The sequence below is a fragment of the Streptomyces sp. NPDC093510 genome (assembly GCF_040683555.1).
Taxonomy (GTDB): domain Bacteria; phylum Actinomycetota; class Actinomycetes; order Streptomycetales; family Streptomycetaceae; genus Streptomyces.
In genome coordinates this window covers 1-55,850 of the sequence record NZ_JBFBEE010000032.1, presented here as the reverse complement: position 1 = coordinate 55,850, position 55,850 = coordinate 1, and the positions used below count along the sequence as shown (strand labels likewise).

At 68.2% G+C, this 55,850-nt stretch carries 57 protein-coding genes, 1 tRNA gene and 1 other RNA gene; 39 read left to right on the top strand and 20 right to left on the bottom strand.

Annotated elements, in window-relative coordinates; all coding sequences use genetic code 11:
* Window positions 1-60 precede the first annotated feature (60 nt).
* The 5 genes from AB0N81_RS36165 to AB0N81_RS36145 form a co-directional block, all read right to left on the bottom strand.
* Complete coding sequence (locus tag AB0N81_RS36165; RefSeq protein ID WP_365366097.1) at window positions 61-831, bottom strand: ankyrin repeat domain-containing protein; 771 nt, start codon at window positions 829-831, stop codon at window positions 61-63.
* Window positions 767-1,648 carry a hypothetical protein gene (locus AB0N81_RS36160; RefSeq protein WP_365366095.1) on the bottom strand — a complete coding sequence of 294 codons (882 nt, stop codon included), beginning with the start codon at window positions 1,646-1,648 and terminating at the stop codon, window positions 767-769. Before AB0N81_RS36160 ends, AB0N81_RS36165 begins: the two co-directional genes overlap by 65 nt.
* A 114-nt stretch (window positions 1,649-1,762) precedes the next feature.
* Window positions 1,763-3,217 carry an FG-GAP-like repeat-containing protein gene (locus AB0N81_RS36155; RefSeq protein WP_365366093.1) on the bottom strand — a complete coding sequence of 485 codons (1,455 nt, stop codon included), beginning with the start codon at window positions 3,215-3,217 and terminating at the stop codon, window positions 1,763-1,765.
* 220 nt (window positions 3,218-3,437) lie between these two features.
* The gene (locus AB0N81_RS36150; RefSeq protein WP_365366091.1) at window positions 3,438-4,163 is read right to left on the bottom strand and encodes a hypothetical protein; all 726 of its coding nucleotides are present in this window, start codon (window positions 4,161-4,163) and stop codon (window positions 3,438-3,440) included.
* Between the two features lie 56 nt (window positions 4,164-4,219).
* Entirely contained in the window at window positions 4,220-4,576 is a 357-nt protein-coding gene (locus AB0N81_RS36145) for a helix-turn-helix domain-containing protein (RefSeq protein WP_365366183.1), read from the bottom strand.
* Window positions 4,577-5,026: 450 nt separating this feature from the next.
* On the opposite strand from AB0N81_RS36145, the gene AB0N81_RS36140 reads away from it, so the two are divergent.
* The 7 genes from AB0N81_RS36140 (at window position 5,027) to AB0N81_RS36110 (ending at window position 8,289) form a co-directional block, all read left to right on the top strand.
* Window positions 5,027-5,314, top strand: coding sequence for a WhiB family transcriptional regulator (locus AB0N81_RS36140; protein WP_365366180.1), 288 nt, complete (start codon window positions 5,027-5,029; stop codon window positions 5,312-5,314).
* Complete coding sequence (locus AB0N81_RS36135; RefSeq protein WP_365366089.1) at window positions 5,314-5,838, top strand: hypothetical protein; 525 nt, start codon at window positions 5,314-5,316, stop codon at window positions 5,836-5,838. Before AB0N81_RS36140 ends, AB0N81_RS36135 begins: the two co-directional genes overlap by 1 nt.
* Window positions 5,835-6,089, top strand: coding sequence for a helix-turn-helix domain-containing protein (locus AB0N81_RS36130; protein WP_365366087.1), 255 nt, complete (start codon window positions 5,835-5,837; stop codon window positions 6,087-6,089). Before AB0N81_RS36135 ends, AB0N81_RS36130 begins: the two co-directional genes overlap by 4 nt.
* 234 nt (window positions 6,090-6,323) lie before the next feature.
* A complete protein-coding gene (locus AB0N81_RS36125; protein WP_365366085.1) occupies window positions 6,324-6,743 on the top strand; it encodes a hypothetical protein in 420 nt (139 codons plus the stop codon).
* 87 nt (window positions 6,744-6,830) lie between these two features.
* Window positions 6,831-7,439 (top strand): phage tail protein, encoded by a 609-nt coding sequence (locus tag AB0N81_RS36120; RefSeq protein ID WP_365366083.1) that lies wholly within the window; start codon window positions 6,831-6,833, stop codon window positions 7,437-7,439.
* Between the two features lie 152 nt (window positions 7,440-7,591).
* Window positions 7,592-7,882, top strand: coding sequence for a hypothetical protein (locus tag AB0N81_RS36115; RefSeq protein ID WP_365366081.1), 291 nt, complete (start codon window positions 7,592-7,594; stop codon window positions 7,880-7,882).
* Between the two features lie 8 nt (window positions 7,883-7,890).
* On the top strand, window positions 7,891-8,289 hold the full coding sequence (locus AB0N81_RS36110; RefSeq protein ID WP_365366079.1) for a hypothetical protein: 399 nt from the start codon (window positions 7,891-7,893) through the stop codon (window positions 8,287-8,289).
* A gap of 26 nt (window positions 8,290-8,315) precedes the next feature.
* Here the strand turns inward: AB0N81_RS36110 and AB0N81_RS36105 are convergent, their stop codons facing one another.
* Entirely contained in the window at window positions 8,316-8,894 is a 579-nt protein-coding gene (locus tag AB0N81_RS36105; protein WP_365366077.1) for a hypothetical protein, read from the bottom strand.
* Between the two features lie 27 nt (window positions 8,895-8,921).
* On the opposite strand from AB0N81_RS36105, the gene AB0N81_RS36100 reads away from it, so the two are divergent.
* From AB0N81_RS36100 to AB0N81_RS36060, 9 genes are all read left to right on the top strand, one after another.
* The gene (locus AB0N81_RS36100; RefSeq protein WP_365366075.1) at window positions 8,922-9,476 is read left to right on the top strand and encodes a hypothetical protein; all 555 of its coding nucleotides are present in this window, start codon (window positions 8,922-8,924) and stop codon (window positions 9,474-9,476) included.
* Between the two features lie 41 nt (window positions 9,477-9,517).
* Complete coding sequence (locus tag AB0N81_RS36095; RefSeq protein WP_365366073.1) at window positions 9,518-10,630, top strand: hypothetical protein; 1,113 nt, start codon at window positions 9,518-9,520, stop codon at window positions 10,628-10,630.
* A gap of 275 nt (window positions 10,631-10,905) precedes the next feature.
* Complete coding sequence (locus AB0N81_RS36090; RefSeq protein WP_365366071.1) at window positions 10,906-11,724, top strand: hypothetical protein; 819 nt, start codon at window positions 10,906-10,908, stop codon at window positions 11,722-11,724.
* Entirely contained in the window at window positions 11,711-14,086 is a 2,376-nt protein-coding gene (locus AB0N81_RS36085; RefSeq protein ID WP_365366069.1) for a hypothetical protein, read from the top strand. The genes AB0N81_RS36090 and AB0N81_RS36085 overlap by 14 nt, the downstream gene beginning before the upstream one ends.
* Complete coding sequence (locus AB0N81_RS36080) at window positions 14,083-14,217, top strand: hypothetical protein (protein WP_365366067.1); 135 nt, start codon at window positions 14,083-14,085, stop codon at window positions 14,215-14,217. Before AB0N81_RS36085 ends, AB0N81_RS36080 begins: the two co-directional genes overlap by 4 nt.
* 39 nt (window positions 14,218-14,256) lie before the next feature.
* Window positions 14,257-14,892, top strand: a complete 636-nt coding sequence (locus AB0N81_RS36075) for a hypothetical protein (protein ID WP_365366065.1) — start codon at window positions 14,257-14,259, stop codon at window positions 14,890-14,892.
* Window positions 14,893-14,917: 25 nt separating this feature from the next.
* Window positions 14,918-15,772 carry a peptidoglycan-binding protein gene (locus AB0N81_RS36070; protein WP_365366063.1) on the top strand — a complete coding sequence of 285 codons (855 nt, stop codon included), beginning with the start codon at window positions 14,918-14,920 and terminating at the stop codon, window positions 15,770-15,772.
* 31 nt (window positions 15,773-15,803) lie between these two features.
* Window positions 15,804-16,040: a hypothetical protein gene (locus tag AB0N81_RS36065; RefSeq protein ID WP_365366061.1), complete on the top strand. Its 237-nt coding sequence runs from the start codon at window positions 15,804-15,806 to the stop codon at window positions 16,038-16,040.
* A complete protein-coding gene (locus AB0N81_RS36060) occupies window positions 16,027-16,281 on the top strand; it encodes a hypothetical protein (protein WP_365366059.1) in 255 nt (84 codons plus the stop codon). The genes AB0N81_RS36065 and AB0N81_RS36060 overlap by 14 nt, the downstream gene beginning before the upstream one ends.
* Window positions 16,282-16,412: 131 nt before the next feature.
* On the opposite strand, the gene AB0N81_RS36055 is transcribed toward AB0N81_RS36060, so the two are convergent.
* Together AB0N81_RS36055 and AB0N81_RS36050 are read right to left on the bottom strand one after the other, a co-directional pair.
* A complete protein-coding gene (locus AB0N81_RS36055; protein WP_365366057.1) occupies window positions 16,413-17,372 on the bottom strand; it encodes a hypothetical protein in 960 nt (319 codons plus the stop codon).
* 1,855 nt (window positions 17,373-19,227) lie between these two features.
* The gene (locus tag AB0N81_RS36050) at window positions 19,228-20,700 is read right to left on the bottom strand and encodes a hypothetical protein (protein ID WP_365366055.1); all 1,473 of its coding nucleotides are present in this window, start codon (window positions 20,698-20,700) and stop codon (window positions 19,228-19,230) included.
* Between the two features lie 250 nt (window positions 20,701-20,950).
* On the opposite strand from AB0N81_RS36050, the gene AB0N81_RS36045 reads away from it, so the two are divergent.
* Window positions 20,951-21,106 (top strand): hypothetical protein, encoded by a 156-nt coding sequence (locus AB0N81_RS36045; RefSeq protein ID WP_365366053.1) that lies wholly within the window; start codon window positions 20,951-20,953, stop codon window positions 21,104-21,106.
* Window positions 21,107-21,130: 24 nt separating this feature from the next.
* A complete protein-coding gene (locus tag AB0N81_RS36040) occupies window positions 21,131-21,334 on the top strand; it encodes a DUF317 domain-containing protein (RefSeq protein WP_365366178.1) in 204 nt (67 codons plus the stop codon).
* Between the two features lie 904 nt (window positions 21,335-22,238).
* Here AB0N81_RS36040 and AB0N81_RS36035 read toward each other — a convergent pair.
* Window positions 22,239-23,366 (bottom strand): hypothetical protein, encoded by a 1,128-nt coding sequence (locus AB0N81_RS36035; RefSeq protein WP_365366051.1) that lies wholly within the window; start codon window positions 23,364-23,366, stop codon window positions 22,239-22,241.
* Window positions 23,367-23,563: 197 nt separating this feature from the next.
* Entirely contained in the window at window positions 23,564-24,031 is a 468-nt protein-coding gene (locus AB0N81_RS36030) for a hypothetical protein (protein WP_365366049.1), read from the bottom strand.
* A 248-nt stretch (window positions 24,032-24,279) separates the two neighbouring features.
* On the opposite strand from AB0N81_RS36030, the gene AB0N81_RS36025 reads away from it, so the two are divergent.
* From AB0N81_RS36025 to AB0N81_RS36015, 3 genes are all read left to right on the top strand, one after another.
* Entirely contained in the window at window positions 24,280-24,966 is a 687-nt protein-coding gene (locus tag AB0N81_RS36025) for a DUF317 domain-containing protein (protein ID WP_365366047.1), read from the top strand.
* A gap of 94 nt (window positions 24,967-25,060) precedes the next feature.
* The gene (locus AB0N81_RS36020) at window positions 25,061-25,516 is read left to right on the top strand and encodes a hypothetical protein (protein WP_365366045.1); all 456 of its coding nucleotides are present in this window, start codon (window positions 25,061-25,063) and stop codon (window positions 25,514-25,516) included.
* Window positions 25,517-25,601: 85 nt separating this feature from the next.
* Window positions 25,602-26,165: an HD domain-containing protein gene (locus AB0N81_RS36015; protein WP_365366043.1), complete on the top strand. Its 564-nt coding sequence runs from the start codon at window positions 25,602-25,604 to the stop codon at window positions 26,163-26,165.
* Between the two features lie 4 nt (window positions 26,166-26,169).
* Here the strand turns inward: AB0N81_RS36015 and AB0N81_RS36010 are convergent, their stop codons facing one another.
* Together AB0N81_RS36010 and AB0N81_RS36005 are read right to left on the bottom strand one after the other, a co-directional pair.
* The gene (locus AB0N81_RS36010; protein ID WP_365366041.1) at window positions 26,170-26,637 is read right to left on the bottom strand and encodes an NUDIX domain-containing protein; all 468 of its coding nucleotides are present in this window, start codon (window positions 26,635-26,637) and stop codon (window positions 26,170-26,172) included.
* The gene (locus AB0N81_RS36005; protein ID WP_365366039.1) at window positions 26,624-27,394 is read right to left on the bottom strand and encodes an XRE family transcriptional regulator; all 771 of its coding nucleotides are present in this window, start codon (window positions 27,392-27,394) and stop codon (window positions 26,624-26,626) included. Before AB0N81_RS36005 ends, AB0N81_RS36010 begins: the two co-directional genes overlap by 14 nt.
* A 96-nt stretch (window positions 27,395-27,490) precedes the next feature.
* Here AB0N81_RS36005 and AB0N81_RS36000 point away from each other — a divergent pair, with 96 nt between their 5' ends.
* From AB0N81_RS36000 to AB0N81_RS35940, 13 genes are all read left to right on the top strand, one after another.
* Window positions 27,491-28,189 (top strand): haloacid dehalogenase-like hydrolase, encoded by a 699-nt coding sequence (locus AB0N81_RS36000; protein WP_365366037.1) that lies wholly within the window; start codon window positions 27,491-27,493, stop codon window positions 28,187-28,189.
* Between the two features lie 196 nt (window positions 28,190-28,385).
* Window positions 28,386-29,432, top strand: coding sequence for a hypothetical protein (locus AB0N81_RS35995; RefSeq protein ID WP_365366035.1), 1,047 nt, complete (start codon window positions 28,386-28,388; stop codon window positions 29,430-29,432).
* Window positions 29,429-31,480: a hypothetical protein gene (locus AB0N81_RS35990; protein ID WP_365366033.1), complete on the top strand. Its 2,052-nt coding sequence runs from the start codon at window positions 29,429-29,431 to the stop codon at window positions 31,478-31,480. The genes AB0N81_RS35995 and AB0N81_RS35990 overlap by 4 nt, the downstream gene beginning before the upstream one ends.
* Entirely contained in the window at window positions 31,477-32,547 is a 1,071-nt protein-coding gene (locus tag AB0N81_RS35985) for an enolase C-terminal domain-like protein (RefSeq protein ID WP_365366031.1), read from the top strand. The genes AB0N81_RS35990 and AB0N81_RS35985 overlap by 4 nt, the downstream gene beginning before the upstream one ends.
* Window positions 32,529-32,975 (top strand): hypothetical protein, encoded by a 447-nt coding sequence (locus AB0N81_RS35980; protein WP_365366029.1) that lies wholly within the window; start codon window positions 32,529-32,531, stop codon window positions 32,973-32,975. The genes AB0N81_RS35985 and AB0N81_RS35980 overlap by 19 nt, the downstream gene beginning before the upstream one ends.
* A complete protein-coding gene (locus AB0N81_RS35975) occupies window positions 32,972-33,637 on the top strand; it encodes an HAD family hydrolase (RefSeq protein ID WP_365366027.1) in 666 nt (221 codons plus the stop codon). The genes AB0N81_RS35980 and AB0N81_RS35975 overlap by 4 nt, the downstream gene beginning before the upstream one ends.
* Window positions 33,634-34,431 carry a methyltransferase domain-containing protein gene (locus AB0N81_RS35970; protein ID WP_365366025.1) on the top strand — a complete coding sequence of 266 codons (798 nt, stop codon included), beginning with the start codon at window positions 33,634-33,636 and terminating at the stop codon, window positions 34,429-34,431. The genes AB0N81_RS35975 and AB0N81_RS35970 overlap by 4 nt, the downstream gene beginning before the upstream one ends.
* Window positions 34,428-35,264, top strand: coding sequence for a creatininase family protein (locus AB0N81_RS35965; protein ID WP_365366023.1), 837 nt, complete (start codon window positions 34,428-34,430; stop codon window positions 35,262-35,264). The genes AB0N81_RS35970 and AB0N81_RS35965 overlap by 4 nt, the downstream gene beginning before the upstream one ends.
* Complete coding sequence (locus AB0N81_RS35960; RefSeq protein WP_365366022.1) at window positions 35,248-36,012, top strand: phytanoyl-CoA dioxygenase family protein; 765 nt, start codon at window positions 35,248-35,250, stop codon at window positions 36,010-36,012. Before AB0N81_RS35965 ends, AB0N81_RS35960 begins: the two co-directional genes overlap by 17 nt.
* 4 nt (window positions 36,013-36,016) lie before the next feature.
* The gene (locus AB0N81_RS35955) at window positions 36,017-36,667 is read left to right on the top strand and encodes a Sua5/YciO/YrdC/YwlC family protein (protein WP_365366021.1); all 651 of its coding nucleotides are present in this window, start codon (window positions 36,017-36,019) and stop codon (window positions 36,665-36,667) included.
* A gap of 79 nt (window positions 36,668-36,746) precedes the next feature.
* Window positions 36,747-37,676: a hypothetical protein gene (locus AB0N81_RS35950; protein WP_365366019.1), complete on the top strand. Its 930-nt coding sequence runs from the start codon at window positions 36,747-36,749 to the stop codon at window positions 37,674-37,676.
* Between the two features lie 44 nt (window positions 37,677-37,720).
* On the top strand, window positions 37,721-39,220 hold the full coding sequence (locus AB0N81_RS35945) for an amino acid permease (protein WP_365366016.1): 1,500 nt from the start codon (window positions 37,721-37,723) through the stop codon (window positions 39,218-39,220).
* Window positions 39,221-39,440: 220 nt separating this feature from the next.
* Window positions 39,441-39,650 (top strand): hypothetical protein, encoded by a 210-nt coding sequence (locus tag AB0N81_RS35940; protein WP_365366014.1) that lies wholly within the window; start codon window positions 39,441-39,443, stop codon window positions 39,648-39,650.
* Window positions 39,651-39,821: 171 nt separating this feature from the next.
* On the opposite strand, the gene AB0N81_RS35935 is transcribed toward AB0N81_RS35940, so the two are convergent.
* The 5 genes from AB0N81_RS35935 to AB0N81_RS35915 form a co-directional block, all read right to left on the bottom strand.
* The gene (locus tag AB0N81_RS35935) at window positions 39,822-41,519 is read right to left on the bottom strand and encodes a mobilization protein (RefSeq protein ID WP_365366012.1); all 1,698 of its coding nucleotides are present in this window, start codon (window positions 41,517-41,519) and stop codon (window positions 39,822-39,824) included.
* A 4-nt stretch (window positions 41,520-41,523) separates the two neighbouring features.
* Complete coding sequence (mobC, locus tag AB0N81_RS35930) at window positions 41,524-41,925, bottom strand: plasmid mobilization relaxosome protein MobC (RefSeq protein WP_365366010.1); 402 nt, start codon at window positions 41,923-41,925, stop codon at window positions 41,524-41,526.
* Between the two features lie 249 nt (window positions 41,926-42,174).
* The gene (locus AB0N81_RS35925; RefSeq protein ID WP_365366008.1) at window positions 42,175-42,609 is read right to left on the bottom strand and encodes a hypothetical protein; all 435 of its coding nucleotides are present in this window, start codon (window positions 42,607-42,609) and stop codon (window positions 42,175-42,177) included.
* 96 nt (window positions 42,610-42,705) lie between these two features.
* Window positions 42,706-43,698: a DUF2637 domain-containing protein gene (locus AB0N81_RS35920; RefSeq protein ID WP_365366006.1), complete on the bottom strand. Its 993-nt coding sequence runs from the start codon at window positions 43,696-43,698 to the stop codon at window positions 42,706-42,708.
* Between the two features lie 428 nt (window positions 43,699-44,126).
* The gene (locus AB0N81_RS35915) at window positions 44,127-45,659 is read right to left on the bottom strand and encodes a DnaB-like helicase N-terminal domain-containing protein (RefSeq protein ID WP_365366004.1); all 1,533 of its coding nucleotides are present in this window, start codon (window positions 45,657-45,659) and stop codon (window positions 44,127-44,129) included.
* Window positions 45,660-45,940: 281 nt separating this feature from the next.
* Between AB0N81_RS35915 and AB0N81_RS35910 the strand changes: the two genes are divergently transcribed.
* From AB0N81_RS35910 to AB0N81_RS35900, 3 genes are all read left to right on the top strand, one after another.
* The gene (locus AB0N81_RS35910) at window positions 45,941-46,432 is read left to right on the top strand and encodes a helix-turn-helix transcriptional regulator (RefSeq protein WP_365366002.1); all 492 of its coding nucleotides are present in this window, start codon (window positions 45,941-45,943) and stop codon (window positions 46,430-46,432) included.
* Between the two features lie 202 nt (window positions 46,433-46,634).
* Window positions 46,635-46,934 (top strand): helix-turn-helix domain-containing protein, encoded by a 300-nt coding sequence (locus AB0N81_RS35905; RefSeq protein ID WP_052578136.1) that lies wholly within the window; start codon window positions 46,635-46,637, stop codon window positions 46,932-46,934.
* A gap of 10 nt (window positions 46,935-46,944) precedes the next feature.
* A complete protein-coding gene (locus AB0N81_RS35900; protein WP_365365999.1) occupies window positions 46,945-48,711 on the top strand; it encodes a site-specific integrase in 1,767 nt (588 codons plus the stop codon).
* A 96-nt stretch (window positions 48,712-48,807) separates the two neighbouring features.
* On the opposite strand, the gene AB0N81_RS35895 is transcribed toward AB0N81_RS35900, so the two are convergent.
* The 3 genes from AB0N81_RS35895 to AB0N81_RS35885 form a co-directional block, all read right to left on the bottom strand.
* Complete coding sequence (locus AB0N81_RS35895; RefSeq protein ID WP_365365997.1) at window positions 48,808-51,390, bottom strand: DEAD/DEAH box helicase family protein; 2,583 nt, start codon at window positions 51,388-51,390, stop codon at window positions 48,808-48,810.
* On the bottom strand, window positions 51,390-53,459 hold the full coding sequence (locus AB0N81_RS35890) for a site-specific DNA-methyltransferase (RefSeq protein ID WP_365365995.1): 2,070 nt from the start codon (window positions 53,457-53,459) through the stop codon (window positions 51,390-51,392). Before AB0N81_RS35890 ends, AB0N81_RS35895 begins: the two co-directional genes overlap by 1 nt.
* 249 nt (window positions 53,460-53,708) lie before the next feature.
* Window positions 53,709-53,793: transfer RNA gene (locus tag AB0N81_RS35885), tRNA-Ser, on the bottom strand.
* A 120-nt stretch (window positions 53,794-53,913) separates the two neighbouring features.
* On the opposite strand from AB0N81_RS35885, the gene ffs reads away from it, so the two are divergent.
* Both ffs and AB0N81_RS35875 read left to right on the top strand, forming a co-directional pair.
* Window positions 53,914-54,012: signal recognition particle sRNA small type (ffs, locus tag AB0N81_RS35880), an RNA gene on the top strand.
* 44 nt (window positions 54,013-54,056) lie between these two features.
* The coding region (locus AB0N81_RS35875; protein ID WP_365365993.1) for a DNA polymerase III subunit gamma and tau at window positions 54,057-55,850 on the top strand (1,794 nt) is incomplete at its 3' end.

The following is a 55,850-nucleotide window of genomic DNA, read 5'->3' as shown; positions in this document are numbered from 1 at the left end:
CGGGAAGGGGAAGGGGAAGGGGGCGGTCGCCGAGTTGTCCCCCAGGTCATGGCAGCCGGCTCACGGCGACTCCGTCCGCGTCCGCACGCCTTGTCCGCGCAGCCACCCCGCTACGTCCGCCGCGCCCGACGCCTCGGCGATGTCCAGGGGCGTCATGCCGTCGTAGCCGATCCAGTCGAGGTCGGCGCCCCGTCCCGCCAGATAGCGCGCGGTGGCCAACTGCCCGCCGTGGCAGGCACCCCAGAAGGCGCTGGTGATGTCGTCGGCGTCGGGCGGCCCTGATTCCGCCCCTGCCAGCCCCTCCGCTCGCTCCGTCCCGCCTTCCACGAACGCCGTGACACGGTCGAGGAGGCCCAGCGTCGCCGCGTCCTGCAACGTAGTCCGTGCCCCGTGTTCGAGGAGCCGCCGCGCCGCCCGCCACTGTCCGAAGCCGCGCGCGTCGGCCAGCGGTGTGCCGCCCCCGATCACCGCCCCGGTCGCCTCGATGTCCGCGCCGGCCGCGACGAGGGCGTCGAGCGCCGCTACGTCGTCGTTGCTCGCGGCCCAGTGCAGGGGGGTCTCGCTGTGCGCGCCGACGAACCGGGCGTTCGGGTCGGCGCCCGCCGCGACCAGGGTGGCGATGACCTCGGGCGCGGAGGGGAGGTGTCCGGGCCAGTCCGTGGCCAGGTGCAGCAGGCTGCGGGTCCCCGCGGCCTCGCCCTCCTGTCTGATCCCCGTGGCGGCGAGGCCGGGATGCGCGTCGAGCAGCTTCCGCAGCGCGGTCACGTCACCGGCGCGGATCGCTCGGGTCACCTCGACGGCCAGCGCGTTTCCCGCGTCGACAACTGCCATGACCGGCCTCCCGATCTTCAGCGACCCGATCGTCAGCGACCTGATCGACGTCGACCGTGGTTGATCGACTGCCGTCGATTGTGGCAGCGGCCACTGACAACGGGCGGACGATGCGGTGTGAAAGTCGATGGGAGAGTTGGTGGGAAAGTCGGTGGGAGAGCCGGTGGGAGAGCCGGTGGGGCAGGGTGGCGAGGAGCATCGCGACGGCCACGGCGACCAGGTGTTCGCGGCCCGCCAGATCCGGATCGGCGAACGAACCGGACACCGTCGGGACGACCGCGGCGAGAAAGAGGACCGGCGCCCGCAGCACCACGGCCGTGTAGGCGAAGAGGCCCACGATCGCCGCGGACGTGCCCGTGTCCACCGCGTGCGCCGCATCCGCGGGGAGCCCGAGCCGGTCGGGCCCGAGGGCGACCATCACGCGCGCCGCGAAGGTCCCGGCGAGCGTGACGGCGTACGCCACCATCAGCGTGCGTACGCGCCCGAAGAGCAGCTCGGCGAGCGCGAACGCCAGGAACAGCCGGGGCAGCCCGCCCCACACGGGCAGATCCGCCGCGGGCACGAACACCGATACGGGCGTGCGCAGCAGGGAGAGCCAGACGGGCTGGTCCGCCCGCACCTCGCTGAGCACACGCACCACGTCCGCACCGGCGGCGGTCTGCTGGAACTCGTGCAGGCCGATCACGGCGACGGTGGCGAAGAGGGCCACCGAGACGCCGAGGGGGCCGCGCTCCCGTAGCCCGCGCAGCGGCCCCATGACGACGTTCCGCCACTCATGGAGCAGAGCGTCCCGGCACCGGCCTGCCAGGCGTGACACCACCGACACCACCGACACCACAGATACCGCCCACAGATACCGCCGAAAACGCCGAAAACGCCATTTGCTCCAGCGACCCTAGTCGTCCGCCCCCTGCGGGCCGGCGGCGGGACGTCAGCCTTCGAGTACGTCGCCGAAGTAGGCCGCGCCCGTCGGGCCGCCGAGTCCCGTGCCGCTGACCGACTTCGTGCCGGTCGCGGTGGTTCCGGAAGCGGTGGTCTTGAAGAGCCAGACGGAACCGGCACCGTCGTTCTCGCCGTACGCGCCCGCCACGAGCTCGGCGCGGCCGTTGTTGTCGGAGTCCGTGAGCTCGACCGTGCTGCCGAAGAAGTCCATCGTCTCCGCGGTGCCGGGCACGCCCGCGGTGCTCTGCGAGAACGCCTTCGCGCCGGTGCCGGTCAGGCCGTTCGCCGAGCCGCGCAGGACGACGGCGGAACCGGCCTTCTTCGCCGAGCCCAGGGTCTCGGACGGCACGCCGACGGCGATGTCGGCGTATCCGTCGCCGTTGGTGTCGCCCGCCGACAGGCTCCGGCCGAAGGCGTCGCCCTTCTCCGCGGCGCCGGGGACGCCTGCGGAGTCCTGGGTGATGCGGACGGGGGTGCGGCTGCTCAGGCCGCTCGCGCCGCCGTAGGTGACGGTGACCGCGCCGCCGGTGCCGCCGTTCGGCTCGTCGGTCGACTTCTCCATGAAGTTGCCGGTGACGATGTCGCCGTAGCCGTCCTTGTCCACGTCGGCGATCGCCGCGGCGTAGCCGCCCGCGACCTTGCCGGCCGGCTTCATCGTCGTACCGCCCTTGTAGAGGACGCTGCGGGTGCGGTAGCCGGCGCCGTGCTCCTCCTGGCCCATGACCAGCAGGTCCGTGGCCGCGTCGCCGTTGACGTCGCCCGCGACGATCTCGTCGGCGTTGATGCCGGTGGCGCCGGACGTGTCGACGGCGGTGAGCGCCGCGGCCTTGCCGGTGCGCGAGATCGGGCCCTTGAAGACGTTCAGCTCGGGCAGGGCGAGGTTGGCGGCGGCGAGGTCGGTCACGCCGTCGCCGTCGAAGTCTCCGGTGGCCACGGACCAGCCCAGTTCGTGGCGGTTCCCGGGCAGGGGCGACGTGATGTCCGTCGCCGTCTTGAGCCCGCCCGCGCCGCCCCAGACGACCGTGAGAGCGCCGGACTCGTCGGTGGAGCCGATGTGTTCGGCGTGCACGCCGACGACCAGGTCCGTGTAGCCGTCGCCGTCGAGGTCGCCGGTGGTCATCCGGTCCCCGAAGTACTCGCTGCTCTCGGGCGTGCCCGGTATGCCGGCGGTGGCCTGGCTGAGCAGGGTGCGCTTGGAGGTGTCGAGGCCGCTCGCGGTGCCGTAGACGACGGCGACGTAACCGGCGCCGGTCTTGCCCGAGATCTTGGCGACGGGGGCGGCGATCGCGAGGTCTCCGTAGCCGTCGCCGTTGAAGTCGGCGCGGACCTGGCCCGTTCCCTGGGCGGGCTCGGCGCCGGCCGGGGCCGATGCGGCGGCGAGCAGGGAGCCGGTCAGGGCGGCGGTGGCGGCGCCGGCCAGGACCGTACGGAACTTCTTGGGCATGCGGTTCTCCTGCGGAGGCAGTCGGGGCGCCCGTGATCGGGCGCCTCGTGTCCAAAGGGGTGCCGGGCGGCGGCGGCTCTACGGCGTGCCGCTTCGGCGCACTGGAGACCTTCGTAGGGGCGCGAGGGTTGTACGGGTGTTCTTCCGGCCGGTCGGGAGTTCCGGCTGGTCGGCGGGGGGGGGGGCTTGCTGGTGGGGTGCCCTCGTCGGCCGAGGGGGTTCAGCGCGGGTCGTCCGGGCCGGGTCCGGCATCCGGGCGCTTCGGCGGGTCCTCCCGGCGCCTGCGGGGCCTGTGCGACATCAAGTCCCGTGCTCCGCGGGCCTCGTCCGTGCCCACGATCGGGAGAGGGTGCGCGCCCCGCGGCGGCCCGGCGGGAAACTGGAACAGCCTCGCGGAGGAGGGGGGTGAGACGGACGGGGTGGGTGAGGTAGGTGAGGCAGGTGAGGTGGAGGGGGCGGGCGACGGTTCTACGTCGGCGTGTCCGGCCGGCTCCGTGTGTCCGGTCGGCTCCGCGTGTCCGGTCGGCTCCGCGTGTCCGGCCGGCTCCGCGTGTCCGGCCGGCTCTGCGAAATCGCCCCCCGCAGCGCCCCCTGCGGCGCCCCCCGCAGCGGCCCCCGCATCGGTCCCGACGTCGGCCGCGCGAGCGTGCTCCGTCGCGCGGGCGTGCTCCGCCCAGCCCTCGCGGAACCAGCGCAACTGCGTCAGTTGCGCCTCCTCCTCGGTGAGAATCCGGACGCCGTCGACCCCGGCCTCCTGGATCTTCGCCCCGAGTTCGATCAGCAGCCCGCCGACGAGGAAGGCCAGCTCTTCCGACGCGGTCGTCCCGCTCTGGACGCCGTGGCGTCCCGTGCCGTGGTGCTCCGCACTGTGGCGTCCCGGATCGCGGCCTCCCGCACCGCGACGGCGTGGGCCTCCGGACGGCCCCTCCGCTTCGTCAGTCGGCATGTTCGCACTCCCTCTGCGCCCCCGGGCTGCGTAAGTCGGCCCCCTGCTGTTCTCGACTACTCGACCTGCGGCAGGAACGCCTTCGTGACTCTCACGAAGACCGCCTGCAGTTCTTGAGGCACCCCCATTCTCCGGGCCGCTTCCTCGGGGCTCAGCAGTCGGGGGGCATCGGTGTCACCGCCCCGGGCGGCCGCGATCGGCAGATCATTCTCGGACAGCCGGCCGGAGCGGATCAGCATGTCCCGCAGCGGCACCCCGAGCACGGCCGCCAGGCGGCGCATCGTCTCGAGGTCGGGCATGCTCTGCCGCTGGATGAGGCGGCTGACCGCGGCCCGGTGCACACCCGCGTCGTCCGCCAGTTTCGACTTGCCGCCACCGCGCGGGCTGTCGATGTCGTAGCCGCGCTCGCGCATCACGCCCTCGATCCACTCGGCGAACTCCTCCAGTTCGTCCGCTCGATTCCGGCCACTCTCCCGGTGGCTCTCCCGGCCGGTCTCCCGGTGGCTCTCGCGGCCCGGATCGTGACCGCTCCCGGGTCGGTACACCTGGTCGCTGCGGGCGCTGGCCCGCGGGCTGGACACCATGTCGTCGCTCTCCCCTCGTCGCAGGGCGAGCGTACCGATCGCGCGCGCACCAAAATATGTGCGCGCTCGCACGTTGTTGTGAAGATCCCGCGCAGGCGGGCGTCGAGCACATTTCAAGCCACCACTTCCTCTCCCTCCAATCTCGCGGCCCTCCGTTTTTAGTTGCGCATGCGCACGCAGCGTGGAACTCTGATCACGCATCCACGTCTTCGAACTTATGTTCGCATACCCGCGGAGGGGCTGCGCATGTCTCATCGGACGGTTCTCCTCGCACCTGCTCTGAACAGCGCGTTTCCTGACACACGAAATATCCGGGATCGTTCGGACGAAGCTCTCGACTGGCGCCGAAACGCCGCCTGCGTGGATCTCCCACAGCAGTACGTCTTCACCCGGACCCCCGCCGAGGCGGCGCCGGTATTGCGCGCCTGCAATCAGTGCCCGATCCGGCGGGAGTGCGAAGCCATCGTCGATCCCTCGCACACCTGGTTCGACGGCGTCAGCGGCGGACGGCTCTGGCGCAACGGCCGCGAGGTCAAGCCCCGCAAGTCGGCCACGGGGAGGCCGTGATGAGCACCCAGACCCCGGTCGAACGAGCGGCCCTCTGGATCGACGCGCTCCAGCGCCAGTACCCCCTGCTCATCGAGGAGCTGGCGCCCGGCACGGGACGGACCTACCGCGAGGTGCGGGGCGGCGGCCCGGCCGCGTCCGCCGTCGCGCCGGTCCGCCTCTACGTCTCCGACGCCCTCCGCGACATCGGTGACGGGGTGGTCGAACTGGAGGAGGCCGTACGCGACCGGCTCGGCCTGCGCCGCATCGCCGCGGCCCCCGTGCCGGTACGCCTGCGCCGGCTCGCCGAACTCCTCGACGCCCTCCGGGACATGCCCGACCTGGCGGCCCACGTCGAGGAGGAGACCCGCCGCATGTCCCGTCGCTGCGCCCGCGCCCTCGGTGACCCCGAGCAGCTGGTGCGGCTCCCCGGGCGCTGCCCGGCCTGCGACTGCGTCTCGCTGCGCGCCTTTCCCGAACGCGGCGTCGCGATGTGTGTGAATCCACCCTGCCGGCACGTGCTCGACGAGGAGGAGACGGCATGAACACGCCGCTGATCACGGGAGACCTCGCCGCCACCGAGGCCGACGTCTCGCCCGCGACCATCCGCAAGTGGGTGCAGCTCGGACACCTGAAGGCCGCGGGGCGGCAGGGGCGGCGGGCGATGTACCGCCTGGAGGACGTGTTCGCCGCGGAGCGCTCCGTCCGGAGCGCGCGGGCGGTACGGCCAGGCGTAGGTGTAGGCGTCGGCGTCGGCGTCGGCGTCGGCGTAGGAGTAGGGCGTACGAAGTCGTAGTGACGGACCCGGAAGAGGGCCCCGCACCGGTCGGTGCGGGGCCCTCCGTGCGTACTGCCAATCGGCCACTGACCGGCCTCCCGACCGGCCCCTGGACAGCCCCAATCCGCCCCTCCCCGAGTTCAGTTGCGGGATACGGGCCCCTGGATCACACTTGAAGCAGCGGCAGAGCTGCGCCCCTCACCGGGGCGGCGGACCTGCCGCTTTGTGTTGCCCACACTCATTTCCCTTCTCATGACAGGGAGTGTCCATGTGTCCATCCTGACCTTTCCCGACGCGGAACGGCTCGTCGTCGACTTCCTCAAGAACCGGGCGGAGCTCGCCGGTTCGGTCGTCGACAACAAGCCGCCCGCCGGGTTCGACGGCACCCAGAAGGCCGTCCTCGTCTCCCGCGTCGGCGGTGCGTGGGTCGACGACCGGCATCTCGACCAGCCGCTGCTCGACTTCGAGGTCTACGGCCCGGACAAGACCACCGCGCACGGCATCTCCCTCGCCGCCCGTGCCTGTGTGCTCGAACTGGCCGGCACCTCGTACGGCGGGGCCGTCGTCACCGACGTCGCCGAGGCGGACGGGCCGCGCTGGCTGCCCGACTACAACCGCCCGGCGGGCAACCGCTACCTGTCGACGGTACGGATCTCGATCCGTCCCGAGTAGCGCCACCTCGCAGCTTCACCCCTCAGGCCCTGCCACCCGGCGGGGCCTTCGTCGTACCGACAGACAACTGAGATCTGAGGAGTTCGCATGGCAGGCAACAACGGCAAGGAAATCCGCGTCGCCGGTACCGGACGGGTGCTGATCGCGCCGGTCGGGGCCGAAGCCCCGGCCACCATCGCCAACGACTGGGACAAGGCGAAGTGGACGGACCTCGGTTACACCACGACCGACGGCATCAAGTTCAACAAGAAGGACAAGATCGACCCGGTCGACACCTGGCAGTCGGTGAGCCCGGCGCGGTTCATCTACTCCGACCGCGACCTCACCGTGAAGTTCCAGCTGCTGCAGCTGAACAAGGCGAACCTGGCCTTCTTCATGGGCGGTGGCGAGGTCAAGGCGGCGACCACTCCGCCGGCGACGATCGACGCGCAGGCCGAGGGTGACCTGAAGGAGTTCACGTACGACCTCGCCAACACCCCGGCGCCGGACGAGCGTGCGCTCGGCATCGAGTTCACGGACGGCGCGGCGAAGTACCGCTTCGTGGTGCCGCGCGGTCAGGTCACCGAGACCGAGGAGATCGGCCTGACCCGTACCGGTGCGGTGAAGCTGGGCGTGACGTTCACGGCGCTCGCCAAGGACGACAACGCCCCGCTGGCGAGCTTCCGCTTCAAGGAACTGGCCTCGTCCTACTCGTAAGGGGACAGGACAGGGAGCAACTCACTTCGCTCCCCGTCTGATTGATTGCGCGAAATCGCCGGTTGCGCTTGCGCGCGACCGCATAGGATCCCAGCGACGCCCGGCCCGTGCCCCCAGCACGGCCGGGCGTCGCCTTGCCCAAGGAGAGAACCGTGTCCGGCTTCAACGTCAACGCAGCCCGCGCCCAGCGCCTCGAAGCGCTCGGCCGGGCCTGGACCTTCGAGCTCGACTCCGACAGCTTCGAGCTGCCGACCGAACTGACCCGCGCGACCGCGCGCAAGCTCCGTGACCTCGACGACAACGACGTGGACGGCCTGCTCGAACTCCTCCTGGGGGAGCGGCAGTACGCCCGCTTCGAGCGGCACGAGGTCACGATGCAGGACATCGCGGCGATCCTGGAGGCGTACGGCAAGGAGACCGGGCTCGGCCTGGGGGAAGGCTGAGCCTCGGCGTGTTCGTCGACGAACACGCCGAGGCTCTTGAGGCCGACCTGCTCCGCTTCTACGGCCTCGACCTCCTGGACTGGCACCGCGGCCGCCTGTCCTCCCGCCGCCTCGCGACCCTGATCCGGCACCTGCCGGGGGACGGGGCGGTGGCGCGGGAGACGGAGGGGGAGGCGGCGGAGTGGTCGGTCGGGGACTACCTGCTCGCCCACGCGGTGGACCAACTGGCGCAGGCCAACTGGATGTTCGCCACGGTCAACCAGGACGAGGACGCGGATGCCCTGGACCCGCCGACGCCGTTGGCGCGCCCGGGCGCGGACCTTCTCCCGGACGCCGGGGGCGAACAGCCGCCCGCCCCTGCCGACCCCAAGCCGACGGCCGGCCAGCTGGCCGCCTTCTTCTCCTGAAGCGGTTTCCGAGGGCAAGCGGGCGGTCACGCCGGGCGCAGAGTCATCTTCCAGGGCGGCAGGGTGCCCCACCCCGGTTCCCCCGTGTTGCCGCTGCCCACAGCGATGAGGCCGGGGCCAGGGATGACGATTGCTCCGCGGAACTTGTCGGTGTGGGAGATGAGTTCCCGCCCGTCGGACCACTGGAAGCTGTAGAACCACACGGCTCCATGTCCTTCAAATTCGACCTTCGCCTCGGTCTCATCTCCGTGGTAGGCGTACACGCGGGAGGCGGTTCCCGAGTTTTCGGTCTGTATCCCGGGCGCCGTCGACAGTTCGCCGATGGATATGTTCCAACGCTTCGGATTGTGAATGCCGTTGGTGATCGCTAGCCGGGAATAGTGCGGAGGAATCACGATGTGGGACCGCTCTGTCCCCCACCCCGAACCGCCGATGTATTCCCGGCGGACCATGTTTCCCGCCGTGCGGTCGCCTTCGACATCGAACGACTTCCCGAGGAACCTGCCCCATGCCTCCGCGAGCAGAGGGCGCCCGGTCAGGGCGGGCGGGACGTCGAATTCGGACTTGCCGCGGCCGGAGAAGAGCCCTGAAGACGCTCCAGGCATTTAACAACCTTTCGGGAGGTAAAGGACATGAGTGAAGGTTCTGTAAAGCCACTCAAGGAGAGAGTCGCAGACCTCGAGAGTCAGATCCAGGAGTTCACGACAAAGTTCGAACACGGCTGGGCCAAGGCCGAGACGGTAGGCGCGGCCGGCACGGCGACGGGAGCCTCCGGCTCACTCACAGGTGTATCCGCTGAGGGCACTCTGTTTTCCGCCGGCGCGAAACTGATCAATCTTGAGTGGGATTTGCTCTCGCACCTCGAAAAGAAGCGCCTCGAGCGCAATGGAGAGGATCCCCTGTCGCTCAAGCGCGCCGGTGCAGAAGCCAAGCAAAAAGCCACAGAGGCAGCCACCAAAGCCGACCGTGTGGACCAGCGCGTCACGGAGGTGTCCCGCGAGCTCAACCGCAAGATCGCCCGCAAGGCCGATATCTCCGATCTTCGGCAGACCAGTAACCGGCAGAACCGTCAGCTCGAAGGGCTGCGGAGCAGCCAGGTCGAAGCGCTGCGCCGCGAGGCGACTCAGACCCGCGCCACTGTTCAGCAGCTGAACGACGAGATCACCCGGCTCAATTCCCGCTTCTGACGCGGGGAGCGAGGAGTGGAAGAACTGAGGAGCAGAAGCCCATGGCATTGAACAAGTCCATAAGTACCGCGGCCACTCAACTCGGCCGCATGCGCGGCGCCGCGAGCCAGGCCGCCACCCAGGTCGGCAAGCTGGGCAAGTCCACCGGCTCCGCCGCGGGTTCCGTGAACAAGCTGGGCAAGCCGACCGGTTCCGCAGCCACCGCAGTCGGCAAGCTCGGCAAGTCGAGCGGATCCGCCGCCACCGCGGTGGGAAAGCTTCGTACGTCCGCCAACAACAGCAACAGCGCGGTCAAGAAGCTGCACTCCGGGCTCCGTACCGCCGACGGGTCCCTCGGGAAGGCCCGGAAAGGGTCCGACAAGTTCAAGAGTTCGCTCGACAAGCTGCGCAGTTCCGCCGACAAGGCGAAGACCGCCCTGCGTGATGTGAAGCGTCAGGCCGACGCCGTAGACAAGTCCGTCGGGAAAGCCGGCAAGAACGCCGATAAAAGCGGCAAGTCGATGGGCAAGATGGGCAAGGGGCTCAAGGGCGCGAGCGTCGCGCAGAAGGGGCTCAACCTCGCCATGGCGGCCAGCCCGTTCGGGCTGATCATGACGCTCGCCGCCCCGCTGATCACCCAGTTCGTGAAGATGGACAAGGTGACCGCCGCCCTCAAGCGAGGCATGAACGCCGCCTGGAAGGGCATCAAGTCCGGCACCCGCGCGGCCGTCGACTTCATCAAGCCGCTGGTCAAGGGGCTCGGCAATCTGATCCTGACCCCGATCAAGGGGCTCGCCGCCGCCCTGAACGGCGTGTTCGGCGTCCTCGCCGGGATCAAGATCTCCATCCCGAGCTGGGTGCCGAAGTGGGGAGGGAAGTCGTTCGGGTTCCCGCGCCTTCACGTGCCCGTTCCGCACCTCGCCCAGGGCGGCATCGTGCAGGCCCGCAACGGCGGCACCCTCGCGCTCGTCGGCGAGGCCGGTGAGAGCGAGGCCGTCATCCCGCTCTCCCGGCTGGAACGCATGATCACCAACGGCGGTGGCAACACCGCCGCCCTGCGCCGCCTCGCCGAGGCCATGGAGCGGATCGCCGACCGTCCCGTGCACGTCGACGTCGACTCGCAGACCATCGCCCGCGCCGTCTTCGCCGGTCAGCGCGCCCTCGCCCGCCGCTGAGGCGTACGCGTATCCGCGCCCCACATCAGGCGGCCAGCGCGCCCTCGCCCGCCGCCGAGGCGTACGCGTATCCGCACCCCACAACAGGCGGCCAGCGCGCCCTCGCCCGCCGGTGAAGCGTACGCGTATCCGCACCCCACATCAGGTGGTCAGCGCGTCCTCGCCCGCCGCTGAGGCGTACGCGTATCCGCACTCCACATCAGGCGGTCAGCGTGCCCTCGCCCGCCGCTGAGGCGTACGCGTATCCGCACCCCACAACAGAACAGGAGGACCCCATGCCCCGGAACCTGTGGATCGGAGCCCCCGGCCGGCTCCGCGAGATCCGTCAGGCGGCGAAGAGCTGGGACCGCACCGCCGAGCTCAACGTCACCGAGTTCAAGGCGCTCGAAGGGCGCGTCACGACCTTCACGCCCACCCGCACCATCCGCCGTCTCAAGCTCTCCTTCGAGTGGCTGGAGCCCGAGGACGCCCAGCACCTCGTCCGGCTCGCCCGCCGCGTCGGCTCGGGCCGGGGCCCGCTCGTCGTGCTCGACCCCGCCTCCGTCAACCTCATCGACCCCTACCAGGCGGCCGGGCAGTCGGACATCTCCGGCGGCCGGGACCACTGGTTCACCATGAACGGCGACATCGCGCTCTCCCGCAACGCGGACGGCATCACCACCGTCGACTGCCAGGACGCGGCCGCCGCGGTCGGGTGGATCCACGGGGTGTGGACCGGCTGGCCCGTCGTGCCGGGCATGCGCGTGTCCTGGCTGCTTCCGGACGGCTGGGACCCGGCCATCGCCACCGCCCAGCTGGACTGGAAGGCGGCGGACGGCAAATTCCTCAGCAGCAGCCACACCGTCGGCGCCTCCGTCACCGCCACCGCCCCCGAGGGCGCCGCCTTCGCCACACCCGTCGGACGGCCCGGCGCCGTCGGCCTGTTCGGGCTCGCGGGCGGCTGCCTCACCATCGGCGAGGAGCCCGTCGCGCAGGCGCTCGGCGACGGCTGCCCGGCCATGGCGGTCACGGCGTACACGGACGTCCCCGCGGCCCGGCTGCCGTACCGCAACGTCAGCCTCGACCTGGTGGAGGTCCGCGATGCAGCGCTCTGACGAGGGCCTCGACCGGGCCCTGTCCACACCCGAACGCGTGCCGGCCCACTCCACCCGCCTCGGCGGCAAGGAGGTCGGCCCGCAGGTCCAGTCGTGGAAGGTCGAGCGGGCGTACGCGACGGACCTCCCCGAGGCGATGCGTGCCGTGTCCGGCAGCGCGTCCGCCCAGCTGGAGCTGCTGCTCGGCGGCGCGGAGCGCGTCCCCGCGCCGCGGCTCTACTCGGCCTGGGCGGACCGCCTCACCGGTGATCTCGTACGTCCCGGCCAGTCCGTCGTCCATACGGCGGGGGCGGCCGGCCGCACCGTGCCCGCGTTCCGCGGCACCGTCCGCTCGCGAACCGCCGCGTCCGGCAGCGACACCGTCACCGTGCAGGCGCTGGACGGGGCGGAGCGGCTGCGGGGCCCGGCGTCGTTGCCGCGGCCGTACCACGGCTACATGTGGGGCCGTCCCGTCGCCACCGCGACCTGGTGCGTCGACGAACTCCTGCGCCAGGGCGGCATCCACAGCTGCCCGCCGCCGCGGGCCCCGGACATCGACCCGGCCGACACGAAGCCGTTCACCGCGCTGTACGCCTCCCTGCACGGCGGCTTCAACGCGACGCACGGCCAGCCCGAGCACGTGCCGAGCCCGTCGACGTACGACTGGATCCGCGAGGGCGCGCCCTTCGAGATGGCGCTGATGCCCAAGGCGGCCGGTCTCGAGGTGTCGTGGATGCCGCGCTCGCGGTTCACCCTGCCGGGCAAGGTCTTCCAGGTGGAGTGCTGGGTCAACACGGCGCTCGCGCGGGGCAACATGATCGAGATGTCGGCGGTGTTCGACCAGGCCGGAACGCGCACCGGGTACATCAAGGCGTCGTTCGACATCGCCACCGGCAAGGTGCACATCACATCCGGAACGAACGGTGTCGGCGAGCAGACGACGAACCCCTGGCCCATCGACACGCTCGCCTCACTGCGGGGGGTCTGGCACCTCGGCTTCACGGTGGACACGACCTCGGCCGGCTCGGTCGTCGCCCCGACCGTGCAGCCCCGCCTCACGCAGCCGGACGGCAGGTACCGGTACGGCCAGACGGTCACCTTCGACAAGGAGATCGCCTGGCAGCCGATCTCCGAGCTGCATCAGGTCAACCTGAAGACCGACATGGCGGTCGAGTGCCTCCAGGTCACAGACCGGCTCTGGGCCGACACCGCCACCTACCCGCGGGAGGAGTGGGAGCAGCGGGGGCAATGGACCAAGGGAGCCGTCCTCGACACCCCCGAACTGCCGCTCTACGACATCCCCAAGGTGGCCGGCTCCCAGTGGGACGTGATCACCGAGATCGCCCGGGCCAGCATGTCCACCGCCGAGTTCGACGAACAGGGCGTGTTCCGCTGGCGCGGCCCCTCGCGGTTCACCACGGTGCCGGCCGTGCCCGACCTCACCGTCACCACGCGCCGGGACATCTCCTCGCTCACCGTCACCGAGGAGATCGACGCCTGCCGCAACTACTGCGAGCAGCCCTACCAGGACTGGAACGGGATCAAGGCCGTCGTCGGCGAGCCGATCCAGGACACGGTGGTACGGGAGATCAAGCCGAACTCGGCGATCGTCGTGCAGTACGCCATGGCCGAGGACGACACCGAGGTCGGCCCGCCCGGCGTCCTGGACGACTCCGTCTCCGGTGAGGGGCACCAGGTGCGCTTCGGCACCGCGAAGACCGGTGGCACGTCGGTCAAGGGCGACGTCACGGTGAGCTGCTGGCGGGACGGGCCGACGTACTCCGTACGGTTCGCCAATCACAGTGCGGCCAGCGTGTGGACGGTCACGAAGGACGGCAAGCCCTCCGTGCGGCTCCAGCCGCTCAAGCGATCGGCCGACCCGAAGCTGCGCTCGTACGCGTGGCGGAACACGACCAGTCAGAAGTACTACGGCAAGCAGCAGTACACGGCGCCCTCCGGCGACTGGGTGCAGACGGTCGAGACCGCCTCCGCCCTGTCGAAGGCCATGCTCACCGCCGGCCGCTACCCCGTGCCGCTCCTCGGCGACGTCGAGGTCCTGCACGATCCGCGCATCCAGCTCGGCGACGTGGTCCGGGTGGTCGACACCGCGGGCGCCGAACTCGACACGCTCGCCTGGGTGGTCGGCATCCGCACCACGCATGCCGCGGGCAGCGCGCCGCAACAGACCCTCACCCTGCGCGGCACCGCCTACAACGGCGTGCCGGCCGATGAGGGGCTGGCCCCCGACGCTCCGGTCGACCCCGCCTACGGCGTGCAGCGGAAGTACGAACGCCTCTCCGCCCAGTACGCGACGCTCGGCGACCTCACGGCGAAGGCGATCAGCTACCGGACGCTTCTGGAGACGACGGGAGGCACGGCGTGAACGAGGAAGGGACGCTCACGGAGGGGTACGTACCGCCGCCCGGCCCCGTCCAGATCGACGACCCCCTGGTGGCGGCGGACGACGAGGGGACGGGCCTGAGCGACATGCTGCGGCCGCCCCTCGAAGGCTGACCCCCCAACGCCCCCTGTATCCGGAGGAATCAGAAGACCATGGTCGCTCTCACCCCGCTCGGCAGCCTGCCCTACCCGCAGCCCGCCGACAACGCCGACATCCCCGTCCACCTGCAGTCCCTCGCCGAGGCCGTCGACGGCCGCACCGTGCTGCGGTTCGCCGACGCCGCCGCCCGCGACGCGAAGGTGACCGACCCGATCCCGGGCATGGTCGCCTGGCTCAACAACCCGGGCCGGTACTACCACTTCACCGCCGCCAAGCAGTGGGCCCCGCTCGTCCCGGGACCGACCCACTGGTCCAGCACGCTGACCGGAACGACGAGTTCGACCTCGTACGTCGAGACCCTCACCGGCGCCACCGAGCCCCTGGCCGTCTCGTTCCTCGCCCCGCCGTCCGGCATCGCGCTCATCACGGTCGGCGCCAGGATCAACAACAGCGCGGCGGGGCTGAGTTACTTCTCGGCGTCCGTGAAGCAGGGCACCCGTGTCGTCTCCGCGGCCGCCGACACCCGTGCGGCCATCGTCGGCGGCACGAACCAGGTCTCGGCGAGCAGCCAGTTCCCGGTCACCGGCCTCACCGCGGGCGCCGTCCACACCGTGACCGGCGCCTTCCGCACGACGACCGCCTCCACCGGCTTCTCCAACCGCTTCCTCACCATCACGCCCATGAACTGAGCACCACATACCCGGGGAGGCCCTCATGGCCACGCCTCTGACCTCCGACGCCCTCGTCCGCGCCCTGCGCGGCGAGGGCGTCCGCATGAGAGAACACGGCAACTGGAGGACGCACAACCGCAACCACAAGGGCGCCTGGGGCCCGGTGCACGGCGTCATGCTGCACCACACCGCCGGCCGCGACAGCCTGGCCCTCTGCCGTCGCGGCATGCCCGACCTGCCGGGCCCGCTCTGCCTCGGCCTGATCACCAAGGACGGCACGCTCCACCTGGTCGGCCACGGCCGCACCAACCACGCGGGCAACGGTTCGACCGCGGTGCTCGACGCGGTGCGCAGGTCGAAGACGCTGCCCTCCCGCCCGGGGCCGGACGCCGTCGACGGCAACGCCCGTTTCTACGGCTTCGAGATCGAGAACCTCGGCAACGGCCGCGACCCCTTCCCCGCCGTCCAGCTCGACACGGTGGAACGCCTCTCGGCGGCGCTGTGCCGGGCGCACGGCTGGTCGGCGGCGAGCGTCATCGGGCACAAGGAGTGGACCCGCAGGAAGATCGACCCGACGTTCTCGATGCCGGTGATGCGCGGCCGGGTGGCGAAACGTCTCGGCTCCGAGGCGCCGGGCGACGAGAGCCCCGCGTACGAACCGTTCCCCGGGGCCGCGTTCTTCGCCATCGGGCGGCGGGAGGAACTGTTCACGTCGGTCGGACGCCGCCTGGTCAAGGAGGGCTGCGGACGGTACGAGGTCGGCCCCGGACCGGTCTGGACCGAGGCCGACCGCGCCTCGTACGCGACCTGGCAGCACAAGCTCGGCTACCGGGGCACGGCGGCCGACGGCATCCCGGGCCGCGCGAGCTGGGACCGGTTGCGGGTGCCGCGTCCCTGAGTTCCGAGCACCGAGTCCTGGGAGTACGACCATGAACAACCCGAACGACGCGACGCGCAGAGGGCTGCGCACCGCCGTACAAGCACTCGTCGCCCTCATCACCGCACTGCCGCTGCTCGCCGCGGACCCGGGCGTCGCGGACGTCCCGGTGCTCGCGGGCCTCGTAGCCTTCGCCACGGCGCTGAGCCGCCTGATGGCCGTGCCGGCGGTGGAGGCGCTGCTGCCCCCGTGGCTGCGGAGGAAGGGGGTGGACGATGGCGGGAACTGAGACGGGGAGCATCCCCCTGGAGCTGGAGCGGCTACGCCGCTCCGTAGACGTCGGTTTCGCCACCACCAGGGGCGACCTGGCGCTCCTGCTGCAACGCGCCGACCAGACCGACAAGACCCTCTCGGAACACGAGGACCGCCTCGACGCCCTGGAACGCAGCCGCTGGCCCCTGCCCTCCCTGGCAGCGATCACCTCCTGCACGGCCCTGGCGATGACGCTCTGGCAGACGGGCGGTAGGTGACGTACTGAGTACGCCACAACGACGAAGGCCCCGACCGGGCGAACCGGTCGGGGCCTTCATCTGAACCGAAACTACTGCGCCTTGTGTCTCCCGGTGCGAGTCACCGGACGGCGCGGGATGGTCCGAGCCTCCTACGCTACGAGGCCAGTGCCGCCTTCTCCAAGCCACTTGTTATCGAGGCTGACCCCGCGGGAAATGACCTCTGGGTAACGATCTGCCAGGTAGTCCTGTTGGACCTCGTCACCTGTCCTTCGATCCGTAATGACCTTAGTGCCGCCCAGCTTCATCTTCTTCAGGGTGCCGATGGACTCACCCGAGACGAGCGCATTGAAGGCTTTGATAGCTTGTGCTGACTGCTGAACGCTGTCCCTGCTTACCATCCCGCGGTTAACGCTAAGCATGGTATTTGTATAAATGGCTCGGGGGTCTCGTCCGACGAATTCACGGCTAGCGTCACCGATGTAGTCGAAAAATAGGTTTGCGATCTGCTTGGGCCACACTTCTGTGATGATCTCGTGTGCGACGATCAGGCCTGTTGCGCTGGCATGACACTGCTTCCCTTTACTCACCAAGCGGATGATGTTGTCTTCGGAGACAGCCCACTTCGATACGAGGTCCGGTAGTTGCTCTGCGGTGAGACGCCCGCTGGTCCATCGCGTCCAAGGGGCCCCTGTAGCGCGATTGGCGAGGATCTTCAGCGCAGCCCCGTACACGTTGGAGTTGGCCTGCTTCATCTCGGTGATCTGCGCTACGAAGTCGCCCGCGGTGCGGACGCGGCCACCGTCGATGGCGGCAAACGTATCGGGGCTGAGGTTGTATGTGACCTGGGCGGTTACAGCTGTGCCAGTCTCGATGATCGCGGCAGCGCGATGCTGCCCGTCAATGAGGCAGCCGTGCCAGTCAAGGGCGAACCCTTGGTGGGTAGTGCGGAAATCTCCGCTGCGTAGAATGTGCTTGAACTTCTCGATGTTGGAGCGCTTCAGTGGAACCCGATTGCATGTCCTTTTAGACATCCAGCCCGAGCATTTGTCGGACGTCACCTCGATGATCTCGGTATATACAGGCGGATTGCTTTCGTTTCGCCCGGCCATGATGCTGCCCCCTCCTGCTGTTGTGGTCCGGCCTGCCGGCCGGAGGCGAGACGGTCGGCTCGCACCTTCGTTAAGGGTAGGGAGTGGCGTCGTCGGGCAGCGCTTGATGGCGAAATATTATCGAATGTGATCGATCGATCATCTCTATTGATGGCAATTCTGCCAATGTTGCCCGATCAATCTAGATGCAGGCTGTAGGCTCTCGATGCTCTAGGCGCCTACACCGTTTAACTGGCCGCGAAGCGCGAGCGTCTCCGTCAGAGTCCGCGTGGTCAAAGAGAGCCCTCGACCGCACCGATCCGCTCCGCTGGGAACCACGACGGCGCTGGCGGCCGAAGTGTAGGGCGCGTGTGCCTTCGTTAAACGTACGCCAGTGCCTATACCGAGCTGTGTGCCCGCGAAGCAGCTCGCTTCCGAGCTGGGCTCGTATTCCTCCCGGCGTCCAGGTCGCTCTCCCGTAGGGATTGCGTGGTTCTGGAACCGCAGCAGTACGAGGGGGCGTCACCATCAGCCGCTGGGCCGTCTGCAGTGCATAGGTGCCGGCGCCTATGGATAGTCGAGCCCCAGCGCACTGATGGCCAAGAGGGAGTAGAAGGCATGTTCGCTAGTGGGGCTCTGAAACACCCTGATGCGGGTTATTGCCACCGTGCGGTTGCTGCACATAAGCACCAGGGCCCGGTGGCTCGGATCACGTCGGATGGGGTGTCGACTGCGCGCGGGCCCGAGGTGAACTTGCAGCCGGTGACACACATGCTGCCGACGGCGGCGCACGGGAGGAGTGTGCTACGAGTAACCCATCCAATCAGCTGTGGTGCCACGCAGAGTAGGCCGCCCACTGCGCCGAGGACGCTGGCGTGTCAGAAACGCGCCACTCGTCAGCGGACCTCGGAAAAGGGTCATCGGTGAGTATCCCTCTTCCGAAGGCCAGCCCAGCGGCTGCGGTCATAACCAGCAATTGCCTGGTGAGCTGGGCTACACCGTTGACACGGGGCATCGCCATTAACGGTTCAGAGGTGAAGCCCATGACCTTGTGGGGAAGCCGCCCTGGACAGCAGCGGGACGAAGGGGGCAAGTTGCGCGACAGTGTGGGAGTGAACGCGCTCAGCAGGTGGACCTCGATGTAGGCCGGCGTGCGGAAGTGCCGGGCCCTTGAGAGCTCCGCAGGATCACGGGAGGTTCACTGCACGCCGCACAGTGAAGGGGTGCCGTAAGCGGGCGGCCCTCCGGTGACGAAGCCTCGTCCCGGGCCAGAGTCAGCTCCCGGCCAAGCACACCATCGCTCTGAACTCCGATACTGACGGCCAAGCAACCGCGGTGCCATGTGCCATTCGGTCCACCGGATCTGATGAATCTGGCAGGCTGCGACGACGCCGTCCGTTCTCGCGGCGATCATGGCCTGGGCGGCGGCCGTCGCGTCCGCGCCACACGCCGTTGCGTGAGGGCGCCGAGCGCTGCGGAGGAGGAGCCGCCTGCCTCGAAGATCTCGTGTTGTCGAACGCTGCGCCCTCCCAACGCCGAAGGGCCCCACCGTGAACGGTGGGGCCCTTCGGTTGCCCTTGCGGGCGGGCGCGGAGGATACGAGATTCGAACTCGTGAGGGGTTGCCCCCAACACGCTTTCCAAGTCTTCGTCTGGGGGTTCTGGTGCGTACGTGGGCGTCCTGACCTGCGGTGCAGCCGAGTCGAGCGGGGCTTTTGAACGGTGCTGTACGCCGGTGAATGCAACCAGAACTGCAACCAAGGAAACGCGGCTGATCGGGGCATCCAAGCTTCGCGCTGCGGGAGTCGTTCGAGTCGATGGCCAGTCCGCGCCGGACCACTGCTGGAGGCCGGCCCATCAGCTCTGGCCGGCCATCGCTACTCGACGTCGGTATCCAGGTCGAGTGCCTCCTCCTCGACCGCGAGGTAGGTGTCCGAGGTCGCTGCCTCCAGGAAACCCTCCTCGCTGGGGAGCGCGAGACGCGGAGCCAGATCGATGAGGTGCATCCAGGAGCCGCTGTCTCCCATCGTGAAACCTTCACGTACGGAGCGGAGCTGATCGTCTCGCTGTTCCGCTCGAACTCTGCGCGCGTACTCCTGAGCAGCAGCGGCTCTTTCCTCACGCACGCGATCGCTCATCTGCCCTTCGGGCCGCCGCGCTACCGCGTTCTCCTGGCGCTGAACCGCACGGGGCAGCTCGTCCATGTACATGGGTCGTTCTTCCCGGACCCGCGCGATGACGCGACGCTCTGCGTAGGCCAGCTCGCGGCACGCGCCGTACAGACGTCGGGACATCCCCAGCATCAGATCCGTGCCCGGAATCCGTCCCGTCAGCATGTCCAGGCCGTGCTTTTGCCTGATGTCTGCGTCCCCGGAATCCGGTGCGACGTGGCGACGCAGCTCGGCTGTGGGCCCGTCACTCTCCAACAGTCGGATCGGAGCCCTTCGCGTTGCTGCTGCCTCCTGGGGCCTGCCAACCGCCGTGACGCGCAACCCGCCCCGGGGCAACGACGAAAGTGCCAGATACGTCAGCATGCGCGATCGAGCGAGCTCCAGGAGGACCTCGTCGTCCTGCTGCAGCGTTTCCTCGTCGGAGGTGTTGCTGGAGTCCCCGGCCGGCGGGTCGCCCTCGACGTCGATCATCATGAACAGGCGCCGCTCCAAGCTGGTCCCGCACAGCACCTTCTGGTGTGCAACGGGGACGAGAGCGCCGACATCCAGTTGCTGCGCCCCCTTGATCCTGGGCCCCATGCCGAGCCGACGGCTCCCCTTTGCCTCGACCAGCCAAAGCTCGGACGTGGCCGGGTGCGTGCCGAACAGGTCCGGCAGACTGGGCGTCTTGTCCCAGCCGGGCGCCGCGCCTTGTGGAATCGCGCTCTCAGCGTGTGTGGTGGGGCCGAGCCCCATCGTCTGACAGGCCCACTGGGCCATCGTCATGCCCACGTGGTAACCGAAGGCGGTACGGGTCGAGCTCTCCGTTCCGTGGGTGTAGACGACGCTGGGTACGACCTCGCGCCCGGCCCGTACCAGGTAGGCGGAGAGGGGGTACCGGCGTGCCTTGATCTCGTGGCGTGCGAGACGGGGCGTAGCGGTGATCCAGGAGCTGATGTCCCGTCCCACCGTGATCGTGGCATCCAGGAGCGCACGCCACGTCGTGCCGACCAGATACGCGCCGTCCGCAGGTATGCCAGCGCCCTGGGGCAATGGTTGCTGGGCCAAGGCCACCATCACAGGAGTGGGCCGCGGCGCGGGGGCCAGCGGTGAGCTACGGCGGAGGAACACGGGGACGTCGAAGGCGTCGGGCGCGGATAGCGGGGCATCCACGGTCCCCGCCCAGGCAGGCGGCTGCATGCGCTCACTGTGCCACTGGCACCCTCGGCCGAGGGCGGCGGGGAGGGTGCGACTCCATTGGCCTCCGCACGGTGTGAACCACCGACGACGCGCTCATGGGCGGGGCATGGTGGCTGACTTGGAGACCTCGCCGTCCGCAAGGCCTGCTTGTCCTACAACGCCCTGCCGAAGGACCACCCCCGAACCCACGGAGGCGCCCCTGCACCCGCACCATCCCATCGAGCCCTCCTGTCCTGACGCGCAGGACCCGGTGTCCTGGGTCGCCTCGCGCCACCTGGCCGGTGACGACGGCGCTCTCGCCGAGCGGGTCGGCGATGCTCTGGCCGTCCTTGGCTGGCGCATGTGGCCGACTTCCCGCAACACCCTGCTGTATGTGAGCCGGGACGAACTGCGTAGCGCCGAGTAGGTCCTCGCGGCCTACCCGTTCGAGCTGGGCGGGCTGCCGGTTGCTTGGCAGCTGTCCGCCCGTTCGCATGCCGACTCCGCGATCACGGAGTGGAACGGGTACTTCACCGCTGGCGTCCCGTACGAGGCGCTCGACGATCTCCTCGTTGCGATCGATGCCCGTGAGGCGCCCGACGTCGGCTTCGAGCGCCCCGAGACGGTCTTGACCGTATGTCTCGTCCACCCGTAGTTGGCGACGGCCCAGCGGTGACGACGGTGGGGGACCCGGCCGCTGACCCAGCGGCTGGCCAAAACTGCAACCACGGAACGACGAAGGCCCCGACCGCTGAGCGGTCGGGGCCTTCGTTTGCCCAGGTGGGCGGGTGCGGAGGATACGAGATTCGAACTCGTGAGGGGTTGCCCTCAACACGCTTTCCAAATGTTCGTCCGCCCGTCCGACAGGGGCCGTAAGTGTCCTGACCTGCGGCGAAGTGTTCGGGGTGCCTCCGGATGAACGGGGCTGGACGGAGATGAATGAGACCATAAGCTACGGCTGGCCCAGTCCTCCACGCCCAGCGGCGGTTAACCAAGGTGTTGTCGAGAAGCGAAGACCGAGAGCAGACAGAGACGCTGCGCGATCGATGGCGGGCACCCCGCGGCCGCACCAGGAAGCTAAGGCGCGGGCATGACTCGGGACCGTCGGCAGGTCGCCGAGGAACTGTCCTCAGGCTGTCGGCCCGTACTGCCATCCGTGCTTCTCAGCCTTGTCGCGCAAGAGACTCGCGCGCTTCTTCCGCTGCTTGGGACTCGCAACGGCCTTGAAGTCAACGAAGGCATGTGCCGGTGGCCGCTCTTCGCCGTCCTCAACTTGGGAATCGTCAACGGCTCTGAGGTCTACCTCTTGAACCTCTGTGACGGCGACGCAATAAACGCCAATCGACTTCAGTTCTAGCGTCTCGGTGTGATACTGGTGGGCGTCTTCGGGACTAACGAGCGAAGCTCTGGTTACAGATAGCTCACCTGAGTCCTTCGGTGTGGGGCTGAAGAGTTGACTGGTGACGCGACCTTCATGAATCCAGATCGGGTGAACTTGGCGCCAAAGCCTCTCTTCCTGATCCGTTATCTCGAATTCACTAGGTCGAAGGTTCGAGCCATCAGTCGGCATACCTTGCGATCCCCCCGATCACGAACTCTGTAATCTCGCTCAGCTGCCGCCAGTGATACGTCTTATCATCTTCTTGGTCATTCGACTTCGAGAATGCGTAAGCTTCGATTTTTTCATCCGCCGTGACGGTCAGCGTTACTTCGCCTGCGGAGTAGGGCCACTCAAGCTGTACGCCACCATCTTCCGTCGGGTAGATGTAAGGGCGCTGCACCTGCGCATCGAGAAATTCGAGCAGGAGCGACTCAACCTCACGAAGAACTTTCCGACTTACCTGTCGCCCGACTCCGTCTAGCCATCCTGCCTCAAGGTCGTGCAGCTCACTAAGGCGATCGGACCAATCGGCGGGTAGCACGGGTTCAATAGAAAGAACATCCTGGATCTCGATGATCTCTTCGTCCATGGACTGAATAGCCACAGCGCTGATAGCCACGGTAGGCGCCATTGTCGAGCGATCAAGATACTGCCTCAGATCCGCGACGATGTCATCTGAAGAAAAACGACCAAGGATTGCCTTATCGCCCCGAGTCAAACGGAATTCAAAGGTGCCTCTATCCGCACTAACGCCGGTGATTTGCCCCAAGACGAGCGTCTCAATTTCGAATCTTTCGAGGCGCGCTTGTTCCTGGATCTTGCGGCGAACGGACTGTGAGTAGATTACGGAATTAGGGGTTCCGCTATCGAACTCGATGAACTCGTCGCCTTGTAGAGTTCTCCCGAAACTGGAAAACTCGCGCAGCGCGTGCGGGGGGAAGGTTCGAGGAATGCCGAACCCTTCCTGGATCGAACGGAGTGCATCCTGAATTACCACCCTGGCTTCTTCGAAGATGCCCGCATCGCGATCGTCAAAGAGGGCATCCGCGTCGACAACGGTCCGCTCTAGAACGGGAATGACGCTGCCACGCTGAATGTCGGATAGGCGAAGCGAAAAGGACGAGGCGAACCCCCTGGGGACGCGTTGGCGCGCCGCATGGCGCTGCTTATAGAGGCCTCGGGCCACGTCCACAACCAAGCGCTCGTACCTAGCGAACTCCGCCAGGACTTCAACGGGCAGGCCCGCTCGCTCGTAACGTCCGCCTCGCAAGCGCCAAGATCCAAAAGTCCGGCTATCCGTGCCCATGCCCCCCCCACCCTACTGAGCCAGCGCCAGAGCCCCGGGTGGGCACTCCAGCGCAGAATGATTTTGCTCGGTCGCAACGTCAGATGCAATCGAACAACGAAATATACGTGTGTCGCAACGTTCCCGGCGAGCATGTCCAAGAACCGTCGGGGCCGCCACGCTCCCAGCCTTGTGCGCTGGCTGTGTTGAAAGCTGAGTCAGCTGGCTGCTGCCTCTGCCGTGACGCGAGCCCGCTTCTCAGCACGCGGTTCGGCCTTCCAGCCCGGCAGGAGCGCCAACAGCATCGGGTCGCTTTCGATCTTTTGCTGGGTAAGCCGCATGCCTTCGTCGATGAGCGCGTCCCACTTCTTCGTGGCGAGCTCGACGCGGCAGGGCAAGTCCTTGATGATCTCCTCGTCCACGGTCAGATAGTTCGACGCCCGCCTCACGGCCCCACGGGCCGTGGGCACGTAGGCGTCAGTGCCGGCCTGGTCAGGAAGCAACGAGATGAGTACCGCGTCTCCGTCCTCGGCGATCCTTCGGGCCGCTTTGTTGGCTGCCGAGATTTCCCCCTTGGAGGGATCCCGCTCCAACACCTCGATCAGGGTGCTGCGGATGCTGACTGTGTTCCGACCGGCCAGCGCATTTTGCAGGGCCTGGCGGAAGGTCTCCGTCATCGATGTCATGAGCGCGATTGTCGCGACTGGTTGGCCAGAGGCCGTGCGATTGAGGGCGGTGCTCGGCGTGTGTTCCCCCGTACGGCAGACGCCAGTTCGCCGGGGGCAGACAGGAAAGATCCCGGAAGGGGCTGGTGCGCGGCCGCAACGCATGTGAATGTACAACGCCCTGCTGGAGAACCAGCCCCGAACCCACGGAGGCGCCCCTGTACCCGTACCATCCCATCGAGCCCTCTTGTCCCGACGCGCAGGACCCGGTGTATTGGGTCACCCCGCGCCACCTGGCCGGTGACGACGGCGATCTAGCCGAGCGGATGGGTGATGTCCTGGCCGGCCTCGGCTGGCGCATGTGGCCGACTTCCCGCAACACCGTGCTGTATACGAGCCCGGACGAGCTGCGCGGTGCCGAGTGGATCCTCGCGGCCTACTCGTTCGAGCTGGGCGGTCTGCCTGTCGCCTGGCAGCTCAGCGCCCGCCAGCATGCCGCCTCTGCCATGACCGAGTGGAACGCGTACTTCACCGCCGGTGTCCCGTACGAGGCGCTCGCCGATCTCCTCGTCGCGATCGACGCCCGTGAGGCACCCGACGCCGGCTTCGAGGAACCCGAGAGGGTCCTGACCGCGCTCGGTGCCCGGGGCTGGCTCCGTGACGCGGACCGGCCTCGCACCACCGCCATGGACCCCACTTTCTCCGCCAGCTTCTCCCTGGAGTTGCTGCCGTCTCTCGTTCAGGACGCCGATCCACACCCTGACCTGGTGGGTTGGCAGGCGTGGGCGGAACCCGTGCTCGGCGCCCCGTATCTGTGGTGCGCCAGCTTCAGCGCCAGCGTCCCCCACGACCTGGTCGCGGCGTTCGCCTCCTCGCTTGCCTCATTGGTCCCGGTGCCCCGCCGCACTCTGCCCAAGAGCGCAGAGGGCCAGCTCACTGTCGTCCACCGCAGCTGACACACCACGAGGGGCCGCCGTTGTGCTGCTCGTGGCTGGCTTTCCCCGGGGTGTCCGTTCTCGACGCCCGCCTGATGAGAGAAATGGAGTCTGCATGTTCTTCCGACGCCGTGCTCGCGCCGACCGCGAGTTCCGGGAGGCCCAGCGTGAGGGGTTCGCGCTGCTGCAGCAGCTTGCTCAGGAGCCGTCGCCGTTCGAGACCGTCCAGGCCGAGGCGCCTGCGCCAGACGGACTGGACTCCGAGGCGGTCGTATCGGACTACCCCCCAGTCGAGCTGCGAGCACCCTCTCGTCAGGACGTCGACGGGTTCATGATGCGCTGGGGCCAGCCGCTCGTCATCGACGAGGAGGTCCGTACATGCCCGCAGTGTGGCGCGTACCGGGACTGGATCGTCTTCTGTATGCGCGACGACTCGGTATGGCTGCGCTGCCGGGCCGGCCACGAGACCAAGGAATCGAGCCTGGACGCGGCCTGGTACAACCGCAACTCCGGCCCGGTCGACCGCTATCACCCCACCCTCGAAGAGGGCCTGCGCCACCTCGGCCACTGAGCCCCCACGCCCTTCTACCTGCCGACGCCGGAGCCGTGTCAACTTGCTGTATCGCCGCGCGCTGCTTCAGCCGTATCCTCCCCGCGTGACGACAGTCGGGTACACGTACGAGCTGGCGGGAGCGCTGCTGCGTGAGAGCCTGCCGAGAAGGTGGGCACACACGCAGGGTGTGGCTGCCTGCGCCAGGGAGCTCGCGCCCCTGCTGGACGAAGGAGCCGGGGTCCTGGAGGCGGCGGCCGTGTTGCATGACATCGGGTACGCGCCGTCCCTTGTCGACACCGGCTTCCACCCACTCGATGGTGCACGCCATCTACGGGCGCTCGACGCGGTCGGCGATCGAGTCGTACGTCTGGTGGCGAACCACTCCTTCGCGCTCCTAGAGGCTGAGGAGCGCGGGCTGAGGGAAGATCTAGCCGACGAGTTCCCGTTGCTCGACGAGCCCCTGCTGGTGGACGCGTTGGTGTACTGCGACATGACCACGACGCCGGACGGCGGACGTACGACGTCCGAGGAGCGGGTGGGCGAGATCCTGGGCCGCTACGGCGCGGGCAGCATCGTCGGGCGGTTCATCCGCCGGGCCGCGCCTGAGATCCACGCCAGTGTCGGGCGGGTGCGGGCCTTGGCGGATGAAGCGGGCCTCGTGCTCTGAACCGCTATCCGAGGTAGGGGTAGGTGCCGGCCAGGTAGTGGCCGATCTGTTCGTGCATGCTCGGGTGGATGTCGAGGGCGCCGAGGTCATCTGGGTGTACCCAACGCACTCCGTCCGCCTCGTCGTTGACCGTGGGGGTGCCACCGGTGGGGCGTCCTATGTACGCGACCTCGAACTGCTGGCGGGTCTCTCCGTCGCTGTACGCGACGATGTGCGACGGGTTCGAGTAGACGCCGAGGAATCCGGTGACCTCCGCGACGATGCCGGTCTCCTCCTCGCATTCGCGTACCGCGCACTGCGCGGGGCTCTCGCCGATGTCCTGGGCGCCTCCGGGCAGGGCCCACTGGCCGGTGTCACGGCGTCGCTGCAGGAGGATTTCCCCGTCGTCGTTCACGACGAGCAGGTTGCTGGCGGGGATCAGGGTGTTGGCCTTGGGGGCCTTGGGGTCGTAGTAGTACTCAGTCCTGCCCACTGCGGTGGTGCTCCTGCCTGTCGGGCGCCCAGGGGCGCGCTGTCTTCCAGACCGCTTCGAAGCTCTCGTCGTACCGGTCAAACCATTCTGCGTTGGCGGTGCGGCGGAGCTGGAAGAGCGGGTTCGCGCTGGCCGGCTGGCCCCAGATGTGGGTGTTGACCAGAAGGTGGTCGTCGTAGCGGAAGAGGGAGTTGTACAGCGTCGTGTCGTGCAGTCGTACCTCGCATCCCGGGTGGCCGACGAGAGTGCGGTAGTAGGTGAGCGAAGCCCTGACCTTGGCGGCCAGGGTGTCGCCGATACCTTCCTCGTGGCCGCGGACGCGTACTGCTTCTCCCGCTGGATCGCCGAAGCACAGCCGCACACGCACGCCGGCCTGGGCGCGTTCCTGGAGCATGCGAGCGATGTGAGGGTTGCTCTGTGCGAAGAAGGTGCCGGAGAAGACCAGGACGTCGATCTGCTTCATGGCCCCTAGCAGCAGGGAGATCCAGACGTCGCGGGGGACGCTCGCGCGGTTTGGGTACGTGTCCGCGATCTCGGACTGCGCGGCACCGAAGCGCGACGTCTTCTCGCCTGCCTCTGGCCACAGGTATGTCTCGTCCACCCGTAACAGGTTGGCGACGGCCCAGCGGTGACGACGGTGGGGGACCCGGCCGCTGACCCAGCGGCTGGCCGTCTTGGGGTCGACGGAGCAGGCTTCGGCCACCTCATCCACGGTAAGGCTGCGTTGCACGAGTGCGGAACGAAGTCGCTCATTCACTCAGGTAAGCCAACCGGACCGCACCGCCTGCGGCAAGAGCATCTTCCGACATCACCGGGGAAAGACGGTAGCTGCGCGTCTGCCTACGCTGGTGGTGTGCCACTCATCGTGCTTTGGGACATCGACCACACGCTCATCGAAAACTCGGGCGTCAGCAAGGAAATCTACGCGGCGGCTTTCGCGACGGTCGCCGGCCGTGCGCCTGACCGTCCTGCCCGTACGGAAGGGCGGACGGACCGCTTGATCCTCGCCGACATGTTCCGGGATCACGGGTTGGAACCACCGGCCTGGGAGCGGATCGCGCTCGCCCTGGAGGCCGCGGGCGCGAGTCGCGAAGCGGAGCTCTCGGCGCGCGGCTCTGCTCTTCCCGGTGTGCGGGAGGCACTCGCGGCAGTGGCCGCCGAACCGGACATGATCTCCTCGGTGCTCACAGGGAACATCGCGGCCAACGCCCGTGTGAAGCTGCGGGCCTTTGGGCTCGACGTGCTCCTGGACATGGAATGCGGTGCGTACGGAGAACACTCGGAGGACCGTGCCGCCCTCGTCAAGGTGGCCCGAGAGCACATTCAGCAGACCCATGGCCTTCCGCACGACACGCCCGTCGTGCTGATCGGTGACACCCCTCGCGACGTCCAGGCTGCCCTCGACTCCGAGGCTCATGTCGTCGCCGTGGCGTCTGGCATCCACAGCATCGACGAGCTGCGGGCCGCCGGGGCAGCGGTGGTTCTCTCTGATCTGCGGGGTCTCGCCGCTCTGGTGAGTCATCTGCGCTCGCTGGCTGAGGGCAGCGACTGAAAACGTCCCAGGACGTCCCCGAGAGGTCCCAGGACGGCGTTCGGCGTCCTCGTGTTCCACGACAGTCTCTGCGTGTCGTCGGCAGCTGAACCCTTACGGGCCGCCGGCGCATCACCCCCTCCGGCTGACTGGACGGAGCACGCGCATGACGGCATTACTCCGCGGACAGACCAGCACGACCTCCACGCTCAGAGCGGTGGAGCGGCTCGCAGCCAAGTACCGCGTGCCCGTCGAGGACGCACTGCTCATCGCGGTCAATCTGCACGGAATCGACTCTGATCTGCCGCGCCACCGGGCCCGCGTCCAGGTCCGACTGTTGAGCGCGCCATCGGTGCCCTGGCAGCTCATAGTCCCCTTGAACGTCACGGACTCCCCGTTCCGGCTCAGGGGAGATGACCTCACGCTGGGTGGCGCGCCAGTCGGAACCGTCGAGCGCATCGATGCGGACGAGGCGGTCGGCGGGTACTTCCGCGATGGCGGCGCGGCTCTCACCCTCAACCCGAACGCGCGAAGCCGTTGTGTGGGGTGCGCCTTCTGCCCGAACACCCTTGAAGCCGCCGCTGACCCTCGGCTCTCGGAGGAGCGGGACCTGCGGGAGCTCCTCTCCGCTCTGCGGGAGCAGCACCCGCGCCGAGACCTGATGGAACTGCGTGAGGTGACCGTCTCAACGGGTTGCTTCGAACGTGAGGCGGCGGCGGTGCATCACCTTCGCGCTCTGCGGGCCGTGCTCGACGAGCATGGTGTCAAAGCGCGAATCGGTTTCCTGACCTCAGTGCTGGGATCCAGGTACGCCTTTGATCAACTCGCCCGCGACGTGACACCCTTCGTTCTGCGGCTCACCGCTGAGTGCTTCACTCGCCGGGATCTGCTGCTGAAGGCCAGCAAGGCTGTACTCGTCGCATCGCAGATGCCGGGAGTGCTCCGGCGCGCGTTGGAAGCCGGTCACGGCACCTCGTTCACCTACATCGTGGGGTTGGACGGGCTTGAGGCCCTACATGCGGGCGTCGGTGCGCTGGCTCCATACGTCTCCGAGTTCCCCAACTTCCAGGTCTACCAGGCCCACAACTCAGTCATGGCCGGCCTGCGAACCCCCGGGGCCCAGGACCTGGAGCACTACTTGCAGGCCCGCGTGGTGATCGAGGACATCATGGGTCCCACTGGACTGCGGCCCGCCGCATGGGAGTGCTACCGGCCCCTGTGGTACTTCACCTTCGCTGAAGAGCCCCTGGTCGGTGCGCGGTGACCGAGACCGCCGTTCTGGCCGATGCTCTGTGGCGGGCGACCGTCTACGCCTCGGTCTGTCAGCTGCACTTGCGGGACAACGTTCTGCTTGCGGAGCCGCTGGTTGCCGAGCATGTGAAGGAGCGCCCCTCCGGCCACTGGGGCACTGTGCCTGGCACTGCGTGGGCGCTGTCCCACGTGGCGCTCGCTGCCGGGCACCTGGACCGGCGAGTGGATGTGGTGCCGCTCCTCGGCGCGGGGCACGCTGGTGTCGTCCAGCTCGCCGCGTCCTGGGTGACGGGGGCCCTCGGGGAGGTGCGGTCGCGGTTCGGCTCGGATACGGACGGCCTGCGGCGGCTGGCGCAGGCGTTCCCGGACGTGGAGGGCCTCGGGTCCGAGGTCTCGCCCTCTCTTCCCGCTGGCGGCTTCCTCGGTGGGCGGCTCGGCGGCTGTCTTCCGTTCGCGCAGGGAGTCGCCCTCGACGCACCGGACAGGGTCGTCGTGCCCATCATCGGGGACGGCGAATGTGAGACCCCCACGACCGCAGCTAGCTGGCTGGGGCAGAGAGCCCTTCCCAGCGCCTCGGTACTGCCCATCGTGCACGTCAACGGATTCCGCATGGGAGAGCAGTCGCTGTTCGGCGCGATGAACGACGACGAGCTTCGCGCGTACTTCGGCGGCCTGGGCTGGACGGGCCCGGTGGTCCATGTAGTGACGGGCACTCCGCAGGAGCACAGCGCCTTCCAGGCGGCGTTACGGAAGACACTGGAGGAGACGCTCATGGGGCGGCGCACGGTACTGATCCTGCGCTGTTTGAAGGGATGGGGCGGCCCCACATCGCTCGGAGGCCGCCCCCTGCTGGGCACCCCCGCCCTGCACAAGACACCGCTGGTCAGCCCGCACACCGATCAGGAGCAGCTCACCGAGCTGACCCACTGGCTCGCCTCCTACCGGCCCGCAGATCTCTTCGACCCGGACGGACGCCCCCGCGGGGAACTAGCCGAGGCGGTGGCCATGGCTCGCTGGTGCTCCTTCGCTCCAGCCGAGCGCCCGGGAGCAGCAGGGCGGATCTCGATCCTCCGACAGGTGGACACGTTCGGTGAAGCGGTCACCGAGGCCATGAAGCGGCACGCCGCACGTGGAGATTTCCGCGTCCTCAGCCCGGACGAGCTGTCGTCCAACCGGCTCCCGGGCCTGGTCGGCGAGCCCTGGGCACACGAACTCCTCGCGGAGGAGGTGTTGCTGGAGTGGCTCGCCGGTTGGACCGCCAGTGGGCGCCGAGGGGTGATGGTCTCGTACGAGGCGTTCGCACCGCTGCTCACCAGCGGCTTGGTGAGTCACATCAAGCAGCGGCGCTTGGCCGGCGCGATGGGCCTGCCCAGCCTCAACCTTCTGCTCACGTCTTATGGGTGGCACAACGTCTACACCCACGGTGATCCGTCTCTGGCCAGTGCACTCCTCGCCCTGGCCGATCCTCGGGTGCGCGTGCTGACACCGGCGGACCCGGTACGCACCGCGGTCGTCCTGGACGAGGTCTTCGACTCCGTCGATGGCGTCAACCTCGTGATCGCCGGAAAACACGCCTGCACCGGGCACCCCGTCGCCACGCTCGACGAGGAGCGTGAGCATGGCTTGGCGATCTGGCCGCACCTCAGCGACGACGGTGAGCCCGATCTCACGATCGTGACGGCTGGAGACATCCCGGCCACCGTCGCCACAGAGGCCGTGGACGCCATCCGCGATCGGCATGGGTGCCGCGTTCGGGTGGTGAACCTTCTCGACCTGACCGTCCTCGGCGACTCGTCACGGTGGCCTCGCGGCCTCGACGACGGGGAGGCCGACCACTACCTAGGCGCCCACGCTCCCGTGCTCGTCCTCACCCTTGGCCACCCCGCAGCTGTCTGGGGGCTGCTGGCCGGACGGCTCCGTCGCCCCGTTGACGTCATCGGCTGGCAGGAGCCGCCTGGCCCCATGCCCCAGCGCTCCCTCGCCCACGCCCTCCGCATGGATCGGTCGGGCGTGGAGCGATCCGCCGGCCTTCTGCTGGACTCCCGCGAGGTGGTCCGATGAACCCGGCGACCATCGAGCGCCTGGAGATCGCCGAAGTGCGGGAGAACACGGCCCCGGGCGACGACGCGATCTTCATCGTGATCCACGGCGCGGGTGCTGTCGGCTCCTACGGTCCGGTCAGTCAGCGGATCGGCAGCTATGTGAGGGATGTGTTGGCATCCGTCGTGCCTGGCGCCGATGCCCTGGATCACGTCCGGCTCCTGGAGCGGCTGCGTACGGCGTCGCGTCGAGTCCCGTCGGAGGGCGCGTCGTGGGCGGTCGGTGTGATCGACTGTGCCGTCTGGGATCTGCATGGCCGGCTCGCCTCCTGCCCCGTCGCCGCCCTCCTGGGCACCGATGCGCAACGGTCAGACGTATCGGCCTACGCCTCCTGGCTTTCCCAGGACCTGGCCGCCGTCGAGGACCTGGGCGTACTTGGCGGGGTCGCGTCGGGCGGCTGGTCCTTCACCAAGTGGGGACTGCGTCGAGCGTCGGCCGACGCACCCGATCTCGCTGCCGTGCGCATGGCGAGAGCTGTGGAGCGGAGTGCCCAGGCCATCGGTGCCCCGTTTGCCGTCGACGCGGTGGGTACCTGGACTCCAGCCGTGGCCATGGCCTTCGCCCAGAGTGTGGATGGCGGCAGCCTCCGCTGGCTGGAGGACCCGCTGCCGCGTCACGACCTGGACACCTATGCGCTCCTCGCGGCCACGCACTTGCCGCTGGCCGTTGGGGAGCGCGCGCACGTCGACGAGGACCCGGCCGGGCTGATCCAGTACGTCAGCCCCAGCGCTCTGACCCTTGACGTCGTCGGTTGCGGCGGTCTTACCCGTGCACTTCAAATTCTCGACGTGGCCCGCGCCCAGGCCGTCCCCGTCTACCCGCACGGGCGCTCGTTCGTCCCCGGTCTCCACCTCGCGGCCGCCCATCACGACGCCGTACCGGCCGTGGAGTACCGGCTCCAGTGGGAGCCGAGACGGCAACTCCTCTACGGCACCCCACTTCATGTAGAGCACGGACGTATTCGTCTGCCGGCCACCCCAGGTCTCGGCACGGCCCCGAGGAGCACGGCATGCCCAGCACATCGATGAACGTCGCTGTCCACGGCACGGTCGTCCAGGGACCTGATGGGCCGTTCCTGGTGCTCTCCGAGCGGCTCGACGGCCACGACACCTTCCTCAAGGGGAGCCTGGAGACGGGGGGAAAGCGGATCTTCGTACGCATCCTCACCCTGGACGACGTCACCGTGTTACGCCCGGCGGAGCACTCCGCCGTACCTGCCGTGGGAACGGAGTGGGACGGAACGCTCCACCTTCCGCATGGGTTACGACCACGCACCGTGCTGCCGGACCTTGAGCAGGCAGCCGCGAAGGAAGGGCGTGCCCTGGAGGCGCTGGACGAGGCTGAGCTGCGCTACGTCCTGACTTACCTGTCCGAGTCCACGACCACCGCCATCAGACAGGCGCGCGTTGAGGCCATCGTCTCCGCCCTGCCGGCGATCACCGGGAGGCCCCAATGACCACCGATCCCTCACTCCTGGTCATGGTCGACGTCGGCGGAACCCTCGGCACCGCCGACGGCCCGGGCCTGACGATGCGGCTGACGGAAGCCTCCCCGCTGCCCGCGGCTCAGGCCCGGGCGGTCATGCGGGCCAGCCTCCACACTCAACCGGAGATCACCGACGCCGTGGCAGCCGGGGTCTGCGAGGCATTGGGGGTACCACCAGAGTCATTCCCCCGTGACCTTTCCCCGGCCCCGTTCCGTCTCTTCCCTGGCACGACGGAGGCTCTGCGCCGGATCAGTGGCGTCGCGACCGTGGTCACGCTGTCCAACGTCACGTGCGTCGACGCCGACACCGAGGGACTGCGCGGCCTGCTCTCCCCCTGGGTGAGCGACTACTTCCCCTCCTGCCGCATCGGACACACCAAACCGGACTCCCGCGCCTTCCACACCGTCATCGACCAACTCGGTGCCGTCCCCGATCGCGTGATCCACGTCGGCGACGACTGGGCTTGCGACATCGTGGGGGCCGTCGAATCAGGCATCAGAGCCGTCTGGATATCCCGCGGGCGCCAAGTCCCCGATGAAGACTTGGTCGTTGACCACGGCGTACGCGTCGTCGCCGACCTGACGGCAGCCGCCACGCACATCGAACACCTCGCAGCAGGGAGCGTCACATGAGCCTCTTCGCCGGAACCACCACGTACTACCGCCAATTCCGCCCCGGCATCCCCGACGATGTGGCATCGGTGCTCGACCGCGCTGCCCCGGCACGCCCCGATGGCCACCGCCGGCTCCTGGACGTCGGTACGGGAACCGGGCTTGTGGCCGAGGCCCTCCTCGACCGCTTCGGCGACATCATCGCCGTCGACAACGACGCCGACATGCTTGCCGCGGCCGAGTCGGCACTGCGGCCGAAGCTCCCCGACGGCTTCAGCCTGTCCCTCGTCCAGAGCACGGCCGAGGACTTCAAGCCGCCCGCTGGCTGGCAGGCCGAACTCGTCACCATCTGCCGCGCATTCCACTGGCTCGACCAAGCCGCCGTCCTGACTCTCCTGGACGAGCAGGTCGCTCCAGACGGCGTGGTCGCCATCTTCGGGGACAACAGCTTCTGGGCCGCTGGGAGCCCCTGGAAGGAAGCCGTCCGGGATGTGGTGAAGAGCTTCCTCGGAGAGCAGCGGCGGGCGGGATCCGGCACTTTCCAGCACCACAACCGCCCCTACAGCGAGATCATGGAGGAGTCGCCCTTCAACGAGGTCGAGGAAGTCCGCGTACCCGTCCAGCGCACCTGGGCCGCGGAGAGCATCCTCGGTTACCTCTACTCCACGTCCTTCGCCGCTCCTCACCTCTTCGGTGACCGGCTGAAGGAGTTCGAAGGCGCGCTGAAGCACCGGCTGGCCGACTTCAGCGACAACGACACCTTCCCCGAGGAGAACGAATTCCTCATCCGCCTCGGACGGCGGAGCAAGAAATGACACTTGCTGGCGAGGCGCGGTCCTACGGCAGGCTGACGGCCTCGCACCTCACGTCCGAGCTGAGTGAGCGGTCGATCCTCTGCCTGCCGGTCGGGTCTCTTGAGCAGCACGGCCCGCACCTGCCGCTGAACATGGACAGCGTCATCGCCGAGCGCTTCTCCTCACGACTGGCCACGCATGTCGCGGACCGTCACAACCTTTGGGTCGTGCCCCCTGTCCCCTATGGGCTCTCTCCGGAGCACGCCTGGTCACCCGGCACCATCACCCTGAACGTCTCGCTCTACACCGCCCTGATCGAGACGCTGGTGGGGGAGTACATCAGGGCCACCCCCGCGCGTACGGTCCTCATCGTCAACGGCCACGGAGGCAATAAGGGCGTCCTTGAGGCCCTCGTACACCAACTCCAGCGCACGCACGATGCGGCAACCTGCGTGGTCAATCCCGGCTCTCTCGCCGCCGGCCGGCTCCAGGACGACGGCGAGTTCCCCGAGGTACACGCCGGCGTCCGGGAGACCTCCCTGATGCTCGCCCTCGCACCCGACGACGTACGGATGGACCTCCTCCCGAGTGAGCCCATTCACGATCCCGCCCGACGGGAGGAGATCCAGCGCCTCGTATTCGGCCGGGGCACCACATGGCCCTGGTCGTCGGACGACCCCGCGATCTCCGCGCACGGAGTCATCGGTGGCGACCCGCGGCAGGCCACCGCCGATCACGGCCAGGCCCTCGTCACCGCCGCCCTGGAGGCGTGTGTGGACGTGCTGGACCGGCTCGTCCCACCCACATCCCACGAACCGACCGGCGTACGGGGGTCCCATGCGTCTCACAGCTGAGGAGAGGGCGACCTTCAAACGGGACGGCGTCCTCATACGACGCGGCTTGGCCGCCCCAGGCCAGGTGAAGCGAGCCGTCTCCCTGATCGATGTGTCGTACCGCAAGGAAATGACTGCGGACGACATACCCGCGTACTCCCGGCGCACCTTCGCCCCGGAACTGGGGGACAGCGCAGAACTGCTCGCCTTGTACATGGAGACAGGCGCGGCCGAACTCGTCGGCGACCTGCTCGGCGCCGCCGCACCGGTCACGACCGCGCAGATCCAGATACGCGTGCCCGAAAGCGAGTTCCCAGGCATGCAACCGGTAAAGGCCATGCATGTCGACGGGGTCTCCTGCCCTCACCTGGACCCGCGCGAGCTGCGTACGTTCTCCCTGCTGGTCGGCGTGATCCTCTCCGACGTCAGCGACCCGCGGTGCGGAGCGCTGCACTACCTGCCCGGCGGGCACCTCGCCATGGCCCGCTGGTTCGCCGAGGAGTGGTCCCTCGGAATGACAGAGCAGGTTCCGCCAGAGATCGACCGCGAGCGAGGCACCCCGTTTCTCGGCCGCCCCGGGGACGTCCTGTTGATGCACCACCTCGTTCCCCACACGGTGGCCCAGAACTTCATGCCGGTCCCCAGGGTGATGGCGTACTTCCGCGTCTCCCACCCGCATCACGCAGGCCGCCGCCTCCAAGCTCTCCGTGACCCCTGGCTCGACTACCCGCCCCTCGCGGAGATCCCCGCGCCTACTTTCCAGGAGTAGCACCATGCGCATCGTCTACCCCGGCGAACTCGATACCGCTGCCCGCGCCATCGAGGCCGGAGGGCTCGTCATCGTCCCCACCAATCGCTGGTACATGATCTGTGCCGACGCCAGCAACGCAGACGCCGCCGGCAGCATCTTCGAGGGGAAGCGGCGCCCGACCGGCAAATCCCTCGCCTACGTCACTCCCTCGCTGACTGTCTGTGGACAGCACTTCCAACTCGGAGCCGAGGCGCGGAGACTCGCCCAACAGTTCTGGCCCGGCGACCTCGCACTCCTCCTGCCGTGGCGGGACCCCGACGACGCCGCACGCCATGCCGCTGTCGGCTCGCCGGCGCTCACCACCATGGCGCCCGGGTTCCTCGGCGAACTGGCTGCACGGGCAAAGGTCCCTGTGGCCGCGACGACGGCCAACATCTCCGGCGACGCCGGACCGGATGACCGCGGGCCCGCCGTCACCCTCGACGAGGTTCACACCTTCCTCGCAGCCTCGGGCCTCACGGTGTCCGTCGTCGTCGACGGAGGGGTCTGCCCTGCGGCCAACCACATGACGATCGTGGACTGCTTCACTCCGGAGGCCAAGCTCGTACGCACGGGCCTCGTCCACCAGCGAGCTGTCAACGCAGTCCTTGGACGGGAAGTGCGGCCCTCCTGATGGAGATAACGAGTCGCGTCGCGTGGGGGCGGGCGCCGGGGCCATGCAGGCTGCGGATCGCGGTTAGGGACGAGAAGGAATGAAGTCCAAGCCACTCCTCGACACGCACCCGGCGAGGGACGACGAGGCGCTGCGGCGGGTTCTCCAAGATGCCTCAATGGGCCGCTGGGAGGGCCCGCGCGATCTCCTGGGCTCTACTGGACCGGATTGGGATCGCCGGATCTTCCGCCTCCAGGTCCTCGCCGAAGCGGGGGCACGGCTCCGGTTCGCGGACACCTGGGCGAAGGCCGAACCGCGCTCACCACACGCCCTCGCCCTTCTCGCGAACGTCCAGGCTCTGCGCGCCATGATCGTCGGACGGGACGCGGGCCGGACGCTCATGGAGGAAGCGTGGGCCACCTCCCGTGCCGCTCTGGATGTGTGGCCGCAGGATGTCGCCCCCTTGATTGTCATGCTCGCGCTACTTCGCACCCATGCTCCCGATCGGGACACGCTCTGCCACGTATGGGAGGAGATCAAGCAGCGTGACCCGTGGAATCGCGAGGCGCACCACGAGGTCATCACGTACCTGCTTCCCCGCCATCACGGAAAGCCAGGTGAGGCGGCCTGGTGGGCCGAGGAGCAGGCATCCGTCGCTCCCCAAGGCTTGCCCATAGCGGCCTTGCCCCTGGTCGCCCTGGCGGAAGCACACCGGTCCCGCCAGGAGCAGGACCAGACGCCATACGGCCTGACGATCCACCCATGGGTCGACTGCCCGCAGATCGATCCGGTGCTGGAGCGCTGGTGGCGCTACCGAGCACCGCAGCCTCACGCCTGCTTTGCCGACGACGCCAACTACCTCGGCCACGCCCTGTCGTTCGCGAACCGCCACCACGAGGCCCTGGAGGTCTTCGACGCGATCGGCCCGTACGCCACGCAAGTGCCGTGGTCGTACTGCGGCCAGCCCCGCGAACTGTTCCTGCGGCACCGCGGCTGGGCCTACAGCCCTCCGCGACGCCGACACCGCTGAGCATCCGAACCATCCCCCTTTCACGTACGAAGGACGGAACCCCTGTGCCTCTCGATGTCTCCCGCGTCTCCGACGAGGAACGCCTCAAGCAGCTCGGCTACCAGCAGACGCTGTCCCGCTCGATGTCCGGCCGCGCGAACTTCGGCGTCAGCTTCACGATCATCTCGATCCTGTCCGGCTGCATGACCATGTACGGCTACGGCATGAACACCGGCGGCCCGGCGGTGATCATGTGGGGCTGGCTGTTCGTCGGCCTCATGACCCTCTTCGTCGGGCTGTCGATGGCCGAGGTCTGCTCTTCTTATCCCACCAGCGCCGGCCTCTACTTCTGGGCGCACCGCATGGCTCCGAGACGCTCGGCGGCGGCCTGGGCGTGGTTCACCGGATGGTTCAACACCCTCGGCCAGATAGCCGTCACCGCGGGCATCGACTTCGGCGCCGCCAACTTCCTCAACGCCCTGCTTGATCTCCAGTTCGGATACGCCGCCACGCCAGGGCACACCATCACGCTGTTCGGGATCATCCTGGCCCTGCACGGCGTCCTCAACACCTTCGGCGTGCGCATCGTCGCCGCCCTCAACGAGGTGTCCATCTGGTGGCACATCCTCGGCGTCGTCGTCATCTGCGGCGCCCTGGTCCTCACCCCCGACCACCACCAGTCGGCCCACTTCGTCTTCGGCGAGTTCGTCAACAACACCGGCTTCACCTCCAGCACCTACGTGGTGCTCATCGGGCTGCTGATGGCGCAGTACACCTTCACCGGCTACGACGCCTCGGCCCACATGACCGAGGAAACGATCGACGCGGCCACCGCCGGCCCCAAGGGGATCGTCCGCTCGATCCTCGTCTCCCTCGCGGCCGGATTCATCCTCCTCTTCGGCTTCACCTACGCCATCGACTCCTACACCGGCGCCCTGGAGTCGGGCACCGGTGTGCCCCCGGCACAGATCCTCATGGACGCCCTCGGCGCGGCGGTCGGCAAGTGGCTGCTGCTCGTCATCATCGTCGCCCAGCTGTTCTGCGGGATGGCATCCGTGACCGCCAACTCCCGGATGATCTACGCCTTCTCCCGCGACGGTGCGCTGCCCTTCTCCCGGACGTGGCACAAGCTCCACCCCGGCACACGCACCCCCACCAACGCCGTCTGGCTGGCCACCGGCGGTGCCTTCGTCCTCGGTCTGCCCTACCTGTGGAACAGCACCGCGTACGCGGCCGTCACCTCTATCGCGACCATCGGCCTCTACATCGCGTACGTGATCCCCACGTTCCTGCGGCTGCGCCTGGGGGGCCGGTTCGAGCGCGGCCCCTGGCACCTCGGCTCCTGGTCCACCACGATCGGCACGATCGCCGTCGCGTGGGTCATGGTGATCACGATGCTGTTCATGCTGCCGCAGAGCTCCCCGGTCACCGCGGACACCTTCAACTACGCGCCGATCGCGGTCGGGGTCGTCGTCGCCTTCTGCGGTACCTGGTGGCTCGCCTCGGCCCGCAAATGGTTCCTCAACCCCGACCACCCGCGTAGCGCTGGCCCTGATCGCCATTAGGTTCACGGACGAGAGGTGCGCTACCCCCAGCGTCTCCCGTCCGAACCGCGAAACGTCTATGCCGCTCGGTCGAGAGCCCGTTCGCGAGGCGCGCCGCCGGCTTGGTCCTCCGTCGCCAGCTCCGCCCGCGTCGGCGTATATGTCCGCACATACACACACTCCCGGAATAGGACAGCACCACGCCTTTTACGGGACGCTCGACAAGAGAAGGAGGACTTCCATGCCGAAGCCCCCAGGCGTGGAGTACGTCATAACCAAGCCCAGCCCGCCGTCGTGGTGGAAGAAGAACCGCCACCTGGTCCTGCTTGTCGTGGGCCTCCTCTTAGGTGCGTGGCTCGTCGGCAACCACGACAGCACGGCCACGCCATCACCCGACCGGACAAGACCTTCCCACTCGACCGTGCCCGGACCTGGCAAGGGCGAGCGTTGAAGTCTGGGTTGCCTCGGACAGAGCGTTGGGCTGTTTGCCCAAGTCATCCGCCACCCAGCCATACGCGGGCTGGTGGCCGCATGGCCGTCCGTGACCGGCGGCGAGGCGGACCGCTTTCGCTGGGAGGAGGCGTTGGAGCTGCTCACTCCCGAGCTCCTCGTGCGGGAGTGATCAGCGCCGTCGCGGCGGCACCCGCGTCGGGATAGTGGCTGCCACCGGAGGGGCCGGGGTGGTGCTGCTTCGCGTGGCGCTGCGGGCCCTCGCTGCCTGTGCTCGGGGGCCAGGGGCGTGACGTTCACCGAGGCGGCGGATGCGCCAGGTCAGCGCGCGGGCGGGGCTGTGGGCGTCATCTAGAGTGCGCTGGTCGAGCGCCTGGTCAAGGACGGTGGCCGCGTTGTGGCCGGCAGCTTCCGCTTCGGCGAGCACGGTGGCGAGTGCATCCCAGGCAGTGTCGTTGAGGATGCGCTCGGCGTGCTGGGGGACCGCCTGCTGGAGGTGGCGGGCAAAGCGGTGCTTGGTCTGGGTGCTGGGAGCGCGTTGCGCGAGACCCGCCAGGACCGGCTCGGCGACGTGTGCGTACGCGGCCTGCAGGTGGACGAGGGCCTGCTCCGCTGCCGCTTCCTGCTGGGAATGCTGGCGGGTGCGGTGCCAGTGACGTGCGAAGGCGACCGCGGTGAGTGCGGCGTCGAGCAGCATCGCCAGGCCGGACCCATCACCCATGGCTGCGGGGTTGTGCCAGATCGCTTGGACGCTGCGGCGCAGGACGCGGGCGCTGTCGAGGTCGGCGGTTATGCGTGAGTGGGTGGCGCGCTCGAACGTCACGGCAGCCCATTCCAGTTCGGCCTTCACCGCTGTGGGTGCGGTGAGCGGCAACAGGTCGAGGGCGGCACCGAGCGCGACGAGCTGGCCTTGGGCGACGTGCTCGTCGTCGTGGGTGAGGTGGTGGGGAATGCGTTCGGTGGCGGCGGTGGCACAGTGCCACGGGTTGCCCGGCGGGACGGCAGCGGGCTCGGGGCCGGTGTCGGCCAGGCGCTGGCGGATCTTGGGCAGGGATAGGTCGCCGGCGAGAGTGGAGCCCGCGTACCAGACGGGTTCGCCTTGTTTGTTGACGTCGCCGGGCAGGGAGACGCTGTAGCCGGTCACGTCGCCGGACGGTTCGGCCTTGGGTCGTACGTTCATGCCGGTCGCTTCCATGAGCGCGAAGAACTCGGCTTCGCTGGAGGCGGCAGCCACAGCGCGGCGTACACGCAGGCGCAGCGTCTCGCGGGATGCGGCGTCCTGGCCCAGGCGCTTGGCCTTGAAGTGCTCCTTGCTGGTGGGGCGCTTGGCGCCGGTGCCGTCGCCTGGCTGCAACCGCCGGAGTTCGTAATCGAATTCGATTTGGCGGGCCTCCCGCTGTACGGCGCGCTGGTCGTAGTCGCGTTGGGGGCGGCGGCCGTCTTGGCGGACGAGTGTGGCAGCGATGTGGATGTGGTCATCAGCATGGCGCACGGCCACCCAGCGGCAGGCTTCCTCGTCCCCCTCGGGGGCGATGCCAGCGGCGGCCACGATCCGTCGGGCGATGTCCGCCCACTGGGCGTCGGTGAGGATCGGGTCCTCGGGTGCGGCACGGACGGGGCAGTGCCACACAGTGTCCTTGGGGGCCTTGTCGCCCAGCATCTTCACCGGCTGGTCGAGCTGGGCGGCGAGCTGGTCCTCCACGTCCTTCTGCGACCGGTGAGGGCTGCGGCCGGGGTCGGGGGCGAAGCTGTTCCAGGACGCCACCAGGTGCGGGTCGATGTGCTCGTTGGCCCGGCCCTTGCCGAAGAGATAGCCGATCGTGCGGCGGGTGGCCCTCGACCCCTTGCCAAGAATGATTTTCGGGATCACTGGCTCACCGCCCCTCTGTGACCTGGGCGACGGTGGCGTCCAGGTCGGCGATCGATGCCTCGACGCGCTTCAAGAGCCGTTGGATGGCGTCGGGGTGGGGCCAGGCGCCATCCTTGTTGAGGTGGTGTGCGAGCTGGTTGAGATTGCTGCCGATCTTGCCAAGTTGTCCGTTGGCGGCCATCAGCGCTTTGACCATGGCGCGGTAGTCGGCCACAGCCGTGGTGGGGTCGTCGGAGCGGGCGGCAGCGAGCGAGCACTCGGCGACGTAGCCGCCCGCTGCCATGTTGCTCAGGGCGGCGGCGTTCTTGACGAGGGCGAACTCGGCGTCGTTGTAGCGGGGATGGAAGCGGCGCTCGCGCAGCTGCTTGTCACGCAGGCGGCGACGCAGCACGGGCTTGTGCGGCATGTTCGATGACGGCTCGACACCCCCTGTCTCGGTCGGCTCCCCAGGGCCGACCGACTCCGGTGCCCCCTCGGCACCGGATGCCTCCGCCCCCACCGGGGCGGAGGCCGGGTTCCTTACCCGACAACTTGCTGGCCCTGTGATGGCAGGAGTGGTGGTCATCAGTCCCTGAGAGATGGGGAGCTCGTGGTGCGAGTCGTGTATGACGGGGCTGTCCTTGTGTCGGGGGTACGGTGCGGGGTCCCGGTGGGTTCAGGTGGTTCGCGGTCGCGTGTAGAGCTCGGCGAACTGCTTGGCGGCGAGATCGAGCAGTTTCACCTGGCCTCGCGATGTGCGGCGGGCGGCGGTGGTCAAAACCTGGTCGATGCGCGGGTCGAGGGTGCTGACGGCATCGAGTCCGGCGGCGCGGGCGACGGCCAAGCGCAGTTCGGCAACGAGCCAGGACCAGTGTTCGACGGCGGGCACCGGGATGCCGTCACCGACCGCGTCCCTGAGACGGCTGAGGTAGTCACCGCCGGCGGAGAGGATCTCGGGCAGAGGGATCTCGTCGCCGGCCATCCATCGGCCCTGTTCCAGCAGCGTGAGGATGGCGCAGTGCAGCAGGGTCATCTCGCCGCGCTCCGGCGCGGTGCAGATCGGACAGACGTCGTAGTAGCAGTGCCAGGCAGGTGCGGTCGAACGGGGCATGGCAGAAGGACCTTTCAGATGTGAGCGGTGCCCGTGCCCCGTGCTGTCTGCACGGGGTGAGCCGGGAGGGTGGGGCGATCGGTGCGTTTGCGGGGGTCAGGACGTGCTGACGGGGGCTGTGCCGAATTCCCTCTGCTGCTGGGAGGCGGCTTTGCCGAGTCCGTCAGGCCGCTCCGCCTCGGAGCCACCCGACGCGGCGGACTCGGCCTGACCGGTGCGCTCGGCCTTCAGTTGGTCGCGCACTATGCGGGCGCGGTCCTGGCTGATCCGTAGTTGGCTGCGCAGGCGCTCGGCGGTCAGCCGTTTGTCGCTCCAGTCGACGGTCAGGAGTCGGGCCTCGCCGAGAACTTCGGCGTCGGTTCGGGTGGGGACGCGGTCGGTGGCCGACTTGGCGGCGGTGGGGACCCGACCGGTCGCCCGACGTGGGGCGGCTCCGGTCGACTCCGCCACGGCGGCCGACCGGGGCGGTCGGGCAGCGGGCCCGGGGGCCGACGTGTCAACCTCGGTCGGCTCCGCCACGGGCTCCTCGGTGACCTTTATAGGGGTCGACTCGGTCAGCTGTTCGGGGGCCGATTCGGCCTGGTCAGACGTCGACCGTGCGGCCTGCTCGTCAGCTTGCCGGCCAGCCGAACGGGCCGAGGCCGCGTCGGCGGAGTCGGCCGACTCGGGGTTGTGGTGCAACACCTTGGCCACGAGGTCCGACCCGAAGTAGATCGACCCGACTGGGAGGGAGGTCGCCAGCAGCACGAGGGCCAGGTTGGCGGGGTCCCAGTCGGTCAGTCGGCCAGGCTGGACCGACACGGTGTGCAGGGCCGGGATGAGGCCGTGCACGTAGTTCAGCAGGAGGCTGGCGATCGTGTAGGCCGCCAGGACCCGCAGTGCGAACTTCCGGCCGGTGCCGGTCAGCACGAGCGCGGCGACCAGTGCGAGGGCCATCAGCCCGTCGACCACGATCGGGTAGAGCAGGGCGGCGGTGGGGTCTGCTCCTATGGCGCGGGCCACGTCGGACAGTGCGTTCCACGAGACCCGGAAGGCCATCAGGACGACAGCCACCAAGCCGATGACGAGGGCGACGTGTCCCTTGTGCACGCGATGACGCCCGGCGGGTGCGGGTGCTCGGCGAGCATTGTCAGGATCGTCATGGTGCCGAGGGTCTCGCCCGCGACGGCCGAGGGCGAAAGGGAACAGGGCGCTGCCGACGCGGCTTCCGCGGCTGCTGCGTACGGCTGCCGGGGTGCTCGGGGCAGGGGAGGGCAAGGGGGGGGCTCCAGGGTGTGGAAGTGGGGCTTGTGAGGCTGGAGTGAGGGGCGTTCACGGAGGGGGCGTACACGCGGGCCCCCTTCTAAAGGGGGCCCCGCGCGTGATCGCCTGGGCGCGTGTACGGCGTGGACGCTCGCGTGATCGCTTGACCTGCGGTTTTGCGGTGAGGGTGTGCGTTGTGAGCGGTTCACGGCGGCGTGCACACGTGAGGGCCGCGTGTACGGTTCCGTGATCGCTTCGCGCGAGCCGGTAAGGGCTCAGCCGACGGCGGTGAGGTGGCGGGCGGAGGCGTAGTAGCGGGTCTGCTGGCCGCCTCCGGCTCCTCCGGCGATGCCGTCGGCCTTGGTCGCCAGACCGGTGGCCACGAGGTTCTCCAGGCGGCGCCGTGCCTTCTCCAGATCGGCGCGTTCGGGCTCGCCCCCGCCGATCAGGACGGTCGCCAGCTCGCGGGTGCTCATCCCGTTCGGGGCGTTGCGCAGCAGGACGGCGGGGTCCTTGGTGGGGTCGAGGGTGGTGGTTCCGCGCTTGTGGTCGTGGGTGACGTCCAGCGGGCCGACCTCCCCGGTGGGGGTCTTGAGGTGGTGCAGGGTGACGGCGGGATCGCCGGCCTTCCCGGTGACGAAGAGGACGCTGCCCGCGCCTGCGGTGATCCAGGTGGAGCCGTAGACCTGGTCGAGGCTGGGGCGCTGGCCGCGCGGGGCGTCGGCGGTGGCCTTGCGCTGGTGGTGCAGTTCCATGATTTCCACGCCGTTGCGCAGGGCGCGCATGCGGGCGTTGTGGAAGGTGACCGCGGCGCTGTCGTCGACCATCGTGCTGACCGCGTCCTTGAGGCTGTCGATCACGATGGTGTCGGCCTGGTGCGCGGCGGCGAGGTCGGCGAGGAGGTCGGGCTCCTTGTCGAGGGTGGCGGGCAGCGGGCCCTCCCAGACCACGAGCCGCTCGCGCAGGGTCTTCTCGTCGGTGGGGAAGGCGAGGCGGTCCATGGCCCTGGCGATCTGCTTGGGCCGGTCCATGGCCAGGTAGAGCACCCGTCTGCTGGGGGCGACCGGCATCTCCAGGGCGGTCTCCTGGAGGCCGAGGCGGGCGAAGATCACCTGGTGGGCCAGGGTGGTCTTGCCGACGCCCGGTGCGCCGACGATCATCAGGCTTTCGCCGGAGGCCCAGACTGTCTTCTCACGGGTTCCCCACAAGGGCTCGGCATCCGCACCGGTCTCCTTGACGAAGGACCACCCGTCCCTGGCGAAGCGGTTGAGGCGACCTTGGCCCGAGGCCAGGGCGCGCTCTCGCTCGGCGCGTACTTCCGTTTCGACCTCGCTGCGTATCGCCTCGGGGTCGGCACCCGGTTCCTGCGCGCGCTGGAGGGTGCGCACTGCGGAGGCACGCAAGCGGCGGAGATCGGCCTTCTTGCGGACGATCTCCGCATGGTGCTCTGCGCTGCCGGTGCCGTAGAGCACATTGGCAAGGTCGAACACGTAACTGCGGCCGCCGACACGCTGCAGATCTCCCTGCTGCTGGAGCAGCTCGACGAGGACGATCGGGTCGGTCGGCTTATCCTCGCGGCGCTGGGCGAGGAGTGCGCGCCAGATGGTCTCGTGGGCGGGCCGGTAGAAGGAGTCCTCGCCCAGAACGGGCCGAATCGCGTCGATGACGTCGATGTTGTGCATGCAGGCGCCGAGCACCGCGCACTCGGCGTCTACGTTGTACGGAGGCTCCGCCCCGTCCAACGGCAGCGTGGGACCCTCTTCGTAGCGGGATGGCATCTGGGGTGGCAGGGTCGTACCCTGAGGCATAGAGCTCCTCACCCGGTCGGCCATATGGGGCGGCAACCCCGGCCGAGCCGGTTCGATCGTTCAGGGATGGGCGGTTACGAGGGTTCGTGCTTTGCCCCCGGCGTTTCGCAGCGTCGGGGGCTTTTTCATGTCCGTACGCGTCCCCCGGCGTTCGGGGGTGGACGGACACCATACCCTGAAGTTTCTAAAATGCAATGACTTGCATTCGGCTACGCAATGAGCTTCACTTCTGACCCTGGCCGCAGTGGCCCCTGGTGTCACTCTGAGGAGAGGAGGTGGAGATGAGCAGCGGAAACAGCGCGGCGCGCGTCGGCCCGGAGCGGCCTGCACCCGAGGACTACGTCGCCGATCGCATCAAGCAGGAACGTGAGGCGCGCGGCTGGAGCACGGTCGCCCTAGCCGAGAAGATGGCCGAGGCCGGCCACCCGGTCAACCAGGCCGCGATCTGGCGCATCGAGAGTGGCAAGCCGCGACGCCGGGTCAACCTCGACGAGGCCCTCGGCTTCTGCCAGGTATTCGGCCTCACCATGGACGAGCTGACCGCGCCGCCCATGAAGCATGCCGACCCAGTTATCCGCGGGCTCGTCCGCGACCACATCGCCAAGAAGGCCGCGCTCGCGCGCATGCAGCACGACGTGCAGATCCTGGAGCGCGAGATCGAGCACATCGAGTTCGAATTGGCCCACTTCGCAAGCTACGGCGCCGAGCAGAAGGCCGAGCTCGAACAGCTCACGCGGCGCGAAGAAGACGAGTGGAAGCGCCAGCACCCCTGAATTAGCGCGGGCCGCGAGGCCGGGTGCGCGCGGGCAAGCCCGCGACGCCTGACCTTCGAGAGAACCCTCTCGGTGCTGCGAACGCCGACAAGCGTGCCTCCAGGCCCCACCCCCAGTACCGCCCATCCCTGATCATCACCACCGGCTTGGTCCGCGAGGGTTGCCGCCCCGTGACCGTGTGCGCCGGAGGAGGAGCACACCCTTGCCCCAGCACTCCCTGCCCCTTGCCCAGATCGCCCAGCTCCTCGACGTCCCCGAGGACTCCCTCCGCGCGCTCATAGCCGCGCGGAGCGGTGACCAGGGCGACACCACACTCGTCGGCCTCACTGTCGCCGAGGCCGCCCGACGCATGGGTGTCGGCCGCACCACCCTCTACAAGTACATCTCCTCCGGTGAGATCCCCTCCGCGAAGGTCGGTCGCCTGCGCCGCGTCCCGGTCGAGGCGGTGAACGACTTCCTCCAACGCCGCCTCAGTCCTGAAGGCTTCGGCACCGCGGCTTGAGGGGGCGCACATGACCAACCCCACCAAGTCCCGACAGCCCAACGGCGCCTCGTCGATCTTCCAGGGCACGGACGGCCGTTGGCACGGCTACGTCACCGTCGGGGTCAAGGACGACGGCACCCCCGACCGCCGCCACACCAGCCGCAAGACCCGCACTGCGGTCACCAAGGCCGTACGCGACCTGGAGAAGCAGCGCGACTCCACGGGCGTCCGCAAGGCCGGTCAGACCTGGACGGTCAAGACCTGGCTGACCCACTGGGTGGAGAACATCGCAGCGCCCAACGTCGGTGAGAACACCATCGACGGCTACCGAGTGGCGGTCTACCACCACCTCATCCCCGGCCTGGGCGCCCACCGCCTGGAGAAGCTGGAGCCGGAGCACCTGGAGCGCCTGTATTGGAAGATGCAGGCGAACGGCAGCGCCGCCGGCACCGCCCACCAGGTCCACCGCACGGTCAAGACGGCGCTCAACGAGGCCGTACGCCGTCGCCATCTCACTCTGAACCCGGCCTCCGTTGCCAAGGCGCCCAAAGTCGAGGAGGAGGAGGTTGAGCCGTACACGCTCGAAGAGGTCCAGCGCCTCCTCGCCGAAGCCACCAAGGTGCGCAACACCGCCCGCTGGGTGATCGCGCTCGCGCTCGGCCTCCGCCAGGGCGAGGTTCTCGGCCTGAAGTGGGAGGACGTCGACTTCGTGGCGGGCGTGATACTCGTACGACGAGGCCGCCTGCGACCGCGCTACCAGCACGGCTGCGGCGACAAGTGCGGCCGCAAGCCCGGCTACTGCCCACAGAAGATCAACGTGCGGCGCGAGACGAAGAACACCAAGACCCGCGCGGGCAAACGCCCGATCGGTGTGCCGGAGGAGCTGCTGGGGCTTCTGCGGCAGCACAAGGAGAAGCAGGATCGCGAGCGGGTCCTGGCCCGTGACCTGTGGGTGGAGAAGGGGTACGTGTTCACCTCGCCGATCGGAGAGCCGCTCAACCCCAACACCGACTACCACCGGTGGAAGGACCTGCTGGAGGCCGCCGGCGTACGCGACGGCCGCCTCCACGACGCCCGCCACACTGCCGCCACCGTGCTGCTGATCCTCGGCGTCCCCGAAGCGGTCGTCGACCGCATCATGGGCTGGGAGCCCGGCAAGTCCGCCCGGATGCGCCGCCGATACCAGCACCTCACCGGTCCCGTGCTCCAGCAGACGGCCGCGAAGATCAGCGGCCTGCTGTGGGGCCCGAAGCCGCACGTCATCGAACCGGACCCTGGAGGGTTTGTGCCTGGTCCGGGCCAGAGCCCCGGCTCGACGGATTCGACGGTGTACGTCGTCCGCCTTGACGAACAGCGCATCCCGTTCAAGCACCGCGCGCACGCCGAGGCCGTCGCTGCGCAGTGGAGTGAGGGCCAGCGGGACAGCATCGCCGTGGTCGAGGAGTGGGACCGGTTGAAGTGGGAGAAGACGGGACCCGGCGGCATGCGCGCTGTCCGCGACCGGATGCCCGACCGAAGGACCGTCCACCATGCCCACGCAGTATTCCTGCCGGGCGGCGAGCGGCTCAACATCGGTCGGCCAGAGCAATGGTCTGTGCTTGCCTGGGAGTTCGAGACTGACCTCTATACGGATCTCTCGGTCCGCTGGCACACCAGCCGCCGCCCCGGCCAAGAGGTCGAGGCTCAGGTTCGCGGCATGAGCCAGGAGGCTGTCGTTGCCGCGTTCGCAGAGGCTCGCGCACAGGCTGTGGACCGCGCGAAGAATCCTGGAGAGTACGGCGATCTCGATGGTTGAAGGCTTCCTCTGGGCCCCATGTCTATGGGGCCCAGAGGAAGTTGTGCGACTTCTCGACCGAGCCGGTGCGGTTCAGTCGATCAGTTCGGCTTGCTACTACTGGCCGAAGCCCTTCAGGAATTCCCAGGACCCTTGGGCGTCGTCAACGTCCTGTTCTCCTACGAGGAGGTACTTCCAGGTAATGTCGACATCGGGTGAGGAGTTTGCAGTGTTGGCCCACCTGCGTGCTGCTCGGCGTTTGGCGACTACCTCTTCGGAGGTCATGTCCTTGTCGGCCTTCGTCTCCACCAGCCAGCCGTTGCGCTGTCCATCCACCTCTTCGATCACGACGAAGTCGGGGTTGTAGTTATTTCCCGCCGACGTCCAGGTGATGGGCACGTCGTTGATATGCAGTCGTGCCCAGACAGTCACGTTCTTCCCGCTGTCGATGGCATTGGCTGCCTTGAACTCTGGCTCGGTGTCGAACCAGGCGTGGCTGTAGAGGTTCTTGGTCCAGCCGTTGAAGGCAGTCGTCTTACTGAACGCACCATCAGCGTGACCGGCCATCTGGCGCTTGCGCGTCACGCGGGTCTTGCTCAGCGCGAGAATCTCTACGTCATCAGTGTAGGAGACCTGGGCGTTAGTCGTCGCTCGGAGGGTTCTGGCGACCTCGGCAGCGAGACGCTGACCACAGCGGTCGACAAAAGCGGCAAGGTGCTCGGTCGCCTTGTCGCCCATGGCCTTAATGAGGTGATCAACGATGCGCTGAGCGGCGCCAACCTCCAGCTGCCGATTCGGAACGCCCTTGACGGACATGACCCTCTGAACCAGGGCGTTTCGCGTGACCGAGAGGGGGATGTCGAGCGGTAGTGCGGAGACCACTGTGTCAGTGGCCGTCTCGGTGCCCACTATGACCTTGCGGCCATCATGACTGGCAACGAGCTTGGTTCGCTTCAGCTCGTCAGAGTAGTCCGCAGTGAGCGTGCGGCCGAGCCGTTCGAACGGTCCGTAGTCGGTTATGTCATTCAGGCTGACCGCGACGAACTGCGGTACTGAGATCAACTTGGGGATCAAAATGGGTTCTCGGTCAGGCAGCGGATCGTACTGGACAGCCCCAGAAGTACCGCTCGCGGCTTCTGCCGCCTCACGTGTACGGGTCTCCACGTCCACAACGCCAGGCGTACTGGGAACAGAATGCGACGGAGCCTTCGCGTCGCCCCCCGAGGGCGAAGCCTCCTCGGTGCCTTGCCCATTGCCGCCGCGAGCTCCTGCAGGGGTGCTCTCGCCAGGCGCGTTGTCGTTGCCAGCCCCTGCGGGGTCGCCCCCACTGGGCAGCCCGATGACGTCCGCATCGCTCTCGACCGTCTTCTGACGGACCACAGAGCTGCCGTCAGCAAGTCGCCGAACTTCGGCGTAGGTGCCGTAGTCGATGAACGCCTCGTTGAGGACTTTCCGCTTCGCGAGCAGCTCGCCATACTTCTCGTGGGCCAGGATCTCGAGCGTGTCGAGGATCTCGACGTTCGTGTACTCGCCGAACGGAAGACGCATACCGCGGCCGAGGGTCTGCTCGGTCATGACCTCCGAGACCGACGCTCTCATGGACGCGATCACGTAGACGTTCTTGACGTCCCAGCCTTCCTTCAGCATGCCGACGCTGATGATGATGCGGATCGGCGAGTCAGGCTCCTCGACGGCTTGGAGATCGGCCAGAGCCTTCTCCTTGGCGTCACCGGTCAGCTTCGAGTGGATCAGCAGTGTCTTCCCGACCCAGGAGCCGCCATCGAAGGAAGCAGTGTCGAGCACGTTCTGAAACTCTTCGGCTTCTTCGATGTTCCGGGCGATGACCAACATCACCGGGTTGACCCGAGGCAGGTTGTTCTCGTCGCAGTAGGCGTCGGCAATCTGCCCCTTGTAGCGCAGCAGATTGACACCGTCGAGTAGCTTCGTCCCGATGTCGGAGCGATCGTCGCGACGAGCCACCATCACGGGGGTCTTTACTAGTCTGTCGGCGATTGCTGCTGCCAACGGGTAGCGGAAGGCGACGAGGGACTCGTCTGCTCTCACGGGTGTGGCGGTCATCCCGACTACAAGCTGGGGGTTCAGTTCCCGGATGGTCCTTGAGAACGCCGGCCCTCGGTAACAGTGGTGTTCGTCCGCCAGGATCACGAGGTCATCGAGCTGCGCGAGATAGTCGAAGAACGACTTGCCCAGGTTCTCCAGGATTACGTGCGTAGCGCGGCCCTCGCCTGTGGCAGAGGTCAGGGCCTGAACGGTGAAAATGTAGAGCTTCGTTACCGTCGGGTCATCGATGGCGATTCTGGTGGCCTGCGTGTTGAAGTTGTCGGCCGTGATGACGTACGGGTCGGAACGAAGCACGCTGCGCATCGACTTCCGGTTCCCAGCCGTGAAGTTGAGAACCGACTTGTCGCGGATCGTCCTACCGGGTGCAAGCAACAGGAAGTTCCGAGCCGGAGTCTCGGCTCCCGCCAGATACTCCATCAGACCGGCCATGACATAGGTCTTTCCGACGCCGGTGGCCGAATCCACGATGCACTCGTATGGTTCGGTCTTCTCTTGCACGTCGTAGTGGTCGGACGTGCGGAGCAACACCGATTCGATCGCCTTGCGGTTCGGTTCACGCAGGGTGAGCCGATGGGTGACCTGGTCCAAGAGGTCGGGTTGGAATTGCAACACGCCCATCAGGCGCTCTCCCTTTCGGCTGTGGCGGCAGCGACGGTGGTCTCAGCCGAATCGTCCGCGTCTCGGGGCGACGGCATAGAACGGCCCCCGCCGAACGGCGACTTGCGGGCCGACTTACGACGATAGTTGTCGAGGACCTTATCGGGGATCAGTTCGAGCCGAGAGCCGTTACGGGCTTCCTTCACAGCCTCGACTGCGCCGTCTTGGATCTGAGTTGCCCACACCTCTACCATCTCGCCCTCGGCGAGCCTGTCGACGATGGACGCGATCGTGCCTGGGCCCACCATGCCGTCGATGACGACGTACCTGACGCGGCCCTGCTTGCCGGCGAAGATTCCGTCAGGCTCGTAGGGGACGGACAGTTGGGCGCACATGACTTCAGCCAGAGCGCCTTGGGTGGCCCAGTCGGCCAAGAGGACCATCCCGGCCATCTCGACGAACATGGACTCACCGACCTGGAGGTGGGTGAAACTTCCACCGCCGTGCCAGATGATCTTCTTCTCGTCCTTGGTCCTGGTGGCTGTACGGAGATCGCGGAGTGTCGTGGCGTTGAAGGAGTCATCCGACTTGGCGACCTTGTTGAGGAGGCGGTTGAATTCTTGCGCCTCCGAAGGCGTCATGCCGTCGGGAAGGTCAGCTGTCGCGACGCGCTCCGTCGTCGTAGTGACACCGCCCGGGTCCTCACCACGGACCACCTTCGAGAGGCGAGGCAAGGTGAATGTCTCCGCGGTAGCGGCGAGGAGTTCGCTGGTGACCCACCGCCTGCCCAACTTGTGTGCGACGGCCGCCGTGGTGCCCGACCCTGCGAAGCAGTCCAGTACAACGTCACCTGGCCGGGTCGATGCCTCGATGATCTTCTTCAATAGCCGCTCAGGCTTGGGCGTCGAGAAGGGATTCGTACCGGGGAAGAGCGACTTGATCTCAGCCTTGGCTTCACGGTTGTGGCCGACCTCGGTGTTGAACCACATTGTCCGGGTATTGGAGCCAGTGTCAGGCTGCAGTCGCTTTCGACCCAAAGTTCCCTTTGGGCGAATGATGTATTCCGGCCACGGGCCCGCAGTTTTGCGATCCTCAGCGGTCTTCTGAGCTTCTTCGAGGGGAACCGCAAGCATCAGTGCGGGGACGCCCTTGCGTAGTTCCTTGATCGGCACGCCGCAGATCTCGGCCCGCTTCTCGTCGTCTTCTAGCACACGCGGTTCATAGGCTGCGTACTCCGACAGTGCTGCCAACAGGGTCTCCTGCTTGGTAGCCCAGCATCGCCCCTTCGCGGGGTACATGAGGTCACCGGTGATCGGCGACTGGACGGCATAGACCCAGGTCTGGTTCCGATGCGCCGAAGGGGCGGTGGGGTTGTCGTCGAACCAGGGCTGAGGGTCGCCGTCCGGTGACTTGTAGATCGAGTTAAGCGAGGCGTCGCGAGCGCCCCGGATGAGACGGGCTTTCGAGGTCCGTCCGTACACAAGCAGTGTGTCGTGGTCGACAGAGAAGTTCGGGAGGTCGTTGCGTGGGCCGTCAGCCTTTTGCCAGACCACTGTGCCGAGATAGCAGTCCGCACCCAACTCCTCGTCCATCACGGAGCGGCAGCGGTGTACCTCTGCATCGTCGAGGTGCACCCAGATGACCCCCTCGTTGTCCATCAGCGGCTTGATCTGGCGGAGTCGGTCGCGCAGTAGCGTGAGCCAGATCGAGTGCTGGATGTTGTCCTCGTAATGCTGGAACGCCTGACCGGTATTGAAGGGCGGGTCGATGTAGACCAGCTTGACTTTCCCGGCGTACTTCTCGGCGTACGCCGGGATCTTGGCGAGCGCGTCCAGGGCGTGCATCGCGTCGCCCGTGATCAAGAGGTTGTCGGTGGTCGGCCGAGGCAGGTCATCTGGACGGCTCGCAGGTGTCGGCGCCTCGACTCGTTCGGTCTCGTGGAGGAGACGAACCTCGGAGACTCGGTAGTCCGTCGGGTCGACGAATGTGTAGTCGTACTTTCCGTCCCCGGTCGACAGAAGCGTCTTGTCCTTGTCGGTCCAGGTCAGTTCGAGACGGCCCTGGTGTCGGGGCGTCGAGTTCGAGGCCATGCGGCGATCCCTTGCGCTGTGGAGATGACGTTGTCCATCTTGTCGGAGTCCCGACGAAGACGACGGCGAACCACGACACAAGGCGCTGCGCGCCCGTCTCGCAGTCAGCCATCTTTGATGGCCACGGTGCTTACGTCGAGCAGTTACCTGTCGGCGACCGGGCAACTGCAACCAAAACTGCAACTACGGAACGACGAAGGTCCCTGCCGCTCAGCGGCAGGGACCTTCGTTTGCCCAGGTGGGCGGGTGCGGAGGATACGAGATTCGAACTCGTGAGGGGTTGCCCCCAACACGCTTTCCAAGCGTGCGCCCTAGGCCACTAGGCGAATCCTCCGCCGCAAACAATACAAGACGTTGGGGAGTGCTCGCGAACACGATCCACTCGGCGGCTTCCCGAGGTCGGAACGGTGCCTCCCGGCGTCGCTTCCGCGGCCCCGTATCCGCTAGGGTGGGCGTCAGCCCCTCACGTGGCGCTATCTGACTGAACTCCCCCAGGGCCGGAAGGCAGCAAGGGTAGGTCGGCTCTGGCGGGTGCGTGAGGGGCGCTTTGCGTTGGGGCGGTCCGGGTTGTCAGTGGTCGCCTATAACCTCGTATGTGTGTCGTCTCTCGCGTTGTACCGCCGTTATCGCCCGGAGTCGTTCGCCGAGGTCATCGGGCAGGAGCATGTGACAGACCCGCTGCAGCAGGCGCTGCGGAACAACCGGGTCAATCACGCCTACCTGTTCAGTGGCCCGCGCGGCTGCGGCAAGACGACGAGCGCGCGCATCCTGGCCCGCTGCCTGAACTGTGAGCAAGGTCCCACCCCCACGCCCTGCGGCGAGTGCCAGTCCTGCCGCGACCTGGCGAGGAACGGTCCGGGATCGATCGACGTCATCGAGATCGACGCCGCTTCGCACGGTGGCGTGGACGACGCGCGTGACCTGCGCGAGAAGGCCTTCTTCGGCCCCGCCTCAAGCCGGTACAAGATTTACATCATCGACGAGGCCCACATGGTCACCTCGGCGGGCTTCAATGCCCTGCTGAAGGTGGTCGAGGAGCCGCCGGAGCACCTCAAGTTCATCTTCGCGACGACCGAGCCCGAGAAGGTCATCGGCACGATCCGGTCGCGCACCCACCACTACCCGTTCCGTCTGGTGCCGCCCGGCACGCTCCGGGACTATCTCGCCGAGGTCTGCGGGCGCGAGGAGATGGCCGTCGAGGACGGTGTCTTTCCGCTGGTCGTGCGGGCCGGCGCCGGTTCCGTGCGTGACTCCATGTCCGTCATGGACCAGCTCCTCGCCAGCGCCGCCGACGACGGTGTGACATACGCCATGGCGACCTCCCTCCTCGGGTACACGGACGGTTCGCTGCTCGACTCCGTGGTCGAGGCCTTCGCCTCCGGGGACGGCGCGGCGGCCTTCGAGGTCGTGGACCGTGTCATCGAGGGCGGCAACGACCCGCGGCGCTTCGTGGCCGACCTCCTGGAGCGGCTGCGGGACCTCGTGATCCTGGCCGCCGTGCCGGACGCCGCCGAGAAGGGGCTCATCGACGCTCCCGCCGACGTCGTCGAGCGGATGCAGGCGCAGGCCGGTGTCTTCGGAGGCGCCGAGCTCAGCCGCGCCGCCGACCTCGTCAACGAAGGCCTGACGGAGATGCGTGGCGCCACCTCGCCGCGGCTCCAGCTGGAGCTGATCTGCGCCCGCGTGCTGCTCCCCGCGGCCTACGACGACGAGCGCTCGATGATGGCCCGCCTCGAGCGCCTGGAGCGCGGCGGGAACTTCGTGCCCGGTGGCCAGGGCCCCGGCCCCGCGATGGGGTACGTTCCCGGGCCCGAGGCCCACGCCGGCGTGCAGCAGTCCGGGGGCGCCATGCCCGCGGGCGGGCCCGCGCCCGTTCCGCAAGGTCCGCCCGTTCCGCAGGGTCCACCCGTGCCGCCGGGCGGCGGTCCCGCTGCGGCGCGCGCGGCCGTGCGGGGTGCCGGGACGGGAGCCGGAGCGCCGGCGCCGCAGGGTGGGGGTGGTGGCCAGGCCCCGGACACGAGCGCCCAGCCCTCGCCGCCCTCGCAGCCCTCGCATTCCTCGTCCCAGGTTCACCCGTCGCAAGGCCCCGAGCCTTCCCACGCGCCTCAGGCCCCTCAGCCGTCCCAAGCTCCCACTCCGCCCGCCCCTGCCGCCCCCGCCCCCGCCCCCGCCCCCGCCGAGCGGCGGCCCGGCGGCTGGCCCACGGCCTCGGCGCCGGGCAGCGGTCCGGCCTCCCCGGCCCCCGCCCAGGGAGCGGCGTCCCGCCCGGGCGGCTGGCCCACGGCGGCCTCCGCGGCAAGCGGCACCCCGGCCGCGGCCCCGTCCGCGCCGAGCCCCGCACCCACGACCTCCCAGGCCCCCCCGGCCCCCCCCGCCCCCCCCCCCCCCCCC

Bases quoted from the DNA above. Each gene is read 5' to 3' on its own strand.
- AB0N81_RS35985 (WP_365366031.1), top strand. From the start codon at position 31,477: ATGAACCCGGCGACCATCGAGCGCCTGGAGATCGCCGAAGTGCGGGAG.
- AB0N81_RS35915 (WP_365366004.1), bottom strand. From the start codon at position 45,659: ATGCCTCAGGGTACGACCCTGCCACCCCAGATGCCATCCCGCTACGAA.
- AB0N81_RS36035 (WP_365366051.1), bottom strand. From the start codon at position 23,366: ATGGGCACGGATAGCCGGACTTTTGGATCTTGGCGCTTGCGAGGCGGA.
- AB0N81_RS36150 (WP_365366091.1), bottom strand. From the start codon at position 4,163: ATGCCGACTGACGAAGCGGAGGGGCCGTCCGGAGGCCCACGCCGTCGC.
- AB0N81_RS35925 (WP_365366008.1), bottom strand. From the start codon at position 42,609: ATGCCCCGTTCGACCGCACCTGCCTGGCACTGCTACTACGACGTCTGT.
- AB0N81_RS36090 (WP_365366071.1), top strand. From the start codon at position 10,906: ATGCCCCGGAACCTGTGGATCGGAGCCCCCGGCCGGCTCCGCGAGATC.
- mobC (WP_365366010.1), bottom strand. From the start codon at position 41,925: ATGCCGCACAAGCCCGTGCTGCGTCGCCGCCTGCGTGACAAGCAGCTG.
- AB0N81_RS36095 (WP_365366073.1), top strand. From the start codon at position 9,518: ATGGCATTGAACAAGTCCATAAGTACCGCGGCCACTCAACTCGGCCGC.
- AB0N81_RS35970 (WP_365366025.1), top strand. From the start codon at position 33,634: ATGAGCCTCTTCGCCGGAACCACCACGTACTACCGCCAATTCCGCCCC.
- AB0N81_RS36155 (WP_365366093.1), bottom strand. From the start codon at position 3,217: ATGCCCAAGAAGTTCCGTACGGTCCTGGCCGGCGCCGCCACCGCCGCC.
- AB0N81_RS36105 (WP_365366077.1), bottom strand. From the start codon at position 8,894: ATGCCTGGAGCGTCTTCAGGGCTCTTCTCCGGCCGCGGCAAGTCCGAA.
- AB0N81_RS36125 (WP_365366085.1), top strand. From the start codon at position 6,324: ATGACAGGGAGTGTCCATGTGTCCATCCTGACCTTTCCCGACGCGGAA.
- AB0N81_RS36135 (WP_365366089.1), top strand. From the start codon at position 5,314: ATGAGCACCCAGACCCCGGTCGAACGAGCGGCCCTCTGGATCGACGCG.
- AB0N81_RS36020 (WP_365366045.1), top strand. From the start codon at position 25,061: ATGTTCTTCCGACGCCGTGCTCGCGCCGACCGCGAGTTCCGGGAGGCC.
- AB0N81_RS35895 (WP_365365997.1), bottom strand. From the start codon at position 51,390: ATGGGCGTGTTGCAATTCCAACCCGACCTCTTGGACCAGGTCACCCAT.
- AB0N81_RS35955 (WP_365366021.1), top strand. From the start codon at position 36,017: ATGCGCATCGTCTACCCCGGCGAACTCGATACCGCTGCCCGCGCCATC.
- AB0N81_RS36085 (WP_365366069.1), top strand. From the start codon at position 11,711: ATGCAGCGCTCTGACGAGGGCCTCGACCGGGCCCTGTCCACACCCGAA.
- AB0N81_RS35900 (WP_365365999.1), top strand. From the start codon at position 46,945: ATGACCAACCCCACCAAGTCCCGACAGCCCAACGGCGCCTCGTCGATC.
- AB0N81_RS36145 (WP_365366183.1), bottom strand. From the start codon at position 4,576: ATGCGCGAGCGCGGCTACGACATCGACAGCCCGCGCGGTGGCGGCAAG.
- AB0N81_RS36065 (WP_365366061.1), top strand. From the start codon at position 15,804: ATGAACAACCCGAACGACGCGACGCGCAGAGGGCTGCGCACCGCCGTA.
- AB0N81_RS35940 (WP_365366014.1), top strand. From the start codon at position 39,441: ATGCCGAAGCCCCCAGGCGTGGAGTACGTCATAACCAAGCCCAGCCCG.
- AB0N81_RS36070 (WP_365366063.1), top strand. From the start codon at position 14,918: ATGGCCACGCCTCTGACCTCCGACGCCCTCGTCCGCGCCCTGCGCGGC.
- AB0N81_RS36030 (WP_365366049.1), bottom strand. From the start codon at position 24,031: ATGACATCGATGACGGAGACCTTCCGCCAGGCCCTGCAAAATGCGCTG.
- AB0N81_RS36130 (WP_365366087.1), top strand. From the start codon at position 5,835: ATGAACACGCCGCTGATCACGGGAGACCTCGCCGCCACCGAGGCCGAC.
- AB0N81_RS35960 (WP_365366022.1), top strand. From the start codon at position 35,248: ATGCGTCTCACAGCTGAGGAGAGGGCGACCTTCAAACGGGACGGCGTC.
- AB0N81_RS35910 (WP_365366002.1), top strand. From the start codon at position 45,941: ATGAGCAGCGGAAACAGCGCGGCGCGCGTCGGCCCGGAGCGGCCTGCA.
- AB0N81_RS35965 (WP_365366023.1), top strand. From the start codon at position 34,428: ATGACACTTGCTGGCGAGGCGCGGTCCTACGGCAGGCTGACGGCCTCG.
- AB0N81_RS35890 (WP_365365995.1), bottom strand. From the start codon at position 53,459: ATGGCCTCGAACTCGACGCCCCGACACCAGGGCCGTCTCGAACTGACC.
- AB0N81_RS36165 (WP_365366097.1), bottom strand. From the start codon at position 831: ATGGCAGTTGTCGACGCGGGAAACGCGCTGGCCGTCGAGGTGACCCGA.
- AB0N81_RS35980 (WP_365366029.1), top strand. From the start codon at position 32,529: ATGCCCAGCACATCGATGAACGTCGCTGTCCACGGCACGGTCGTCCAG.
- AB0N81_RS35975 (WP_365366027.1), top strand. From the start codon at position 32,972: ATGACCACCGATCCCTCACTCCTGGTCATGGTCGACGTCGGCGGAACC.
- AB0N81_RS36055 (WP_365366057.1), bottom strand. From the start codon at position 17,372: ATGGCCGGGCGAAACGAAAGCAATCCGCCTGTATATACCGAGATCATC.
- AB0N81_RS36100 (WP_365366075.1), top strand. From the start codon at position 8,922: ATGAGTGAAGGTTCTGTAAAGCCACTCAAGGAGAGAGTCGCAGACCTC.
- AB0N81_RS36120 (WP_365366083.1), top strand. From the start codon at position 6,831: ATGGCAGGCAACAACGGCAAGGAAATCCGCGTCGCCGGTACCGGACGG.
- AB0N81_RS36050 (WP_365366055.1), bottom strand. From the start codon at position 20,700: ATGCAGCCGCCTGCCTGGGCGGGGACCGTGGATGCCCCGCTATCCGCG.
- AB0N81_RS35950 (WP_365366019.1), top strand. From the start codon at position 36,747: ATGAAGTCCAAGCCACTCCTCGACACGCACCCGGCGAGGGACGACGAG.
- AB0N81_RS36075 (WP_365366065.1), top strand. From the start codon at position 14,257: ATGGTCGCTCTCACCCCGCTCGGCAGCCTGCCCTACCCGCAGCCCGCC.
- AB0N81_RS36060 (WP_365366059.1), top strand. From the start codon at position 16,027: ATGGCGGGAACTGAGACGGGGAGCATCCCCCTGGAGCTGGAGCGGCTA.